At 29.2% G+C, this 57671-nt stretch carries 60 protein-coding genes and 1 pseudogene (1 of these 61 running past the window's edge); 15 read left to right on the forward strand and 46 right to left on the reverse strand.

What is annotated here, in order from left to right:
- Positions 1–164 precede the first annotated feature (164 nt).
- The 4 genes from rfbA to DW911_RS04030 all read left to right on the forward strand — a co-directional run bounded on the left by rfbA (position 165) and on the right by DW911_RS04030 (position 3724).
- A complete protein-coding gene (gene rfbA / locus DW911_RS04015; protein WP_118432319.1) occupies positions 165–1046 on the forward strand; it encodes a glucose-1-phosphate thymidylyltransferase RfbA in 882 nt (293 codons plus the stop codon).
- Between the two features lie 16 nt (positions 1047–1062).
- Complete coding sequence (gene rfbC / locus DW911_RS04020; RefSeq protein ID WP_118432317.1) at positions 1063–1638, forward strand: dTDP-4-dehydrorhamnose 3,5-epimerase; 576 nt, start codon at positions 1063–1065, stop codon at positions 1636–1638.
- A complete protein-coding gene (gene rfbB, locus DW911_RS04025; RefSeq protein ID WP_118432315.1) occupies positions 1639–2673 on the forward strand; it encodes a dTDP-glucose 4,6-dehydratase in 1035 nt (344 codons plus the stop codon).
- Between the two features lie 94 nt (positions 2674–2767).
- Positions 2768–3724: a 3-hydroxyacyl-CoA dehydrogenase family protein gene (locus DW911_RS04030; protein ID WP_199589063.1), complete on the forward strand. Its 957-nt coding sequence runs from the start codon at positions 2768–2770 to the stop codon at positions 3722–3724.
- A 40-nt stretch (positions 3725–3764) separates the two neighbouring features.
- Here DW911_RS04030 and DW911_RS04035 read toward each other — a convergent pair whose 3' ends face one another.
- From DW911_RS04035 to ychF, 5 genes are all read right to left on the reverse strand, one after another.
- Positions 3765–5273, reverse strand: coding sequence for an LTA synthase family protein (locus tag DW911_RS04035; RefSeq protein ID WP_118432311.1), 1509 nt, complete (start codon positions 5271–5273; stop codon positions 3765–3767).
- 48 nt (positions 5274–5321) lie between these two features.
- Positions 5322–6827, reverse strand: coding sequence for an LCP family protein (locus DW911_RS04040; RefSeq protein WP_233541831.1), 1506 nt, complete (start codon positions 6825–6827; stop codon positions 5322–5324).
- Between the two features lie 123 nt (positions 6828–6950).
- Positions 6951–8480, reverse strand: a complete 1530-nt coding sequence (locus tag DW911_RS04045; protein ID WP_118607499.1) for an LCP family protein — start codon at positions 8478–8480, stop codon at positions 6951–6953.
- Between the two features lie 185 nt (positions 8481–8665).
- A complete protein-coding gene (srtB, locus tag DW911_RS04050; RefSeq protein ID WP_118432306.1) occupies positions 8666–9433 on the reverse strand; it encodes a class B sortase in 768 nt (255 codons plus the stop codon).
- Complete coding sequence (ychF, locus tag DW911_RS04055) at positions 9433–10533, reverse strand: redox-regulated ATPase YchF (RefSeq protein ID WP_118432304.1); 1101 nt, start codon at positions 10531–10533, stop codon at positions 9433–9435. Before ychF ends, srtB begins: the two co-directional genes overlap by 1 nt.
- Positions 10534–10639: 106 nt before the next feature.
- On the opposite strand from ychF, the gene DW911_RS04060 reads away from it, so the two are divergent.
- Both DW911_RS04060 and DW911_RS04065 read left to right on the forward strand, forming a co-directional pair.
- Complete coding sequence (locus DW911_RS04060) at positions 10640–10867, forward strand: Smr/MutS family protein (RefSeq protein WP_118607500.1); 228 nt, start codon at positions 10640–10642, stop codon at positions 10865–10867.
- On the forward strand, positions 10864–11334 hold the full coding sequence (locus DW911_RS04065; protein WP_118432300.1) for a phosphatase PAP2 family protein: 471 nt from the start codon (positions 10864–10866) through the stop codon (positions 11332–11334). The genes DW911_RS04060 and DW911_RS04065 overlap by 4 nt, the downstream gene beginning before the upstream one ends.
- A 46-nt stretch (positions 11335–11380) precedes the next feature.
- Here the strand turns inward: DW911_RS04065 and DW911_RS10970 are convergent, their stop codons facing one another.
- The 18 genes from DW911_RS10970 to DW911_RS04150 form a co-directional block, all read right to left on the reverse strand.
- Positions 11381–11563, reverse strand: coding sequence for a hypothetical protein (locus DW911_RS10970; protein ID WP_199669449.1), 183 nt, complete (start codon positions 11561–11563; stop codon positions 11381–11383).
- Positions 11560–12204 carry a nucleotidyl transferase AbiEii/AbiGii toxin family protein gene (locus tag DW911_RS04070; protein WP_199589061.1) on the reverse strand — a complete coding sequence of 215 codons (645 nt, stop codon included), beginning with the start codon at positions 12202–12204 and terminating at the stop codon, positions 11560–11562. The genes DW911_RS10970 and DW911_RS04070 overlap by 4 nt, the downstream gene beginning before the upstream one ends.
- Complete coding sequence (locus tag DW911_RS04075) at positions 12204–12746, reverse strand: type IV toxin-antitoxin system AbiEi family antitoxin domain-containing protein (RefSeq protein ID WP_118432298.1); 543 nt, start codon at positions 12744–12746, stop codon at positions 12204–12206. The genes DW911_RS04070 and DW911_RS04075 overlap by 1 nt, the downstream gene beginning before the upstream one ends.
- Before the next feature lie 143 nt (positions 12747–12889).
- On the reverse strand, positions 12890–14308 hold the full coding sequence (locus DW911_RS04080) for an LTA synthase family protein (RefSeq protein WP_118432296.1): 1419 nt from the start codon (positions 14306–14308) through the stop codon (positions 12890–12892).
- Between the two features lie 90 nt (positions 14309–14398).
- A complete protein-coding gene (locus DW911_RS04085; RefSeq protein ID WP_118432294.1) occupies positions 14399–15754 on the reverse strand; it encodes a glycoside hydrolase family 1 protein in 1356 nt (451 codons plus the stop codon).
- A 129-nt stretch (positions 15755–15883) separates the two neighbouring features.
- On the reverse strand, positions 15884–16081 hold the full coding sequence (locus DW911_RS04090) for a DUF951 domain-containing protein (protein ID WP_118432292.1): 198 nt from the start codon (positions 16079–16081) through the stop codon (positions 15884–15886).
- A gap of 5 nt (positions 16082–16086) precedes the next feature.
- Positions 16087–16932 carry a bifunctional methylenetetrahydrofolate dehydrogenase/methenyltetrahydrofolate cyclohydrolase FolD gene (gene folD / locus DW911_RS04095; RefSeq protein WP_118432333.1) on the reverse strand — a complete coding sequence of 282 codons (846 nt, stop codon included), beginning with the start codon at positions 16930–16932 and terminating at the stop codon, positions 16087–16089.
- Positions 16933–17006: 74 nt separating this feature from the next.
- A complete protein-coding gene (locus DW911_RS04100) occupies positions 17007–17963 on the reverse strand; it encodes a ketopantoate reductase family protein (RefSeq protein ID WP_118607501.1) in 957 nt (318 codons plus the stop codon).
- Between the two features lie 60 nt (positions 17964–18023).
- The gene (locus DW911_RS04105) at positions 18024–19451 is read right to left on the reverse strand and encodes an NAD(P)/FAD-dependent oxidoreductase (RefSeq protein WP_118432288.1); all 1428 of its coding nucleotides are present in this window, start codon (positions 19449–19451) and stop codon (positions 18024–18026) included.
- A 78-nt stretch (positions 19452–19529) separates the two neighbouring features.
- Positions 19530–20123 (reverse strand): metalloprotease family protein, encoded by a 594-nt coding sequence (locus DW911_RS04110; RefSeq protein WP_118607502.1) that lies wholly within the window; start codon positions 20121–20123, stop codon positions 19530–19532.
- Positions 20124–20184: 61 nt separating this feature from the next.
- Positions 20185–21510: an MATE family efflux transporter gene (locus DW911_RS04115; protein WP_233541830.1), complete on the reverse strand. Its 1326-nt coding sequence runs from the start codon at positions 21508–21510 to the stop codon at positions 20185–20187.
- 112 nt (positions 21511–21622) lie between these two features.
- The gene (locus DW911_RS04120; protein ID WP_118432284.1) at positions 21623–22156 is read right to left on the reverse strand and encodes a TIGR00730 family Rossman fold protein; all 534 of its coding nucleotides are present in this window, start codon (positions 22154–22156) and stop codon (positions 21623–21625) included.
- A 48-nt stretch (positions 22157–22204) separates the two neighbouring features.
- On the reverse strand, positions 22205–23815 hold the full coding sequence (locus tag DW911_RS04125) for an amino acid ABC transporter ATP-binding/permease protein (protein ID WP_118432282.1): 1611 nt from the start codon (positions 23813–23815) through the stop codon (positions 22205–22207).
- Positions 23808–25502, reverse strand: a complete 1695-nt coding sequence (locus DW911_RS04130; protein WP_118432280.1) for an ABC transporter ATP-binding protein/permease — start codon at positions 25500–25502, stop codon at positions 23808–23810. The genes DW911_RS04125 and DW911_RS04130 overlap by 8 nt, the downstream gene beginning before the upstream one ends.
- Positions 25492–25824, reverse strand: a complete 333-nt coding sequence (locus DW911_RS04135; protein ID WP_118432278.1) for a nitrous oxide-stimulated promoter family protein — start codon at positions 25822–25824, stop codon at positions 25492–25494. Before DW911_RS04135 ends, DW911_RS04130 begins: the two co-directional genes overlap by 11 nt.
- Positions 25814–26179 carry a YbaN family protein gene (locus DW911_RS04140; protein ID WP_118432276.1) on the reverse strand — a complete coding sequence of 122 codons (366 nt, stop codon included), beginning with the start codon at positions 26177–26179 and terminating at the stop codon, positions 25814–25816. The genes DW911_RS04135 and DW911_RS04140 overlap by 11 nt, the downstream gene beginning before the upstream one ends.
- Before the next feature lie 131 nt (positions 26180–26310).
- Positions 26311–27114, reverse strand: coding sequence for a MarR family transcriptional regulator (locus DW911_RS04145; RefSeq protein WP_118432274.1), 804 nt, complete (start codon positions 27112–27114; stop codon positions 26311–26313).
- A 78-nt stretch (positions 27115–27192) separates the two neighbouring features.
- Positions 27193–27744 carry a flavodoxin family protein gene (locus tag DW911_RS04150; protein WP_199589059.1) on the reverse strand — a complete coding sequence of 184 codons (552 nt, stop codon included), beginning with the start codon at positions 27742–27744 and terminating at the stop codon, positions 27193–27195.
- A 294-nt stretch (positions 27745–28038) separates the two neighbouring features.
- Here DW911_RS04150 and DW911_RS04155 point away from each other — a divergent pair, with 294 nt between their 5' ends.
- On the forward strand, positions 28039–29676 hold the full coding sequence (locus DW911_RS04155) for an aryl-sulfate sulfotransferase (RefSeq protein ID WP_118607503.1): 1638 nt from the start codon (positions 28039–28041) through the stop codon (positions 29674–29676).
- A 6-nt stretch (positions 29677–29682) separates the two neighbouring features.
- Here the strand turns inward: DW911_RS04155 and DW911_RS04160 are convergent, their stop codons facing one another.
- Positions 29683–30531 (reverse strand): LysR family transcriptional regulator, encoded by an 849-nt coding sequence (locus DW911_RS04160; protein WP_118432268.1) that lies wholly within the window; start codon positions 30529–30531, stop codon positions 29683–29685.
- 106 nt (positions 30532–30637) lie between these two features.
- Here DW911_RS04160 and DW911_RS04165 point away from each other — a divergent pair, with 106 nt between their 5' ends.
- Together DW911_RS04165 and DW911_RS04170 are read left to right on the forward strand one after the other, a co-directional pair.
- Positions 30638–31213, forward strand: coding sequence for a histidine phosphatase family protein (locus DW911_RS04165; protein ID WP_118607504.1), 576 nt, complete (start codon positions 30638–30640; stop codon positions 31211–31213).
- A gap of 1 nt (position 31214) precedes the next feature.
- Complete coding sequence (locus tag DW911_RS04170; RefSeq protein WP_118607505.1) at positions 31215–32570, forward strand: MATE family efflux transporter; 1356 nt, start codon at positions 31215–31217, stop codon at positions 32568–32570.
- 83 nt (positions 32571–32653) lie between these two features.
- Here DW911_RS04170 and DW911_RS04175 read toward each other — a convergent pair whose 3' ends face one another.
- Positions 32654–34051, reverse strand: a complete 1398-nt coding sequence (locus DW911_RS04175) for an ROK family protein (RefSeq protein ID WP_118432262.1) — start codon at positions 34049–34051, stop codon at positions 32654–32656.
- A 148-nt stretch (positions 34052–34199) separates the two neighbouring features.
- Positions 34200–35090, reverse strand: coding sequence for a MurR/RpiR family transcriptional regulator (locus DW911_RS04180; RefSeq protein WP_118432260.1), 891 nt, complete (start codon positions 35088–35090; stop codon positions 34200–34202).
- A 184-nt stretch (positions 35091–35274) separates the two neighbouring features.
- On the opposite strand from DW911_RS04180, the gene DW911_RS04185 reads away from it, so the two are divergent.
- The 3 genes from DW911_RS04185 to DW911_RS04195 all read left to right on the forward strand — a co-directional run bounded on the left by DW911_RS04185 (position 35275) and on the right by DW911_RS04195 (position 38416).
- A complete protein-coding gene (locus tag DW911_RS04185) occupies positions 35275–36699 on the forward strand; it encodes a 6-phospho-beta-glucosidase (RefSeq protein ID WP_118432258.1) in 1425 nt (474 codons plus the stop codon).
- Positions 36699–37316: a YczE/YyaS/YitT family protein gene (locus DW911_RS04190; protein ID WP_118432256.1), complete on the forward strand. Its 618-nt coding sequence runs from the start codon at positions 36699–36701 to the stop codon at positions 37314–37316. The genes DW911_RS04185 and DW911_RS04190 overlap by 1 nt, the downstream gene beginning before the upstream one ends.
- Before the next feature lie 215 nt (positions 37317–37531).
- Positions 37532–38416, forward strand: a complete 885-nt coding sequence (locus tag DW911_RS04195; protein ID WP_118607506.1) for a MurR/RpiR family transcriptional regulator — start codon at positions 37532–37534, stop codon at positions 38414–38416.
- Positions 38417–38455: 39 nt separating this feature from the next.
- Here DW911_RS04195 and DW911_RS04200 read toward each other — a convergent pair whose 3' ends face one another.
- From DW911_RS04200 to DW911_RS04285, 19 genes and pseudogenes are all read right to left on the reverse strand, one after another.
- Positions 38456–39610, reverse strand: a complete 1155-nt coding sequence (locus DW911_RS04200; RefSeq protein WP_118432253.1) for an MFS transporter — start codon at positions 39608–39610, stop codon at positions 38456–38458.
- A gap of 9 nt (positions 39611–39619) precedes the next feature.
- Positions 39620–40435 (reverse strand): aldo/keto reductase, encoded by an 816-nt coding sequence (locus DW911_RS04205; protein WP_118432251.1) that lies wholly within the window; start codon positions 40433–40435, stop codon positions 39620–39622.
- A gap of 224 nt (positions 40436–40659) precedes the next feature.
- Positions 40660–41685: a Gfo/Idh/MocA family oxidoreductase gene (locus tag DW911_RS04210; protein WP_118432249.1), complete on the reverse strand. Its 1026-nt coding sequence runs from the start codon at positions 41683–41685 to the stop codon at positions 40660–40662.
- Between the two features lie 9 nt (positions 41686–41694).
- The gene (locus DW911_RS04215) at positions 41695–43485 is read right to left on the reverse strand and encodes a BglG family transcription antiterminator (RefSeq protein WP_118607507.1); all 1791 of its coding nucleotides are present in this window, start codon (positions 43483–43485) and stop codon (positions 41695–41697) included.
- A gap of 30 nt (positions 43486–43515) precedes the next feature.
- Complete coding sequence (locus DW911_RS04220; protein ID WP_118432245.1) at positions 43516–44592, reverse strand: PTS fructose transporter subunit IIC; 1077 nt, start codon at positions 44590–44592, stop codon at positions 43516–43518.
- Between the two features lie 14 nt (positions 44593–44606).
- Positions 44607–44912 (reverse strand): PTS fructose transporter subunit IIB, encoded by a 306-nt coding sequence (locus DW911_RS04225; RefSeq protein WP_118432243.1) that lies wholly within the window; start codon positions 44910–44912, stop codon positions 44607–44609.
- 2 nt (positions 44913–44914) lie between these two features.
- Positions 44915–45361 carry a PTS sugar transporter subunit IIA gene (locus DW911_RS04230; RefSeq protein ID WP_158568175.1) on the reverse strand — a complete coding sequence of 149 codons (447 nt, stop codon included), beginning with the start codon at positions 45359–45361 and terminating at the stop codon, positions 44915–44917.
- 276 nt (positions 45362–45637) lie between these two features.
- Positions 45638–46174, reverse strand: coding sequence for a rubrerythrin (rbr, locus tag DW911_RS11095; protein ID WP_233541832.1), 537 nt, complete (start codon positions 46172–46174; stop codon positions 45638–45640).
- Positions 46175–46243: 69 nt separating this feature from the next.
- Positions 46244–46675, reverse strand: a pseudogene (locus DW911_RS11100) (flavin reductase family protein); the annotation flags it as partial.
- Positions 46676–46852: 177 nt separating this feature from the next.
- Complete coding sequence (locus DW911_RS04240) at positions 46853–48112, reverse strand: ATP-binding protein (RefSeq protein WP_118432237.1); 1260 nt, start codon at positions 48110–48112, stop codon at positions 46853–46855.
- 103 nt (positions 48113–48215) lie between these two features.
- On the reverse strand, positions 48216–48401 hold the full coding sequence (locus DW911_RS04245) for a hypothetical protein (protein WP_118432235.1): 186 nt from the start codon (positions 48399–48401) through the stop codon (positions 48216–48218).
- A gap of 237 nt (positions 48402–48638) precedes the next feature.
- Positions 48639–48869, reverse strand: coding sequence for a 30S ribosomal protein S18 (rpsR, locus tag DW911_RS04250; protein ID WP_118432233.1), 231 nt, complete (start codon positions 48867–48869; stop codon positions 48639–48641).
- Positions 48870–48886: 17 nt separating this feature from the next.
- On the reverse strand, positions 48887–49360 hold the full coding sequence (gene ssb, locus DW911_RS04255) for a single-stranded DNA-binding protein (protein WP_118607508.1): 474 nt from the start codon (positions 49358–49360) through the stop codon (positions 48887–48889).
- Positions 49361–49378: 18 nt separating this feature from the next.
- Positions 49379–49660 carry a 30S ribosomal protein S6 gene (gene rpsF, locus DW911_RS04260; RefSeq protein WP_118432229.1) on the reverse strand — a complete coding sequence of 94 codons (282 nt, stop codon included), beginning with the start codon at positions 49658–49660 and terminating at the stop codon, positions 49379–49381.
- 123 nt (positions 49661–49783) lie between these two features.
- Positions 49784–51127 carry a glycoside hydrolase family 3 N-terminal domain-containing protein gene (locus DW911_RS04265; RefSeq protein WP_118607509.1) on the reverse strand — a complete coding sequence of 448 codons (1344 nt, stop codon included), beginning with the start codon at positions 51125–51127 and terminating at the stop codon, positions 49784–49786.
- The gene (gene ispD / locus DW911_RS04270; protein WP_118432225.1) at positions 51127–51762 is read right to left on the reverse strand and encodes a 2-C-methyl-D-erythritol 4-phosphate cytidylyltransferase; all 636 of its coding nucleotides are present in this window, start codon (positions 51760–51762) and stop codon (positions 51127–51129) included. Before ispD ends, DW911_RS04265 begins: the two co-directional genes overlap by 1 nt.
- A 97-nt stretch (positions 51763–51859) precedes the next feature.
- Positions 51860–53002 carry an MFS transporter gene (locus tag DW911_RS04275; RefSeq protein ID WP_118432223.1) on the reverse strand — a complete coding sequence of 381 codons (1143 nt, stop codon included), beginning with the start codon at positions 53000–53002 and terminating at the stop codon, positions 51860–51862.
- 121 nt (positions 53003–53123) lie between these two features.
- Positions 53124–55097 (reverse strand): AAA family ATPase, encoded by a 1974-nt coding sequence (locus DW911_RS04280; RefSeq protein WP_118432221.1) that lies wholly within the window; start codon positions 55095–55097, stop codon positions 53124–53126.
- Positions 55098–55167: 70 nt separating this feature from the next.
- Positions 55168–55536: a hypothetical protein gene (locus DW911_RS04285; protein WP_118432219.1), complete on the reverse strand. Its 369-nt coding sequence runs from the start codon at positions 55534–55536 to the stop codon at positions 55168–55170.
- Between the two features lie 64 nt (positions 55537–55600).
- Here DW911_RS04285 and DW911_RS04290 point away from each other — a divergent pair, with 64 nt between their 5' ends.
- The 3 genes from DW911_RS04290 to DW911_RS04300 are packed head-to-tail and all read left to right on the forward strand — an operon-like array spanning position 55601 to position 57313.
- Positions 55601–56293 carry a GTP pyrophosphokinase gene (locus tag DW911_RS04290; RefSeq protein ID WP_118432217.1) on the forward strand — a complete coding sequence of 231 codons (693 nt, stop codon included), beginning with the start codon at positions 55601–55603 and terminating at the stop codon, positions 56291–56293.
- A 59-nt stretch (positions 56294–56352) separates the two neighbouring features.
- Positions 56353–56607 (forward strand): hypothetical protein, encoded by a 255-nt coding sequence (locus DW911_RS04295; protein WP_118607510.1) that lies wholly within the window; start codon positions 56353–56355, stop codon positions 56605–56607.
- A gap of 52 nt (positions 56608–56659) precedes the next feature.
- Positions 56660–57313, forward strand: a complete 654-nt coding sequence (locus DW911_RS04300) for a prepilin-type N-terminal cleavage/methylation domain-containing protein (protein WP_118432213.1) — start codon at positions 56660–56662, stop codon at positions 57311–57313.
- A gap of 197 nt (positions 57314–57510) precedes the next feature.
- On the opposite strand, the gene DW911_RS04305 is transcribed toward DW911_RS04300, so the two are convergent.
- On the reverse strand, positions 57511–57671 hold the final stretch of the coding sequence (locus DW911_RS04305) for an ABC transporter ATP-binding protein/permease (RefSeq protein ID WP_118607511.1). Its footprint extends 2896 nt past the window's final position; only the last 161 of its 3057 coding nucleotides appear in the window; its start codon lies beyond the right edge, outside the window — the gene reads right to left on this strand; the stop codon is at positions 57511–57513.

Here is a 57671-nt window from a genome sequence, read left to right on the forward strand (position 1 = left end):
TACCAATACTATTTTTGTTTAAAACTAAAATATCAGATTATTTTAAATACTCAAAGTAATAATCGTTTTTGATTATTACTTTTTTTATGATAAAATCAACATTTTTATTGACCATTACGTTACGTTATGGTTTATGATATAATCGTAACAAAGGAGGAGCTTATATGAAAGGTATCGTATTAGCCGGAGGATCAGGAACAAGACTATATCCTCTAACACAAGTAACAAGTAAACAATTATTACCAATTTATGACAAACCAATGATTTATTATCCATTAAGTATCTTAATGAATGCTGGTATTAAAGATATTTTAATTATCTCAACACCAGATGACACTCCAAGATTTAAAGAATTACTTGGTGATGGACATCAATTTGGTATTTCTCTTCAATATAAAGTACAACCATCTCCAGATGGTTTAGCTCAAGCTTTCATTTTAGGTGAAGAATTCATCAATGGTGAAGCTTGTGCCATGATTTTAGGAGATAATATTTTCCATGGTCATGGTTTATCAAAAAGACTTAGAAGAGCTGCTAGTAAAGAAGAAGGTGCAACAGTATTTGGATATTATGTTGATGATCCTGAAAGATTTGGGGTTGTTGAATTTGATGAAAATGGTAAAGCTGTATCATTAGAAGAAAAACCAGCTCAACCTAAATCTAACTACGCTGTAACTGGCTTATATTTCTATGATAAAAACGTTGTTGAATATGCTAAACAAATTAAGCCATCGGCTCGTGGTGAATTAGAAATTACTGACTTAAATAAAATCTACTTAGATAAAGGTAACTTAGATGTAGAATTATTAGGTCAAGGATTTACATGGTTAGATACAGGAACACATGAAAGTTTAGTTGATGCTACTAACTTCGTTAAAACTGTAGAAACACATCAAAATAGAAAAATTGCATGTTTAGAAGAAATTGCTTATAATAACGGATGGATTTCCAAAGATGAATTAAATAATGCTTATGAATTGTATAAAAAGAATCAATACGGTAAGTATTTAAAAGATGTCATGGATGGAAAATTTATAGATCAATAAAAAAGGAAGTAATAAAATGAAAGTTATTGAAACAAAAATCCCAGGTGTTTTAATTGTCGAAACTGATGTTTTTGGTGATCATCGTGGATATTTTACAGAAACATATTCTAAACCAAAATATGAAAAACTAGGAATTACAGTTGATTTTGTACAAGACAATATGTCATTTAGTGCACAAAAAGGAACTTTAAGAGGTTTACATTGGCAAAATCCTCCTTATGCACAATCTAAACTTGTATCTTGTACTAAAGGTAAAGTTATTGATGTAGCCGTTGATATCCGTAAAGGAAGTCCTACTTTTGGTCAATGGGTATCGGTTGAATTAAGCGCTGAAAATCATCGTCAATTCTTTATTCCTCAAGGTTTTGCTCATGGATTCTTAACATTAACTGATGATGTGGAATTCAGATATAAAGTAGACAATATCTATAATAAAGAATCTGAAGGTGGTATGCGTTATGATGATCCTACTGCAAATGTTGATTGGGGATCATTATTAAATGGTATTGAACCAGTATTATCACAAAAAGATCAAACTGGTCCTACATTAGAAAATTCTAATAATCAATTTGTATATGAAGGAGATAAATAAATGAAAATTTTAGTAACAGGTGGAGCTGGTTTCATTGGTGGAAACTTTGTTCATTATATGGTTAACAAATACCCAGAAGATATGATTGTTAACTTAGATTTATTAACTTATGCTGGTAACTTAGAAACTTGTAAACCAGTAGAAGGTAAACCAAATTATAAATTTGTTAGAGGTGACATTGCCGATCGTCAATTCATCTTTGATTTATTTGAAAAAGAAAAATTTGATGTTGTTGTTAACTTTGCTGCTGAATCACATGTAGATAGAAGTATTGAAGATCCTGAAATCTTTGTTAAAACAAATGTTATGGGAACAACAACTTTATTAGATGCTTGTAATAAATATGGAATTAAAAGATATCATCAAGTATCTACTGATGAAGTATATGGTGATTTACCATTAGATCGTCCAGATTTATTCTTTACAGAAACAACACCATTACATACTTCTAGTCCATATAGTTCATCTAAAGCTTCTGCAGATTTATTTGTATTAGCTTATCATCGTACTTTTGGACTTCCAGTAACAATCTCTAGATGTTCTAATAACTATGGTCCTTACCATTTCCCAGAAAAATTAATTCCATTAATGATTTCTAGAGCTTTAGCTGATGAAGCATTACCAGTATATGGTAAAGGGGACAATGTGCGTGACTGGTTACATGTTTATGATCACTGTGTTGCAATCGACTTAATTGTTAGAAAAGGACGTGTTGGTGAAGTATACAACGTAGGTGGACATAACGAAAGAACAAACTTAGAAGTTGTTAAGACTATCTTAAAAGCATTAGGTAAACCTGAATCTTTAATTAAATTTGTTGAAGATCGTAAAGGACATGATAGAAGATACGCTATTGATCCTCATAAATTAGAAACTGAACTTGGATGGAAACCAAAATATAACTTTGATACAGGAATCCAACAAACTATCCAATGGTATTTAGATAACAAAGAATGGTGGCAAAATATTCTTTCTGGAGAATATCAAAATTATTTTGATAAAATGTATGTACAAAAAGGAAGAGTAGAAGAATAGTATTACTTAGACCAGATTATATCTGGTCTTTTTTATTTTATCTATGCCAATAAATTCACAAAGTAGTATAATAAAGGTATAGGAGATGACAAAAATGAATAATAAAAAAGTAGCATGTGTAGGGAGTGGTGTCATTGGTTCCAGTTGGGCCATTTGTTTCGCCTTAAAAGATTTAGATGTTGCTGTATACGATATTAATGATGAGGTTTTAGCTAAGGCTAAAAACATCATCCATGATAATTTAGAAATTCTAAAAGAAAATCATGTTTTAGACGAGACAAGATTAAAAGAAGTTGAAAATCATATTACCCTTACAACTTCAATGGAAGAAGCCGTTAAAGATGCTTTCTTTATTCAAGAATCAGCACCTGAACATTATGATGTTAAACATCAAGTGGTAGAAGAAATTGAAAAATATTGTTTAGATGATGCGATTATTGCTAGTTCTACATCAGGACTCTTAGTAAGTGAAATTGCTAAATATGCTAAACATCCTGAAAGATTTGTTGGTGGGCATCCTTACAATCCACCTCATCTTATTCCTTTAGTTGAAATTACTAAAGGTGAAAAGACAGATGAAAAGTATGTTCAACAAACGAAAGAATTTTATACTTCTGTCAATAAAGAACCCGTTGTCTTACAAAAAGAAGCTTTAGGATTCATTTGCAATCGACTTCAAATGGCTCTTTATCGTGAAGTATGCCATTTAGTAGAAAGTGGCGTTTGTAGTGTAGAAGATGCTGATAAAGCCGTTACTTTTGGACCAGGTATCCGTTGGGGTATTATGGGACCATCCCTCATTTTCCATTTAGGTGGAGGCGCTGTTGGTATTGATGGTCTTATGAATCATTTACATGACTCTATTAACCTTTGGTTAAATGATATGGCTGACTTTAAGGAATTTCCTGAAGATTGGCCAAACAAAGCAAGAACCGGAGTTGAAGAAGCAATGAAAAACAGAGATCCTCAAATCGGTAATGATGAAGAATCTCTTAAACAATATCGTGACCATATGCTCATTGAATTTCTAAAACTTCATCATAAACTATAATAAAAAAAGATTTATGACTTACCATCATAAATCTTTTTTCTTATTCAAATTGATATATCTCTTTATTTAAGTACTCAGAGCTTTTAGATATTTCTTGTTCAATATAGCTTGTTGAGTATTTTTCTATTACGGTTGGTAATTTAGAAAACAAATTCGTCCCTAAACCTAACTTATTCCCTTTTACCTCAAATCCCATCGCCGCTAACGTAGTAGGATACATATCCATTTGTGTAAATTGTCTATTTTTATTATTAACCGCTTGTATCTTACTATTAATAAAACAATTATATGTTGTCCTTTGATATGTACTGTCTACATCATTAACATAATCTTGAGCCATCGTTTGATGATCACCAACAAGAATGATGGTTGTATTTTCATACCAAGATTGTTGCTTACACCATGTTATAAAATCATTAACTTGCTTAGATTGACAAGCATAGATATTTTCATATCTATTTTTATATGTACACGGACATTGCTTACATAACATCCCACTAGGCATGTGACAATCTATTGTAGCCATCGTAAAGTTAAATTTTTGTCCTTTAGCAGCTAACATACCTAATTCATTTCTTGCTACTTCTAATAATTTATGATCATTAATTCCCCAAGAACAGTAATCATCATCTTTTAAATCATAATTACTTTTAATCGTGTCCAAATCTACTATTTGATATTGTCCATGTTGATTAAACATATGATTTGTTCCGGCAAAAGAACTCTTACTTCCTATTAACAATTCTTGATTATAGCCTTGCTCTTTTAAAACATCACCAATCATTTTAGCACCTGGCATAAACTTAGTAAATTTATCCATATTATTAGCTAGTTCTGCTTTTAATGGTAAACCTGATGATTGGGCTACCATTGATCCTATTGTCCAGGTACTTCCAGTAAAAGCAATCGCACCCCCTAATTTATCAGTATTAGAAAAATTAAGGTTTTCATTAGCAAGTTGTGTTAATTCAGGTAAACAATTAACATCTTTTACACCACCATTATTTTTATCCATAAAAGTATTTTCATAGGACTCTAAATAAATATAAATCAAATTATTCGTTTCATTACCACTTATTTCAACACTTTGAGGATTAGCATAAATCAGTTTCTCATCACCGTCTTTAGCTACATTCTTTTTCTTTTTAGGCTTTTGTTCATAAATATACGTTGTTTCTTTTTGATTTTGAATATAAGCAACAATATGATATTGACACTCTACATTAACCAAAGACCCTACTAAAACCACTATTCCCACTACCCAAATATAATGTAGCCAAGAATAATGTTTACGTTTATAAATATAAATAACAACTAAAGTAATGAGTATTGTTGCGAGAACACTTGTTGCTAAACACCAAGACAACCAACTATAAATAACAGAGCTATCCGTTCCTGCTGTCGGTGCCAACAATGTAAAAATCATCGAATCAACAGATGTTTTACCAAACATCTTTACCGCCCATAGTGTGGATACACTAAGTAATATTCCTAAAAATAAGAACAAGTCAAAAAAGATTAATTCTATTTTAATTCTTTTATTTTTCATACTTTTCTCCTAGTTAAAGAGAGAAAATAAGGATAAATAAATTTATCCTTATTGTAAACCTTTAACATCACTTTTTGTTATTTTTTCATCAGCTTCAATTTTATTGATGACTTCAATAATTCTGTTCAATCTTTTTTCATCAGGTACCATTGTATAAACACTTTGTCCCGGCATTGAATAAGTCTTCGTTGTCTTATGCCCTTCTCCTGATACTTGAACATTAAACATTTGCCAACTTCCACCATCATCAATTTGTTTATTAACTAAAGCTTTAATATCATCAGAAGCCATATTCGTTTCAAAGCATCCTTCTACTGCTGAAAGAATATTATTATAGTTAGTAATAATTTGTGGTGATAATGCTTTTTTAATCATTGCTTTTAATAAACGTTGTTGATTTTGTCCACGGTCAAAATCACCACGAGGTAAAGCATATCTTTCTCTAACAAAGCATAATGCCTGATCACCATTTAGTTCATTTAAGCCTTTATTAATTCGATAATGCCCGTGCATAGTTGTAAAATTATATGGTGAATCTATTGTCACTCCACCTAAAGCATCAATGATATTAGTAATGCCACTAAAGTTTGTTTTAGCATAATAGTTAACATCTAACTCCAAGAAATCTTGAATTGTTGAAATGGTTTCATCAATACCATACATAGCCGAATGGGTCAATTTATCCATCTTCCCATTTTTATGAAGATTGACTTCCGTATCACGAGGAATAGAGACCATCAATATTTGATGATTAACAGGACTCACACAAACAAGTAAGTTAACATCCGTACGTGATATCGTAGAAACTGTACCATAAGTATCAATACCTGTAACATAAACAATAAATGGCTTTTTCGTTACATTCGTATCTTTCATCACATTATTGATTCTTTCTTTTGTTTCTACTTTAAATAAACTTCTTAAATTTTCATCTAACCCATCATGATGCGTTTCAAGCAATGACATATAAGCTTGATCAACAACAATCACTTTCACTTTACCATCAACTAAAGCATCGCCCAATTTAGCATAAGTTTTATAATCTTTGGTTTTAATCTTCGATCCTAACTTATCTTCAGCTTTAGATAAAGCATTATTGATTGAAGATGTGCCTCTTTCACTTTGAATTCCTACTGTCTCTCCTTTTAAATCATCTAAACTTTTAATCGAGCTATCATTCATTGCATAAATGGAGATCACACGAGTTTCTAAAAATGATCCGGTAATATTAGACAAAAAAGAATTTCCTTTAGCAATCATCACAGATGTATAGCCTAAAACGACACTGATAATCAAACAAAGTAATTTACTAAAAACCACTCTTGATCCTTTTCCATACTTTCTCTTTCTTTTTATTCCCGAACGAATAAATAAGTTCATCATAATAAATAATAAAACTATCACTCCAACTAAAATCATATAATACTTAGTTGGTAACATCTTTAATATATAAATATATGCCAAAAAGATAATTGACATAATCAGTTGTATAAATAGTAATACCCTTTTAGATAACAGTTTCGCAAAGAAACCTTTCTTCTTATGCTTAGCCATAATTTCACCTCTTACATACCCTTAATCATATCATAAAGCATTGTTTCATTCAATTCATACAGCATAGATAACATAATTAGACAAAAAAAGTCAACAGGCTATTTTACCCATTGACTTGATATCCTATTCAGCATCTGTATCTGTATTTGAATCATTACCTAAACCTTTAACATCTTTATCTGTTAATTTATCACCATTTTCAACACGATCAATTAATTTCTTAATTTTTCTTACATAACTTTGATATGGTTTCATAACGTAGATTGTTGATCCTGGCATTGAATAAGTTTGATCAGTTTGATATCCTTCACCACTTACTTGAACATTAAAGATTTCCCAATCAGCATTATCATCTAATTGCATATTAATTAATGATTTCATTTCATCAGATGTCATATTTGTTTCAAAACATCCTTCAATAGCTGATAAGATAGTTTCAAAGTTTGTAATAATCTTTGGTGACATTGCTTTACTTAACATCGCTTTTAATAATTTTTGTTGATTTTGTCCACGAACAAAATCTCCAGCTAAGAAAGCATGTCTTTCTCTAACAAAGCATAATGCTTTGTCCCCATCCATATCTTGTTCACCTTTAACGATATGATAATTACCATGTAAAGTTGTAAAATCATAATCAGAATTAACCTTAACACCACCTAAAGCATCAACGATATTCGTAATACCACCAAAGTTTGTTCTGGCATAATAGTTAATATCCGTACTTAAGAAATCTTCAATAGTAGAAATTGTTTCTTCTACTCCATAAATACCAGTATGTGTTAATTTATCCATTTTACCATTTCTATGTAAATTAATTTCACAATCACGAGGAATACTAATCATTAAAATTTGTTTTGTATTAGGATTCACTGTAACAACTAAGTTAACATCACTTCTAGATACTGTTGAAACACTACCATAAGTATCAATACCTGTAATATAAACATTAAATGGTTTTGTTGTTACATCAGTAACTGATGTGGTAACTGACTTAGCCTTCTTTTCAAATTCATATGTTTTAACAATTCTTGTTTCTTCATCAAAACCTTCATGATTTAATTCAAGCATAGATTTATATTGATTTCCTACCACAATAGCGTCAACTTCATTATTATATAAAGCATCTGCTAATTCACTATATTTATCATATTTAGTGTAATTTTGTGTATCAATATCATCTTCTAATTTAGCGAGTGCTTTATTTAAAGTTGCTTTTTCTTGTTCATAAGAAATACCAAATTTCTTACCTTTTAAATCTTGCAAAGAAGCACTACCATATTTTCCATCTTTTAACACAATAACATTAATAGCGTATTTTTGTGTTGTAGTTTGTACATTATCAAAGAAAGAATTTCCTCTTACCGCAAAAGTGCTAGCTACAACTAATAAAATAGAAACAAGTAAACTTAAAATCTTTGAAATAATTGTTCTTTTACTTCTTTTTCCTGCTTTAATTTTCTTTTTACCAGTTTGAATAATAATCCAAAATAAAGCAATCAAAACTACCAAAACAGCTACAAGAGCAATAAAATATTTTGTGGGCAATAGTTTAGTTTTATAAACTAAATATCCAAACATTCCTGATGCAATAACTTGTAAAATAAGTACAAGTGCACGTGATGTCATAAACTTAATAAATTTGTTTTCTTTCATAATTAACCTCCTCGGTTGATTTCTTGTTTATCATAGCATAATCGACATTTTATAGCAAATGAACACAAAAAAACAGGCACCTAGGAAGCCTGTTTTTTGTAGTATTTGATATTGTTGGTAAGAGTTATATTTCTTATTACCAAATACTTTTCTAGTATACTATAAATTATTTTATGTGACTAGCCTTATTCCATTTTTTCTTCTTTTGGATTAATGTTTGCTTTATTTAATAAAGCATGAACAACATTCCTTTGTTCATTATTACTATCTCCTGATACACATGTAGATAATGTAATAACCGGTGTTTGTTGATTTTGGTCAAAATCAACTTTGATCTTTGAATTTTTTAACATTTCCTGATAAAAATCGGGAATATTTTGAATTTGAGTATTATATAAAACACTTTCTTGTGAAATGATATGCGAAGCAACTACTTTATATTGACTTACTGTTCCATTAGGAAAGTAAATATATATATAAGGATGCTTATTTGCAAAATCTTGATCATGATATGATTTTATATTATTAAACATTGAACCATTCTTCATATTATGTCCATAAATTACCGTATTGATATCTTGAAAAGGATTTTGATTATTAGAATCTATAAAAATACATCCCGCTCTAAATGATTTTTTATCAATATCACTATGAATATACGTATCATTTGTTTCACCTTGTAAAACTGGATAATTGACTTTTGTATCTGGAATTTGGATCCATGCTTTTACATCACTATTACGTTTTAATAAACTATCCCAATCAATATCCAAATAAGCTTGACCTTCCTTTGTTTCAGTTTCCTTGACATAAGTTGATTCAATCTTTCCATAATCATCATCAATCTTTTTATAATCAAGATAGATAGAAATCAAATTATAAGCTGAATAACAAAATACACATATACATACAACTAAAAGAATACGTCTAATCCAATTCTTTACTTTATTCATTAAACATTAAACTTAAACAACATGATGTCTCCATCTTGACCAACATATTGTTTCCCTTCTTGCCTAATCTTTCCAGCTTCTTTAAGTGCTGCTTCACTACCATATTTCATTAAATCATCAAAACTATATGTTTCTGCTTTAATAAAACCTCTTTGGAAATCACTATGAATAATACCTGCCATTTCTGGTGCAGTCATTCCTTCTTTAAATGTCCAAGCACGTACTTCTTGTACTCCAGCTGTAAAATAAGTTCTTAATCCAAGTAAACTATATGCTTCTTTAATTAATTTATCTAAACCACTTTCATCAATACCTAAATCTTGCATGAACATATCTTTTTCTTCTTTATCCATTCCTACAAGTTCAGCTTCAATCTTAGCACAGATAGGAACAACATCGCTTCCTTCTGCCTTAGCGAAATCAAGAACTTGAACATAATAAGGATTTTGCAAAGGATCTTCTAAATCTTCTTCACCTAAGTTAGCTACATAAATTAATGGTTTCATTGTAAGTAATGTGTATTGTTTAACAATGGCCATTTCCTCTTTATCAAATTCAATTGTTCTTGCTGGTTTATTTGCTTCTAAAGCTGGTTTTAATTTTTCTAAAACATTCATTTCTGCTTTTGCTTCTTTATCACCAGATTTAGCTTTCTTTTCTAAACGACCAATTCTTTTTTCAACTGTTTCTAAGTCAGCCATAATGAGTTCAAGATTAATCGTTTCAATATCACGAATAGGATCTACATTTCCATCTACATGAGTCACATCTTTATCTCTAAAACATCTTACAACTTCACAGATCGCATCTGTTTCTCTAATATTACCTAAGAATTTATTTCCTAAACCTTCTCCTCTACTTGCTCCTCTTACAAGTCCAGCAATATCAGTAAATTCAAAAGTTGTTGGTACTGTCTTTTTAGGTTCAATTAATTCAGTTAATTTATCTAGTCGATAATCTGGTACTTCTACTACTCCTACATTAGGATCAATTGTCGCAAACGGATAGTTTGCTGCTTCTACTTGTGCATTTGTAATTGCGTTAAATAACGTTGATTTTCCAACATTTGGTAAACCAACAATTCCTGCTGTTAATGCCATGTTTTTCACTCCTTTTTATACCCCTCTATTGTAATGAATTATCACGTTAAAAGCAACATCTTTAACCGATCAGTAAAATGTTCTATAATAACATCGAGGTGAAAATATGAATCCATCTATTGATTTACATGGTTATACTAAACAAGAAGCAAAAGTACAGCTTGATCATTTTTTAGACCAAGTTCCTGCCTTTTGTCAAGAAGTGACTATCATCCATGGTTACTCTTCTAAAATATTAAAAGATTACATTCAAAAAAGCTATCATCATCCTCGTATCGTAAGGAAAATACGAACTCTTAATCAAGGAGAAACCGTATTCATTATTCAATCATGAGACAATTTTATATCAATATTTTAGAATTTCAAAAAAAACATCATTTAGATAAACCATGCATTATTATTTCAAAAATAACACCCTATCTTGTAGCTTCTATATACATACTTACTCTCATCTATCTATTCATTAATCATGATACTCAACTAAAAGTCACAATTATCAAACCAGCTTTATCTTTTATTATTGTCACGATTATTCGTAAGCTTTACAATCGACCTCGTCCTTGTATTGCTTTAAACATAGAACCTCTTGTAGGTCATAAAACCGGAGAATCATTTCCTAGTCGTCATACTGTAAGTGCCTTTGCGATTGCTTTAGCATTACTTCATATCTCACTCCCCCTAGGAAGTATCACTTTATTTTTAGCTATCTTAGTTGGTCTTTCAAGGATATTATGTGGCGTTCATTTTGTTAGTGATGTACTCACTGCCATCATTATTGCTTTAATCATTTCAATAATTTAATAAAAAAACTGTATTTTGAAATAGCATCATACAGTTTTTTTATACATTAAACATTAACAGATACTTCTTTTTTCAACATTTTAAAAAAATCAATTATTTCATTTGTTAATATTTCAACATCTTTGTTCAACCAATTTCTTCTGGATGTTTTAACCCTGTTTTGAAAAAATTTATTTTTCAATGTAAGTGATAGGCTCTTAATAATGTCATCTATATTATTTTCTTTCATCCCTTCATCATCGTAAATATATTTTTTAAACAATATTGCAACTTATTTACATCTAGCTTATCTATTAGGTAACACATATCAAAGATATCTTTATATCTTCTTGAAAATGTACCAAACTTTAATAATGAGCGTAATTTTTCAGTAAACATTTGTTCCTTTGAATTCATCAGTAAACTTGCGCCGTTTTCATCTAAACATACATCAAAGCAATATTCTTCTTGATCTATAGTCAAACCCTTATGTACCCCAAAATCAATCTTACTTTTGATTATATACCCACTGTTATCCTCAATACAAACATAGACCCTTTTCCCATAATAATCTTGTTGTTTTAATTGCTCTATATTTCCAATTACTGATATTTTTACTTCTTTGATATTATTTAGTTTCAAAATAAATTCTAATATTGATTCATCACTTAAAGAGTATCTTATAAAATCAATGTCGATATCTTGTGTAGCTCTCCTAATATTATGGGAAATATTTCTCATAACTACACCACCTTTTATTGTTGCATGGTTACGTAACGAAGTATTAGATATAGCTTTTAATATAATATCTTGGCAAACTTTAGCCTCAGCATTTTCATCATCATATCCTTGTTCTTTTGTTGTTGCAATTAATGATTGCAAATATCCCATTAAAACACCTCCATTTGAATTGTATTCATTACCATTTGGGATTTTGGAAGTGTATATGCATATTCTTCTATCTTTTCAAGATTTAACTCATGAATAATTTTTCTGTAAGAATCAATAATTTCTTTATAGTAATCAAAAGGTAATTTATTTTTGTATCTTATCAATTCTATCAACAATCTTTCCTTACTATAAATATTCATATTTATACCATGTATAACTTTAGTTTCTTTTCCATAATTCAAGTAATCATCTTTAATAAAATACTGCTTTATATTCTTATCTTGAATTTTATAAGCATCTTTACTTGTTATTAAATGATACTTTTCAGGAATAACATCTGTCAAAGCGTGATAATAAAAAGCAGAATCCATAGTTAATATTGCTTGAGGATACTTTGTCAGTATCACTTCCAAATATGAGTAATTTTTTATAGTTGAGTACAAACCTTTTTCTATTTTAAATAGCGTATTATTTTTTAATTTTTCTTTAATCATATAATCAGAATTATACAATTCTAAACATTGCTTATGCTTTAAAATCATATTATCACCACTTTTCATTATTTATCCGAAAAATACTATTTTTTTCGGATGTTTACTTAAATAAATTATATTATCATATCTGTGAATAATCAATATTAATTTACTGTTTCTTATACTTTAAAGGAGAAATGTTACCATTTCTCCTATTTTTTTACTAATTTATGTTTATAAAAACGTGATCTTTTTTTAATTTCACTATTCAGTTTTTTAAATCCATATTGTTCCATTAATGTTTTTTGTCCACTTAATAAATTTGTTCCTAACCCTAAGCGTTCCCCTTTAATTTTAACGCCCATACAAGCAAGAATAGTAGGATAGAAATCAAAAATAGCAAAATCACGATTTTTATTATTTTCAATTTTAGCATCGCAATTAATAAAACAATTATAAGGTGTTCTTAAATAATTTTTATCTAAATGAGTAAAGAATTTTTCAGACATACTATTATGATCACCCGTAATCACAATGGTTGTATTTTCATACCAAGGTTGTTTTTGACACCACAAGATAAACTGTTCAACTTGTTTTGATTGGCAGCGAATAACATTAGCATATTGTTGATCATAATCATGTTTGCAATCTTCACAAATATAACCATCTGGTGTATGGGTATCAATTGTGACTAATTCCATACAAAATGGCTGCTTACTTTGTGCCATTTTAGTGATATCTTCTCTAGCAAACTCAAATACTTTTTTATCTTCAAAGCCCCAAAATACATGATAATCTTCAGGAAGACGACCACTTTTTTTAGCACTTTCAATATCAACAATTTTAAAATGTCCATGTTGTTTATAAAAATTAGAAGTACACGCAAAATTTGCATCTGATCCCATTAAGATTTCATTTTGATACCCTTGTTTTTCTAATATTTCTCCCATGGTATAACAACCTGGCAGAAACGGTGACTCTGTATTGTATTTATCTTTAGTAAGAGGGAATAATAATGGTATACCGGCTTCTTGAGCTACCATAGAAGCAATTGTCCATTGTGTTCCTTCTACCGTATGACTTCCACCAATTAAATCATGATGAGAAAAATTGACTTCTTTTTTAGCTAATGTTCCTAGTTCTCTAATATAATTATTTTCTTCTTGTCCTCCATCTTCTTTAGATAGATACGTATTTTCTACTGATTCTAAATAAATATGAATAAGATTTCTTTTACTTGGAAATTCTAATTCTACCGTTCTTGGATCAACATAATGTTCTTCATATAAACGAGATACTCTTATCATATCTAGTACATAACTTATAATTTGATAATTAATTAAAGCATAAAGGATTGTTCCAAAAACAAAAATAAAAATAAGCCATCCTTGATAATCAAGTAAAAATTGAAGTGGGGTATGATAAAAAATAACATACCATCCTAGTGTCAGTAACATGGCTTGTGGACCACAATTTAAAAACCAGTCCTTAAATATTCCTTGATCTGTTCCATCACAAGGAACAACTAAGTGATAAATCATTTGATTTAATGTCTTTACAGAAAATGTACGATTGCCCCATAGTATACTCATGATAGCAAGCATAGCTATAAAAATAATTAAAATTAACATTTTATCAGTCCTTTTCGTTATTGAATCATTCTATCATAACTAACACGAAAAAAAAAGGAAAGCATGTCATTTACATACTTTCCTTACAAGTTAGTCATTGGCTATATCTTTCCCGTTTGTTTCAATCACTTTTTTATACCAGTAGAAACTCTTCTTTTTATAACGTTTCATATCTTTTAAATCTTTATCTTCTCTATTAACATAGATTGTTCCATAACGTTTAGACATTTCTCCTTGCGAAGATAAAATATCAATAGGACCCCACATTAAGTATCCTCGACAATCGACTCCTTCATCAATCGCTAATGAAATTTGTTCAATATGATCTTTCATATAATTAATACGATCATCATCTTCAACAGTACCATTTACTAATTGATCACGCATACCAAAACCATTTTCAACAACCATGACTGGTAAACGATATCTCGCATAAATATCTCTTAAACCAATTCTTAAACTTAATGGATCAATTTGCCAACCCCATTCACTGGCTTTTAAATAAGGGTTTACTGCTGCCTTAGCATTACCATTCATATCCATGCTTAATTTACCATACGATGCTACTGTAGAGAAATAATAAGATAATGATAACCAATCACAAGTATTATTCTTTAATAATTCTAAATCACCCGGTTCCATCTCTGGCATTTTATTTTCATTTTTCATCTTAGCTAACATATAAGAAGAATATTCACCATAAGTAAACATTTCAAAATACATATCCGTTACTGCCATTTGATTACGGGCTTCTAATTCATCTAATGGATTACATGTTGCTGCATAATGAGGAATATAGATGACCATTCCCAGTACAATAGCATCTTTAATAGTGTGTACTTTTTCCACTACTTTAGCATGTGCAACAAAAGTATTATGTACTAATTGATTAATAAAGAGTTGTTCATCACATCCAGTAGGACATACGGCTCCATAAGCTATTTTTTTACTACCAATTAAACCAATTGAATTTTGTTCATTAAATGAAATCCATTTTTTAACACGATCACCATAACGATCAATCATTTTATCAGCAAACTTCACAAATAAATCTACCACTTTACGACTATAAAAACCATTATACTTCTTCATTAATACTTGAGGCATTTCAAAATGATATAAAGAACACATTGGTTCCATACCATGTTTAATCATTGAATCAATGAAATCATCATAGAATTGCATGGCCTCTTCACTGAAATGTTCTCCATCGGGACATACACGAGACCAATCTATAGAAAAACGATAACTTGTAAATCCCATTTCTTCAAATAATGCAAAATCTTCATCATAACGATGAAAACTATCAATACCATCCTTAAAATCACTATGTTCTGGTTTTGGAAATAAATCACAAACGGCAGGTGATTTTCCACAAGCTGTATAAGCTCCTTCACTTTGGTGAGCAGTTACTGCTCCACCCCATAAAAATCCTTCTTGAAACATTTATATTTCCTCCTTGCTTAACATCATAACATGAAATAAAAATGTTGTGAGTTAATCAAGTTAATTCATAATCATGTTTCATAAATAAAGAAAAAAGAATAGTATAAATGAAACTTTGTTTCACTTACACTATTCTTGATCTTGTGGAATGACCCTCTTTAAACGTTTTTCAAAATCACGTCTTGAAAACATAACAATGGCCTGACATCCTAAACACTTAATTTTAATATCAGCACCCATTCTGATAATTTGCCATTGATTAGACTTTTTACATGGGTGTGGTTTTTTCATCTCTACGATATCATGTAATTTATATTCCACAATCATTCCTCCTATTGTTGATGTTGATAAAAGGCTTCTAATGTATTTTGTAATAACATAGTAATTGTCATGGGTCCAATTCCTCCAGGAACTGGTGTAATCGCATGTACTAAATCTTTAACGTCTTCAAAATCAACATCACCGCATAATTTATTATTTTCATCACGGTTGATACCAACATCTAAAACAACCGCACCTTCTTTAACATATTCACTGTTAATCATCTTTGGACGACCTACAGCCGCAATAAGTACATCTGCTCTTTTACATACTTCTTTTAAATTTTTAGTTCTACTATGAGCAATAGTGACTGTTGCATTTTTTTGTAAACATAATAGAGCTACTGGTTTACCTACAATGTTACTTCTTCCTACTACAACAACTTCTTTTCCCGTTAAATCATAATTAATTTCATCTAATAAAACCATCATTCCTTTAGGTGTACAAGGAACTAAGCTTTTTTGTCCCAAAAATAATTTAGCTACATTTTGTGGATGGAATCCATCAACATCTTTTGATGGATCAATTGCTTCTAATACTTTATCTTCATTAATATGTTTTGGTAAAGGTAATTGAACAAGAATACCATCTACCGTATCATCTTGATTTAATTGTTCAATTTCCTTTAATAATTCTGCTTCACTAAAAGATGCATCATGTGTAATCTTTAATGATTCAATGCCAATATAAGCACATCCTCTTTCTTTATTTCTTACATAAACTTGACTTGCTTGATTGTCACCCACCAAAATAACAGCAAGTTTAGGTAAACGTTGATATTCATCTTTAATTTTTAATACTTCTTCTTTTAATTGATCTTTTATTTTTACTGATATTTCTTTACCACTAATAATCATCATATATCCCCCTCAATTAGATATTATCTAGATTATAATGGAAGCAACTTATAAATTCAACTAATATATCCATACTATTTTGAACATGTCATTTTAGAATGATCATGACAATAATCAAAGCGTCCTTCATTTTTTTCTTCTAAAGCTTTAATCATATGATAAGTATATTCATTATAGGGGGTAGGAATATGGAGTTCCTTTCCCATTTTTATTAACGCTCCAGAAAACATATCAATTTCCGTTAAACGCTTAGCATCTAAATCTTGTAATGTAGAATAACGAGCCCAAGCAGGAACCTGACTGCCATGTTTTGATGATGAATCAGCCTTGGTTAAATCAATTCCTTTAGCATCAGAAATCGCTTCTAATTCTTGACGTAAACCATCTTGAATAAACTTCATATGTTCACTATCTTGATAACACCCTACACCGACACCTAAAATAGCTTGAGGTAAGTTATTGCATACATTTAAACGAAATTTACTCCATATTTCTTCTTGAATGTAATCACTTGTTCGATAATGAAGACCTGTATTTTTAAATAATGATGCAATAGCTTGGATACGTTCACTATGATAAGGTTCTTGCTTTTCACCAAAAACAATACCAATCGTTGTTTCTGGATCAAAACGATAGCCATCATCTTTACGTGATGCCACTTTAATTAAAGAATAAATCATATGATTCATTCCTATTCTTTGACCAATGATTTCTTCACTATCAACCCCATTCATTAATGACATCACCACAGTATGATCATCTACAACTGTGTTAATTGTATCCAACGTCGATGATAAAGCCCCATACTTTAAACAGACAATAAGCAAATCAACACCATGTGCTTGAGTTGGTGACCATACATTTAAATGATTAATCTGATCATTAATTTTAATACCTTCTTGTTTTAGACGCTTGGCACGTTCACCTTCTGCAACAACGCCTAGTTGAATATTTGATAATTGACTTAATCCCCAAATCACATAAGAACCTACTGCACCAGCCCCTAATATCGCTACTGATTTGATTTCCATATTATCACCCCTTTTTATTATTTTTTAACATAAAAATAAAGTGAGGTAAACCCCACTTTACTATTTATTATTTTTTAAACTATCTACAATATGTCTTGCGACTAAGATACCATTTGCGCCAGCTTGAGCTAACCCACGAGTTAGACCAGCACCATCACCAGCAACATATAAACTATCAATTTCCGATTCAAAACCTTCTCTTACTTTAGGTCTTGCTGAATAGAATTTAGCTTCTACTCCATATAATAAAGTATGTTCATTAGCGATACCTGGTGTAACATTATCTAAAGCTTCAATCATTTCAATAATTGATTTCATTGTATTATAAGGTAAAACAAGTCCTAAATCCCCTGGTACTGCTTCTGGTAATGTAGGCACTGTATACCCCTCTTTTAAGCGTTTGTATGTTGTACGACGTCCTCTTTTAATATCTCCATAACGTTGAACAATAACGGAACCATTTGATAATTTATTAGCTAAACGTGAAATTTCATGTGCAAATTCATTTGGTTCATTAAAAGGTTCACTAAATGTATGAGATACCAGTAAAGCGAAGTTCGTGTTATGACTACCTAATTTAGGATCATGATAAGCATGTCCATTAGCTAACATTGTTCCACTATGATTTTCAATAACAACATGACCACTAGGATTAGAACAGAAAGTTCTTACTCTTGTTCCTACTGATGTATTGTAAACAAACTTACCTTCATATAAGTTTTGATTGATTTCATCCATAACAATATTACTTGTTTCTACACGCACACCAATATCTACTTGGTTATTATATAGTTTTAGATTTTGATGAGATAATACTTTAGATAGCCATGCAGACCCATCTCTACCTGGTGCTAAAACAACTTTTTTAGCATAAATCTTTTCATCATTATTTAAAATAATACCTTTTGCTTCATGATCTTCTACAATAATATCTTTGACTGCTGTTTTAAATTGTAAATCCATATGTTCTTTTAATTCATTAGACATTTCAGTCATAATTCTTAAGTTTTCTTCCGTACCTAAATGTCTTACTTTTGCTCTTAAAAGTTTTAATCCTACAGCATATCCACGATGTTCAATCTCTTTAACCTTAGGTGTTGTTGGATCCGTAATTTCTTTAGTCGCACCATGTTTTAAATATAAATTATCAACATAATGAATCACATCTTCAACTTCTTGATTATCTAAATAATCTGTCAACCAGCCACCAAATTCACTCGTAATATTAAATTTACCATCAGAATAAGCACCAGCACCACCAAATCCAGCAGTAATCGAACAAGCAGGTAAACATCCTGGTTCATGATCTTTTACTACAGGACAATGCTTAATTTTTTTATCTTTGATTGGACAATGACGATACATAACATCATGACCTTTATCAATTAATAAAACATCTAATTCGGGATTTTTTAAATATAATTCATAACAAGTCATAATCCCTGCTGGCCCAGCGCCAACAACAATAACATCATATTTTTCTTTCATCAATAATTAACCATCCTATTCAAATTTCGGTTTAACCCTACGTATTATACGTTAATTATCTAAATTAAGCAATTCTTTTTAATAAAAACTATTTTTATACCAATAGTAATTCAACTGATAACAATATACTTTAGCTCCTTTAGGAACTTTGGTTATTGCTTGATACACACGACAAATATCAACTATGCTTGTAGAGATATTAAATATTCCTACAAAAGCAAGCAACATATGTGTTGGATAGACATATCCTAGAATATAGGGAATCAATCCCAAAAGCATAACTGGTAAACTATTCATTAAAATAAACCTTGTTTTACTCATTGTATCAGTTGAATAAATAAGCAAAGATAACTTTTTTAGATTAGTACAAATATAAATATCATCATGATAAAAAAGAATACATGATAAATATTTGATAATCATAGAAAGCATCGTTAATAAAACAAATAAAACTATTTGGTAAATATTTGAATCAATCATATCATCCCATGTATAAATATAATAAGGTATGTAGAGTAGCACAAAAACCATGATTTCTACTTTGAACAAACGCTTCGACAATGATTTAAAATCACTACTGTGAATTTCGTCTAAAGGCACAGCGCCATTTTGATGTTTTCCTGGTAAAGATTGTGGATCTTGATTGTAACAGCGAATATGATGAAATTGCATAAATTTACTCCTTTCCTACTCATTCCATCATATCAAAAAAATCAACCTATTAACAGGTTGATTAAATAACTTTAAATTGAGTCCATTTATGACTCTTATAACGTAAGAAGAAGATGATACCTCGAATAGACCAATCTAAACACATAGCAAGAGCAATACCAATGACTCCCATATTAAAATAAATTGCAAAAATAAGTGAGAATACCAGTCTTCCACCAACAGTAGAAGCAATAGAAACAATCATTGTATACTTTACATCTCCAGTAGCTCTTAATCCATTACTCAATGGTCCAGAGAATGGGAAAGCAACAGTATTAAAGATATTATGAATAGCAACTAAAATAATAATCAATTCTTTTGTTTTGTCAGATAAAACATAGAAATTCATAAATACTGGTGTAATGGCAAGAATAAAAGCATTCCATGCGATAGATAAAACTAAAGTGATTTTCATTAACTTCTTAAAATAATAATCAGCTTGATCAATATCACTTGCCCCCATACATTGACCGACGACCGTAATAAATACTGGCCCCATAGCCGAACCAACTAAAGCAGCCAATGACCAAATACTTTGAGCTACACCATTTGCAGCAATTTGATATGTACCAAACATCGCTACAACACTACTTAAGGCTACTTTAACGAGTTGGAAAATACCATTTTCAATACCATTAGGAATCGCAATATTTAACATCTTTTTTAATAAAGAAAAATCAAACTTAAATAACCATTCTTTAACATAATGAGCTTCATATTTTTTATTAAACAATAAGATAGTAATGACAATAGCTGAAAAAGCACGTGCAATAAGTGAAGGATAAGCAACCCCAGCAACCCCAGCATGAAGCACGAAAACCCCAATCATATTTCCAATAACATTAATAATATTAGAAACAATAGATAAATACATCGTTGTACTTGTTTTTGTCATACTACGATACATTGCTGCTCCTGCATTGTAAATCGCTAATGCTGGATAAGAGTAAGCTGATATTTTAAGATATGTCATACAAGCATCCATCACTGATGTTTCTACTTTTCCAAATAAAAAGGATAATAATGATTGACTGAATATTAAAACCAAAATGCCTAATACAATTGAAAATAGTGTAGAAAACATGAGTAACTGACTCGATGATTTGACTGTATTATTTTGATCTTTACTTCCTAAATACTGACTAATAACGACTGCCCCGCCTGATGCCAAAGCCGTAAATAGATAAATAAAAATAGTATTAAAACTATTCACTAAAGATACTCCTGATACTGCGGCTTCACCTACATAACTGACTACAAAAGTATCAATAATTCCTACTAACATGACTAAAAACTGTTCCATAAATAGAGGAACAATCATATTTCTTAAATCTTTATTACTAAACACGCTCTCACCCTCCTTACCTATTATTCTATAGATTCTTCTATCAATTACAAATACTTATTAAGTATAACTTATAATGCATTTTAGACATAATAAAAGACCCTTAGGGTCTTTATTATTTAAGTATGATTTCTTTAATCTCTTCTAGATTATCTAAAAAATAGATACCTTCTTGTTTTTCTTTAGTAGAAAGACCTTTTTCAATCATATGATGAAGAAAGGCTTTTAAATGATCATAATAACCATTTAAATTATAGAAAATGCAAGGCGCATCTAACTGCTTTAAAGATTTTTTAGACATGATTTCACTAATTTCTTCTAATGTTCCCGTTCCTCCAGGAAAAGCAATAAAAGCATCACCCAGTTCAATCATTTTCGTTTTTCTTTCAGCCATTGTTTTAACAACATATAATTTGGTAAGACCCTCATATTGAACATCTTGATCAACAAAAAATTGAGTTTCTACGCCTTTAGCCTTACCTCCATTTTCCAATACACTTGTTGCAAGATCTCCCATCAAACCAGTTTTAGAACCACCATAAATAAGAGTATGCCCATTTTGTCCAATCCATTTACCTAACTGACAGACAGTCTCTTTTAATATCGGATCATTTCCTTCACTTGCACCAAGATAAACAGTTATATTCATATTCACACCTCCAACTTCTTTATATTATTCTATCATAAATCTTACAATTTATGACTTCATTTCAATGACTTCATCACATATTGATAAAGTTGAAGGTCGATGAGTAACTAAAATCAATAATTTGTCTTTTTTTATCTGTGCTAAACTTTTTAAGATTAAGGCTTCATTTAGACTATCTACATGACTTGTAGGTTCATCTAATAGAATAATAGAACTCTTTCTTATAAAAGTTCTCGCTAAAGCAATTCTTTGTTTTTGACCACTAGAAAGGTTATCATCAAAGACTGTTTGATATCCTTGAGGTAGAGTCATGATGTAATCATGAATACATGCTTGTTTACAAGCAAGGATAACATCATCAAGCGTATAAGATTGATTAAATAAAGTAATATTATGATAGAGGGTATCATGGAACATAAATGTTTCTTGATCAACATAACTTATGTTTTCTTTTAATACTTCGCTATTAATTTGATGAATAGAAACTTGATTAAAAGTAATTTGACCTGATGCTTCATAAATACGCATCAATAGTTTTAATAATGTTGATTTCCCACACCCTGAAGGACCAAATATACCATAAGTTTTTCCCAATTCAAATCGTCCGTTAAAGTTTTCTAATATCATTTTAGAATGATTTGGATAATGAAAAGAGACATCTTGACATTCAATAGGTAAATTAAGCTGATTATCTTGATTTGTTATATCATCAACAAGTGGTTGTTCTTCTAAAATGGTCATAATTCTTTTGGCACAAGGTATCAATTGGTTTAAGTTATTGGCTAGATTGGCTAAAGCCACAGTTGGACCAAACGAACACGATAACGCTAAAATACCCATCACAATATCAAAATAATCATATCCCTGTTGAACTAAAACGGTACCTAATATGACAGCAACTAACATGACAATCATAATTAATGATTGTGTAAGTTGTTGTTGATAGGTTTGTTTTTTGATGAGTTCTTTATGATTCATTTCTAATTGTGTTTGTTTTTCTAACATTTGATTTAAACGTTGTGTTTGTTTACCAAATTGAATAAAGTCTTTTTTACAAAGAATACTTTCTAAAATAAAGCTTTGAAAGGTCCCTTGATTTTGTCGATATTCATCACCTTGATTAACAGATAAATGATAAATCATCATAGGAATACCTATGCCCATTAATAAATAAGCTAATCCTGTAAGAAACATGATCTGTAAAGAATAATGAGCTATAAAACATAAAACAATTATAGAATAAATGAAGGCTATCATCACCGGGGAAATCGTATGAGCAAAAAAGACTTCAAGGGTTTCTGTATCACTTGTCAGTGTCGCTATCAAGTTTCCTCTTTCTTTACCATCCAGTTTAGCCACGGCTAGACTTCGTAATTTTTCAAACATTAAATGACGAATATGAGCCAATACTTTAAAAGCAATATAATGATTACATGCTTGTTCAATATAACGACAAACTCCTCTTAACAATGCAAATAAGATAATACAAAACATCACCGTTTTTATTTTTATAAGATGTCCCATTCCAGCTATAGCAATAACAGTTATTCCCCATGCCATGAAATGACCCATCACACCTAAAATGATAGCTAGTATCATGATGATAAAAAAGGGCTTTACTAGCGTTAATAATTTAATAAGTAATGGTTTTTTATTCATGATGTAATATCCTTTCTAAATTCTCTTGTGATTGATACAGTTCTTTATAGTAACCCTCTTTTTGCATAAGTTGTTGGTAAGTTCCCTGTTCTTGAATATGACCATCTTTTAATACGATAATGTGACGTGCTTTTTGACTAAAATACATACGATGAGTAATCATCATCACAGTTTTCGTTTTAGCTAGTTCACAAATAGCGTTCATAATAATCTTTTCACTTTCACTATCTATATTACTTGTCGCTTCATCAAAGATATATAAATCACTATCATGTAATAAAACTCTCGCTAGTGCTAAACGTTGTTTTTGACCACCCGATAAATTACGACCCCCTTCTTCAACCATAAAGTCTAAGCCTCCTAGTTGGTCTAATTTAACGAGTTTTAATACTTTTAGATAGTCTTTTGTACAATCATTTCCCGATAAGGCAAGATGTTCTTGAAGTGTTCCTTTAAATATATATGTATCATCTTGAAGTAAGGTAAGATGCTGATAAAGAGTCTTTTTAGAATATTGATGAATAGGTATCTGATTATATAAAATTTTTCCCTTTTGTATTTGATAATCATTAAACATAAGGGATGTTAATGTACTTTTACCTGATCCTGATTTTCCTACAATCGCTACAAAATCTCCTTTTTTAATTGAAAAAGATAAATCTTTAATGACTGCAATATCTTCATAAGCAAAATCAACATGATCAAATTGTATAGATTCAAATGAAGTCATCATTTGACTACCCGTTTCTTTTTCTTCTTGATCTAATAATTTAAAGATTTTGTTTGCTGCTTCATTGCCATTAGACGCAATATGAAAATAAGAACCTAATAATCTTAGTGGTAAAAAGAACTCAATAGAGACCATAATCATCAATAATGTTTGTCCTAAAGACAAAATATGATTTTGATAATCAATAACCGATAAAATGACCCCGATACCAAAACCACCATAAGCTACAATATCCATAATACTAATGGAATTAAGTTGCATGATTAACACTTTCATTGTTTTCTTTCTAAAATCTTCAGCATCCAAGTCCATCTTATCTTGGTAGATCTTATCACTTTGATAGAGTTTGAGTGTTGTTAAACCTTGAAGATTTTCAAGGAAAGAAGACGCTAAACCAGTATAACTATTCCAATATTTCGCTAATAATTTTTTAGCAATCTTTTGTACCACAATAATAGATAAAGGAATCAAGGGAACACATATTAATAAGGTAATCGCTACTTTAAAAGAAATAGGCACAATAAAAATAAATAAAGTCAATGGTGCTAACAGGGCATAATAAAACTGTGGTAAATATTTAGAACAATAAATATCTAATTGTTCAATGCCTTCCGATAATAATTGAGTTAATGTAGCTTGATTAAAACAGGGAGAGGAAAGTTGATATACTTTTTTAAAAACATCTTCTCTTAATTTACTTTTAGTCAACGTGCTTACTTTAAAAGCTGTATCATCTTGTACTCTTTGTAAAAATAAACGTAAGACAATCAATCCTAAAACAATAAGCATATAACTGATTATTTCTATATTTTGATGATGATAAAGTTTTTGTAAGACTTCAACATGATAATAACTTAAAGCAGTATGTACTAATAAAATAAGCCATTGTGCTAGTACAATCAAATAAACATATTTTAATTCTTTAGAAAAATACTTTAACAATCTTTTATTGAACATGTTGATTCCTTCTTTCTTTTAATGAAACAAGACCATGTTTGATGGTCATGACAGGATGATAAAATAACATATATTTTCCTGAAAAACGCATCACTTGTCTCACTTGATGACGATATTCCTTTTGATAACAATGAACTTTACAAGCACTACAAAAACTCTTCGTTTCCGTAAAAGGACAACAGTCTATTCTTTTTGTAGCATAGGTATATAAGTCTAAACATTCATCACATAAATCTTTTTGATGATGATTTTTAGCACAATAAATCTTAATCATTTCTTTGATAATTTTCTTTTCATGCTCTTTTTTTTCGTTACTCTTCATCAATGACCCTCACTTTTGTTAGCATAATATAATGATGAATACACATCACCAACAATAAACACAATTTACCTATCCATATTGGCGTTATTATCATAGAAATCATAAAAATAAAAGACACGCTCATTAAAGAACGATTTCTTTTTTCTCTTGTTATTTGTTTTGATACAACAAGTTCATGAATATACTTTTTATAAAGCGTTGTTTGTATCAGCCATTCATGTAAACGACTAGAACTTTTAGAAAATAAAAAGGCACTTAATAATAAAAATGGTGTCGTTGGTAAAATAGGTAATATAATCCCTAACATACCTAAAACAAGGGATAATATTCCTAAACATATATAAATAATTTTCATTTATTTCTCCTTTAGTTAGTTTACACTAACTATTATCTTTACTTTTACCTCATTTTCAATCCTAATCTTTGTTTCATTGATGAAACAAAGTCTCTTATCCATCTAGATAAACATAAAAAAATACTGTTTCATCAATGAAACAGTATTTTTAAAGAAGCAACACTCTCTGGCATATGATACTTAGATACCTGTGCTTGAACTTTAATAGTAAAGGATGTTTGTATCAGTCTTTCTTCTTTAGTATAGAAGAAATTTAAATGCGTGATAGGGATAAAGATTTGATGATCATTTTCTAGACAATCATAATATTGTCGATCTATTAAATATTGCATTTGTTTTAATTTAGAAGTGATCACAATTTTTTCTTTAAGGAGTGGTTTTTTTATCTCTATGGGTTCAAAGACAAGATATCCTCTTCCCTCCTTAATAAGTAAAAAAGCCGGATGTTTGAATGCTTGATGAGCCATTGAAAACTGATTATGATCTTGATCTTTAAATATAGAAAAAGAAAAATCATAATGTCCATCTTCTAAATTGCTTTCTAAATACTGCCCTGAAAATTCTACTAAATGATCAAGTTTATTAAAGATTTCATCCATATGAATACGACTGCATATTTTTTGAATCGTCTCAGGATTAAGAGAAATCACTAATTTAATAGCCTCAAGCTTTGCATCCTCATCTTGTAGATGACTAGTTTCTTTAATCCAATAAGCTAATCTTTCTATTTGTTGATTATATTGTTTAGCTAGTTCACTTCCATTTTTATTTAAAATACATTTTCCCTTTTCAACAATGAGATTTTCTTGATAAAAAAAATGAAGAATTCGGCTAATTGTTGCTTTAGACATATTAATTTTACGTGCCAAAGAAGTTACTGTTAAATTCTTATTTTTATATATTAATAATAAACATCTTATTTTTTCTTCTGTCATGTTACTCACCTACACAAAAGGTTAGCACACACTAACTATTGTGTCAATTATATTACCGAGGAAATAAAAAAGATAGACTTACCATCTATCCTTTATATTCTTACCCATAAGATAAGCTTGATTCATTGCTTCACTCTTTTCAATATCATTTTTATTACCTGTTTTCATACCTAATACATAGTCAACAATTTGATTGCCACCTGCTCTAAAGCACTGTACATATTTTTTAAAGCATTCAATCATTATATCAAAATATTTTTCTTCCAGAGCTAATCCGGTTGTGATTAAATAGAAATCTTTATTCTTTAATATATTTTCAATCGCAAAGGTACGATCTAAGACACTTTTCATTTGACTATTCCAAGTATAAAAATATACTGGTGAAGCTAACACAATAACATCTGCTTCTAATAATTGTTGGTATAAACTCACCATATCATCTTTAAATACACAATTTCCATTATGATTACAACTACGACAACCAATACAGGGATGAATATTTAAATCACTTACACACACTTTTTGACATTCATGCCCCATTTCACTTGCCCCTTTGAGCATCTGATCTACTAAACGGTCTGTATTTCCTTTCTTTCTTGCACTTGACATTAACGCTAATACTTTTGCCATTTTCATTCCTCCTATTTATATTATAGAAAGTCACTATTTAGCTTACAATTTTGATTACTAATCATTTTCATAAGTAAAACAAATTATTATCCACTGGATTACAAATCGTACATGATATATTACTATATCAATGCAGAGCTATTTTATATCCTCTTTTCGACAAAATCACAACGTCTCACTAAAATTCAAGTCATCAATTTTATCTTATTTTTATTAATTTATTTGATTTTTCAAGATAATATCATGATATTTTTCACATAATTTAAAGACATAATTGCCTTGAGGTGAAAACATGTGAAACATATTAAAAAAATACTCATTCTTCTTTTATCCATGACTTTTATACTTTTATGTTTTACTTTCTATGAACCATTAGAAACTGAAGCATATAGTGATGATGAAAATGCTATCAGCTATGTTAAACTTCATCATACCAGTGATTATCCCATTACGATTTATAGTGAGACATATCAAAGTCAAATCAATACTCAGATTAATAAAATTATCAATCATCATCAATATACTTTTGATCAACCTTTGTTAATTGAAAATCCGTATGGTACAAATACAACAGGCATCTATGCATACTTTGAAACAGATGAATTATTACAAGCCAGTTATACTATCCACTGTGATGGGTATCAAGATTTCTCACGTACATTAAATAACAATACCTTAACTGGTTATACCACCAAACATGAATATTTATTAATTGGTTCTATTCCTGGTAAAACAAATACGATTACCTTAACTCTTACCAATCAAGCAGGAAAAATAGTGAATACTTTATCATGGTCTTATCGTGCTCCTGAGTTACAAGGAGGAAATCAGTATTTAACTGTAGATAAGACTCATCAAGAATCAGCTTCACTAACAAATGGTCTTTATACTGTTTTAGGTAACGATGTTACTGAAGATAGCGAAGATCAAGCCTATATGCGTCTTTATGATAATGATGGTGTCATTCGTAGTGAAATTCCTATTATTTCTTATCGTAGTCATCGTATTCTCTTTGATCAAAATGTAATGTATTTTTCAATATCAAGTTCACAAATTGTTGGGATTGGACAAACAGGATATGTTAGTCAATTTTATAATACTGGTGAATATAAATTACATCATGATTATATCTTTGATGATCAGCATAATCTCATTGTTCTAGCAAGTAAAAAGAACGCTAAAACCAGTGAAGATAAGATTATTATGATTGAAAACGGTACAGGTACCGTCACTGAACTTGTAGATTTAATTGATTTATTACCTGATTACTATAAAACAACATCTTTACCAGATGGTGCAGATGATTTAGATTGGATGCATATTAATTCTTTAGCTTTAGTTGATCATTCTAATTTAATTATTAGTTCTCGTGAAACTTCAACCATTATTAAAATTAATCAGATTTATAGTTCTCCAACGATTGATTATATGATTGGATCTGATCAATTTTGGAAAGAAAGTGGATATGACAATCTATTATTAGATCAAACCAGCGACTTTTCTTTACAAGCAGGTCAACACTGTGTGACCTATGTTAAAGATAATTCATTAAATGAAGGACAATATTATCTTTATTTATATAACAATAATCTTGCTGTTAGTACAACCAGAGCCAATTATGATTGGAAAAATGATCCTCATTATTCTCTTGCTTACTATAATCTAAAAAAAGGGACATCTTATTATTATAAATATCTGATTGATGAAAATAATCGTACTGTAGAATTAGTACAAAGTATCCCTGTTGATTATTCAGGATATGTCAGCAGTGTTCAAGAATTAAATGGACATATCATCATTGATAGTGGTATGGCGATGTCATGGAGTGAGTATAGTCAAGATGGTACTCTTCTACAAAAATATACAACAACCGGTGGTAAATTTGTATATCGTGTCTTTAAGTATGATTATTTAGGATACTGGTTTCAATAAAAGAACTTAGATTGCTTTTAGTTTATCTAAAAGCAAGACTAAGTTCTTTTTGTTTTCTTTTAAATACCAACAATAAAAGGTTGCTTTTGCTTCCTTATCACTGATTGGAATGATTTTTCTATTTTCAGGTACTTTTTCATGAGATAAAGTATAAGTCGAAGTAAATGAAGGTAATGATGATAATTCCATTAAATCAAAAAATTCACTCCGGTCTTTTTGAACAAGAAACTTGGTATGTGGCATTTTTCTTTTATGAATATCGTGCCAAAAGCCAATATTAGACATGAGTAGCATTCTTTGTCCATCCATTTCTTTCATGGATAAAGATTTTCTACCCGCAAAAGGATGATCTAACGGTAAAGAAAAGAAAATTTCTTCTTCCATAAAAGGAACTGAACCCATCATATCATCATCACTTGGAATAGGCATAATAATAATAGAATAAGTTTTATCTTTTAGTCCACGAATTAAAACATCCATATCTTTCATTTCACTAGAAAATGTTTTTTGACTATATATTTGCGATACTCTTTTATTCATTTCCAGAATAGGAGCTGGTGCACAAGACCCCATTGCAAAAGTATGTTGTTTACGATCAAAGTCTTTAATTTGTTTTTTCATATCATCAGCGTCACTGACAATTCTTTTGGCTAGATCAACAGCCATTAAACCTGTTTCATTTAAAGTTAATTTATTTTTAGAGCGGATAAATAAAGAAACTTCTAATTCTTCTTCTAAACGTTGCATGGATCTTGTAAGTACCGGTTGTGAAATATGTAATTGTTTAGCCGCTCCTACTAATGTCTTGCATTCATAAAATGCAATAAGATGTCTAAGTTGTTCAAGTTCTATCATCCTGTTCCCTCCACTATGCAATTTTATTATAGCAGTTTTCATTATTTATATTGTACTTTTTTATTTTTATTCCTTAAAATAAGAATGAAAAAGGGAGGTACTTATAATGAAAAAAACACTTTATTTGATGAGACACGGTCAAACATTATTTAATTTACAACATAAAATCCAAGGATGGTGTGATACTCCACTTACACCTTTAGGTATCAAACAAGCAAAGAAAGCAAGTGAATATTTTACAAACAATCATATTGTCTTCGATCATGCTTATGCTTCTACTTCTGAAAGAGCTTGTGATACTTTAGAACTTGTTACAAGTATGCCTTATACTAGAGTAAAAGGTTTAAAAGAATGGAATTTTGGTGCTTTTGAAGGAAAAGACGAATGTTTAAACCCTAAACTACCTTATGGTGATTTCTTTAAACAATTTGGTGGTGAAGGGGAAATGGAATTACGTGAAAGAATGTCCAAGACACTTACTGATATTATGAATAAAGATGATCATGAAGTTGTATTAGCGGTATCACATGGTGCAGCTTGTGCTCAATTCTATCGTGCATGGGAAGAACATGCTAAAGTGAAAAAGACAGAAAGATTTTATAATTGTTGTATCCAAAAATATGAATATGAAGACGGTATTTTTACATTAGTAGAATTATTTAACCGTAATATTACTGAATAATATGAATACGATTAAAAGAAAATCATTAAATAGTAATGTAGATTTAATTAATGGTCCTATTTTTAAATCATTAATTATCTTTGCTTTACCTCTATTCATTTCAAATATTTTTCAACAATTATATAATACTGTCGATACCATGATTGTCGGTAACTTCTTAGGGGATGCCTCTTTAGCCGCTATTGGATCTTGTACTTCAATCTATGATTTATTAGTTGGTTTTGCCTTAGGTATAGGCAATGGTTTAGCCATTGTTACTGCAAGAAGTTACGGTTCTAAAGATGAAAACTTGCTTAAAAAATCAGTAGCGAGTTCTTTAGTTATTGGGATTGTCGTTTCGATTTCACTTACTATTATTGGTTTAATCTTTTTAAACTCTTTACTTCATTTATTAAATACACCAACTAAAATTATTAATGAAGCATACAGTTATATTTTCTTTATTGTGTTATTTATTATTGTTATGTTTGCATATAATCTATGTGCTGGTTTAATGAGAGCGATTGGTAATAGTGTTATGCCACTGGTATTTCTCATTGTCTCTTCTGTTTTAAATATTGTTTTAGATTTATTATTTATTACACAATTACATATGGGAATACAAGGAGCTGCTGTTGCTACGGTTATTTCCCAAGGTGTTTCAGTTATTTTATGTATTATTTATATGTTTAAAAAGACACCTTTACTTTTACCTAAAAAAGAACATTTTAAATATGATCAAGAATTATATAAAGAATTATTAGGTCAAGGATTTTCAATGGGATTTATGAGTTGTATTGTTTCAGCTGGTTCTGTTATTTTACAATATGGAATTAATAATTTAGGTTATCTTATTATTGCTGGTCATACTGCTGCTAGAAAGTTATACATGTTCTTTAATATGCCTTTTACAGCTATGGCTCTAGCTATTTCTACTTTTGTTTCCCAAAATAAAGGAGCAAACCAAAAAGATAGAATAAAAAAAGCTTTAAGATATGCTTATATTTATGATATTGTAGGTGCGGCTATTGTTACTGTTTTAATCTTATTATTTGGTTCATCTCTTGTTAAGATGATTTCTGGTTCAAGCCAAGAAGTTGTTTTACATAATGGAACATTATATTTAACTATTGTGGCGCCATTCTATGCAATATTAGGTATTTTAATGCAAACAAGATATGCTTTACAAGGAATTGGTCAAAAACTATTACCATTAGTTTCAAGTATTATTGAATTTGTAGGAAAGATTATCTTTGTTTTTATCTTTATTCCTCGTTTTCAATATATGGCAGTTATTTTCTGTGAACCGGTTATTTGGTGTGTCATGACCATTCAGTTAGTTTATTCATTCTATCATAATGCTTATATAAGAAACTAAAACGGGCAACCCTTATCAAAGAAAATAGAATTATGATCGACTAAAAAAGGAAATTGAGTTTTCTCAATTTCCTTTTTACATTATTACATGACTTTTTGATAACATGATAATAATGTTCCCGCTAACATATACTCTTGTAGATAATCAATCTTTATAATAGGTGGAATGTATTCTTCAGGTAGGTATTTTTTTACTTCATTATAAAGATCTTGTACATCCGTTATAAGGAAACAACACATCACAATTTCTTGAGGATCAAGTAAACTAATGATAGAAACAATCGTTTTAGCCATTGATTCAATTGCTCCTTCAGGTGTTTGATGAAGTTCTAAAGCATTTTTGGTTAAATTTAAAGGTAAAAATTGAACTTCTCCTGATACATGATGTTTTCCTGTTAATAAACGGTCATGGACAATATTACCCACGCCAGCATATGAGATAATTGGTTGAAATATAAGTGAAAGTGAATGATATTGATTTTGGGAAGCATGATATCCTAAAGCAACAGCATTCACATCATTTTCAAAGTAAAAATGTTGTGCATATCTTTTAGTAAAGTATTCAAAATATAAATCATCTAACCCATCAATCATCATAGAGGTAATACGATCTTCATGAATTATACCTGGCATAGCAATACCAATAACTTGTACATTAGTATATTGAGCTAAAATACTATCGATCACATCATAATAATCTTGAATATACAACGTTTTTTTAATAATTTCATTATCAGCTAAAATTTGATTATTTTCTCCATAAAGACGATATGCAATATGAATACGATGAGAATTTCTTACAAAACCTAAACATAAAATTTTCTTTCCTGTAGGTTCAATATTATTAAGTTTAACTGGGGATTGAGTTGTAGGTAAGATTTTTTTCTTTTCATTTCTTTTTTCTTCAATAAGTGCTAACATGGCTTTTACATCATATTTAGCAAATATTCTGGAAGGAATCTTAACGACAATTTGATTCTGTAAAATTTCACTTACTTTAGCACACATATAAGAAATTTGCGGCGCTAATAAAATCATGTCATAATCATGTCCTACTTTATATAGATTATTATATCCTATAGCATCTACATGGATGTCAATGCCTAATAGTTCTACTGCCTCATTCATTTTTTGAGCAAAATAGCTGGTTGTGAGTCCTCCCGAACATGATAATAATACTTTTAATTTATGATGATTCGTTAAATGTTTAGTGCTATCTAACATTTCATTAAATAAATATACTGCATGGCGCATGTTTTTAAATTGAAAATGTAGGTAAAATTCTATTTCTTCAGTAATAATATTTTTTACTGAAAATTCTATGATACTTAAAGGATGAAAACATATTTGTCCTATTCCATATTTTGTTTCCATCTTAATTTCACCATCATCTACAAGATATAACTTACAATCATCCTGATTATGACTTAAAATCCATTTTTTATATACATTAATATAAATATCATTTAAAAATTCATCCATCGTTATACCTCCCATGCCTTTTGTTTACATCATTATTATAATAAAAAAATCTATAATAATAATGTAAATTACTATTATAGAAACAAATTTTTCTTTATTTTTTCAATCTTTAATTTAAATTTGAAAAAAATTTATCTTTTATATCTAATTATGACTCTATTTCATCATTTAATAATGATACATTAGAGAAACGTTCATAATCTAATTGTTTAGATATTTCTTTTTTTGTTTTAATATGTTCATCATAATTAGCTTCAAAAATACAAGCAAAAATTAAATCTAATAAATAATGAATAGCAATATTAGATGAAAATGTAGCAATTTTATTAGATAGTTTCTCTTTAGTCGTAATGGGTAACCAGGCATCTGCCAGTTTAGAAAAAGTATTATCACCAATACTGGTTAGAGTCACCACGGGATATCCCTTTTCTTTTATTCTCTTTAATGGTGATAATAATTCTAAAGTTTCACCTGAATAAGAAACAAATAAAGAACATGTATCTTTATTTGTATAATAAGAATAATAGTAATAAGCATCTTCATCTTGAATGATATTTACAGTTTTACCTATTGTTCGCATTTTTAGTTTAAAATCATAAGCAACACTAATTGGATGAGTTATACCATATACATTGATGATTTGACTGGATCTAAGCAATAATATAGCTTTTTGAAAACTATCATGTTCTAATAACTGATAAGTATCTAAAATACTTTCTGATAATAATGATGATAGATTCTTAGCGATGGTGAAAATTGAATCACCTTGTTTAAAAGGATAATTAGCGTCAACATGTGTTGTTTGTTTATTTAAATAATTCATTTCTTCAATTAAAGCTTTTTTAAGTTCCTTCCAGCCTTGATAACCGCATTTTTTAGATAAACGAACTGTCGTAGATAATGAAGTATATGTATTTTTTGATATTTCTGAAATAGAAACATCCTGCATACGATGTTGGTTATCTAATAAATAATGAGCAACAGTTTGTTCATTGGCAGTAAGATGATCATAGTATTCTAGTTTTTGAATGAGTAACATATTTTCCTCCTTTTTATAGATAATTGGAAATTTATAGCTTTATTTTACCTATATTTGGAAAAAATTTCCAATTTTACTATTAAATTATCTATTTTACAGGAAATAACTATTAATTGTTTTTTTATCTCTATTCATTTTTATCATATCCAATTATGATGAACATGTAAAAAAGGAGGGTATATCTATGTTAAGTAAAGATTTTTTATGGGGTGGCGCTGTTGCTGCTCATCAATTAGAAGGTGGCTTTTGTGATGGTAAAGGATTAAGTGTAGCTGATGTCATGACAGCAGGAAGTCGAGATACAGCACGTAAAATTACGGATGGTTTAGTTGAAGGAGAATTTTATCCAAATTTAGAAGCCATTGATTTCTATCATCGTTATAAAGAAGATATTAAGTTGTTTGCTGAAATGGGATTTAAGTGTTTTAGAACTTCTATTGCTTGGACTCGTATTTTCCCTAACGGGAATGAACAGGAACCTAATGAAAAAGGATTACAATTCTACGATGATTTATTTGATGAATTATTAAAATATGGTATTCAACCTATTATTACTTTAAGTCATTTTGAAATGCCTTTTCATTTAGCTAAGGAATATGGTGGTTGGCATAATCGAAAAATGATTGATTTTTTCATCCATTTTTGTGAAGTATGTTTTAAAAGATATAAAAACAAAGTTAAATATTGGATGACTTTCAATGAAATCAATAATCAAGCGAATTATCATAATGACATCTTTGGTTGGACCAATGCAGGTGTTCTCTATAGCCAATATGATAATCCTGAACTTGCTATGTATCAAAGTGTTCATCATTTGTTTGTCGCTAGTGCCAAGGCTGTTATTTTAGGACATCAAATCAACCCTGATTTTAAAATTGGATGTATGTTAGCGATGGAACCTGTTTATCCATATAATTGTCATCCGCAAAATAATCAACTTGCTTTAGAAGCCATGCATGATCGTTATTTCTTTAGTGATGTTCAATGTCGCGGTCATTATCCTACCTATGCTTTAAAAATGTTTGAAAGAAAAGGATATACTATCGAAATGGAACAAGGTGATTTGGATATTCTAAAACAAGGTAAAGTGGATTATCTTGGATTTAGTTATTATATGTCAACAACTGTTGATAAAGATCATATTATTGATTTATCCAAAACAGTTGAAGCAGCACATAGTCATACCGTTGAAAATCCTTTCTTAAATGTGACTAAATGGGGTTGGACAATTGATCCAGAAGGTTTGCGTTATATTTTAAATGCTATTTATGAAAGATATGAAATACCTTTATTTATTGTTGAAAATGGTTTTGGAGCAATTGACCAACTTGAAAATGGGACCGTTCATGATCAAGATCGTATTAGTTATTTAAAGGCACATATTCAACAAATGAAATTAGCGGTTGAAGAAGATGGTGTAGATTTAATTGGTTATACTCCTTGGGGCTGTATTGACCTTGTCTCTTTTACAACCGGAGAAATGAAGAAAAGATATGGCTTCATTTATGTAGATAAAGATAATGAAGGACATGGTACATTAAAAAGATATAAAAAAGATTCGTTCTATTGGTATAAACAAGTCATTGCTTCTAATGGAGAAGAATTGTAATGAAAAGATATCTTCTTTTTATACTTACTTTAATGATGGTTTCTATTGGTGATTCATTGTGTTTTAAAGCTAATATTGGCGTTTCGCCATATGAAGCCTTAGCCGTAACATTTAATTACATAAGTCATATCAAAGTAGGTACATTGACTCTCTTTGTTAATGCATGTATGATTCTTTTTCAAATTATGATTTCTAAACAATTGAAAATAAAATATATTTTACAATTGATGATGAGTTTATTATTTGGAATGATTGTTAATACAATTGTTTATCAAATTCTAGGTAGTATTTCTCTTCAATATTATCAATCACTTATCATGGAAATCATTGGTTTATGTATTTCAGCAAGTGGTTGTGGTATGCTTGTTGCCTTAAATGTATGTGTTTTCCCATGCGAAGGTTTCTCCCTTGCTTTATCCAATACATCTCACATTGATTTTCAAAAAGTTAGACAGATTTTGGATATCATTCTTGTTATAACATGTATATGTCTATCTCTTATCTTTCAATGTGGCTTTGCACTTAGGGAAGGAACTATTATAGCGGCATGTATCTTTTCTCCAATCATGGGATTTGTAAAAGATCATGCATTTAAAAAGATTGTGATACTCAATTAGTATCACATTTATTTATTCCTTTAATACCTCAATTGGTTGCACTTATCTCATATTTGAAAGTACATATCCTAACTTTTTATTTTAGTAACACTGTTAAGTAATAAAAACAATGATGAGTGATTAGTTTAATTATATAAGAATTTAAATATAGTTTATTACCTATAAAAATATAATTTTAAAAATACTTATGATAAAATATTTCTAGGTGATGAAATATGTTATTAAGAGAAAAAATGGAAAATCATGCCTTTTCTAATTCAGAGAAAGCTGTTATTGATTATATTTTAGAAAAAAATGTTCTTATTAAAAATATGACTGCTAAAGAGATTGCTCAGGCAACTTATACTGTTCCATCTACGCTCATTAGAATTGCAAAAAAACTTAACTATTCAGGTTGGAACGAATTAAAAGAAGCTTATCTTAAAGAGGCTCGTTATCTGCAAAGTCATTTTTCAAATATTGACGCTAATATTCCTTTTAAAGATAATGACACGATGATGTCTATTGCTGGCAAGATTGCTACTTTAAAAAAAGAATCAATTGATGATACTTTATCATTAATTACTCATGACGATTTACAAAAAGCGATTCAAATAATACGAAAAGCATCTTGCATTCATCTTTTTGCTGTAAGTAATAATTTACTCATTACCCAAGAATTTAAACACAATATGTCTCGTATTAGAAAACCTGTTCATATTCATGGTTTACAAAATGAAATTATTTTTAATGCTACACTTGCAAGTGTTGATTCTTGTGCAATGATTGTTTCTTATTCTGGTGAAACTTATGTTTTGGAACATATAGCTCAAGCATTGAATCATAAAAATATTCCTATTATCGCTATTACAAGTATTGGTTATAATACAATTGCTCGCATGTCACAATGTGTATTACGCATTTGTACAAGAGAAAAGTTATATTCTAAAATTGCTACTTTTTCTACCGATAGTGCAGTTACTTATTTATTAGATGTTATTTATTCATGTGTATTTGCCTTAGATTATAAGAAAAATTTAGATATTAAAATTGAGACTTCTAAAGCCATAGAAACAGGACGTTTTTCTACTGTTGATATTTTAAAAGAAGATGAATTTTAAAAAGCTTTATCTCTAGAACAATCTAGAAATAAAGCTTTTTTAATCAAATAAACGATGTTCATTACCACTAGGTATTTTATAAATAATGCATAAAACTAATCCTATTACTGCAAAGCCAAAGAGAAAAATATAAAAGAATTGATATGAATATAAATCAATTAAATATCCAGCAAGTGCTTGAAATATAATAGAACTAAAACTTTTAAAAGTAGAAACAATTGATAAAGCACTTATTTGATGTTGACTATCAATGATTGTAGCGATCACTTTCATATTAATCATAATAAAAGCCATAGTTGCTACTGACTTTGTCAAGAATGTCACAATAACTTGAATCATAACATAAGGTATAAAAGCATAGGTCATAAATTGAATCATCAATAATAGAAAAGTTAAAATTAATAATTGTTTATTACCAATTTTATTCATGTAATAACGTGATAATAAGATAACGGGTAATTCCATCATACTACCTGCAAATATGACCGTTGTAGCCTGAGATATTGTTAACCCATTATGTTGATACATTGCCGGTAAATAAATACTATTAACATTAGTCATACCATAAAAAATACAAGTAATAAGTATATAAAAGATTAACTTTTTATTTAGAAAAACATCTTTCATTGATGTTTTTTCTTTACCTTTTTCTTCTATTTCTTTAACATCTTGAGTACCAAATATCCCAATTGCACATAATACCATTCCGACAACAAAAAAAACATACATTGCTTCAGGTGAGATATAACGATAAATAAGTCCACTTAATTGTGAACCACTGGCATATCCTATTGTTCCCCATATTCGAATAAGACCATACTTATGACTGGATACTGTGGCCATTCTTTCAATAATAGAGTTAACCCCATTTAAAATAGCTAATACCAGGCTATAAACAAAGGCAATCATATAGATATGATTAACAAAAATAAAGATAACTCCAAATATGCCTGCAATTGATAATAAAATTCCATTTACTATTTTCTTATCAAAGCGATCACATAAATTACCAATAAAAGGTTGTGTTATCATTGATAAGATAAAAGAACTTGATACAACAAGGCTGACATCACTTGCTTTATAGCCTTTATCCATTAGATAAACTGAAATAAGTCCAGAAAATAAAGCCATAGATAAATAATAGAACATATACATTAAAAAATAACTTAAATAACTTCCTTGATATTTTTTCATATAAGTCCCCTAAAAATTAAAGCAATCCGGATCTGGTCCCGTTCTTTTATGTTGATTAAGTTGATTCATTAGATTCATTTCTTCATGAGTTAATTCAAAATCAAATATATTCATATTTTCTATAATCCTATTTTCATGGATTGATTTTGGTAATACAACAATTCCTTTTTGTAATAACCATCTTAAAATAACTTGTGCTAATGATTTATGATATTTATTGGCTAATATTTGAATAGCAGGTATACTCAAACAAGCACCACTTCCAAGTGGTGACCATGCTTCAACAACAATTTTATTTTCTTTACAAAATTGAATAGTTTCTTCATCTACCATTTGTGGGTTTGTTTCTATTTGATTAATACTAGGAATAATATGTACTTGAGATAACAGATTTTCAAGATGTGATTTTCTAAAGTTAGAAACACCTATACTTCTTATTAATCCTTCTTTTTGTAACTTTTCCATTTCTAAATAAGCTTCCACATAACCCTCTGCCGGCCAATGAATTAAATAAAGATCAACATAATCTAATCCTAGATTATCTAAACTTGTTTTTAAAGCCTCTCGTATTTTATAACTTCTAATGTCATCATTCCATAATTTTGTTGTTACAAATATTTCATTTCTTGGAATACCACTTTCCCTTATTGCTTCACCTACTGCTCTTTCATTATCATACACAAAGGCAGTATCTATATGTCGATATCCTGCCTTTAAAGCGTCAAGTACTGCTTTTTTGGTATCTTCCTGACTTTGCCAAACACCTAAAGCAATAATCGGCATTCTATGTCCATCATTCAATAATACTTTTGTATCTTGATTCATTTGATTACTCCTTTCTTTCATGACTTATCATATAAAGAATGGATTTATTTATCTATATTAGTAAATTCAATTCAAACTGAATTTACAAAACACAAAGAATATTGGTTATTTTTTGTAAATAAAATATGCATAATCTATAAAATAAGAAATCAATATATCAATTATGGGATTTGTAAAAGATCATGCATTTAAAAAGATTGTGATACTCAATTAGTATCACAATCCTATAATATAACCTCTTCTTTTGTTAAACCTTCTTCTAATAATTTCATAAGAAGTAAGGTTTGTTCATTAGTAATCACTTTTTCTTTACCATTCTTTAACACATCATAAACATGATCATATACTCTACCATAATCACCTACTTGTGATGTGATGACTTCAATAACATCTTTTCCATTTTCATCCACAGTATATAATTTACCATAATGTTCAGGTAAATCTACGCCAAAATCTTTATGACGCGGCATGTAAAATTCTTTAAGATGTTCTTCTTGTCGATCAGGTGTCTCCTTAATAAATGTTCCTTGCTTACCATAAACACAGAAACTTGGTCTTTTATGTTTCATAAAATAACTTGATTTTAACGATATTTTTAAATTTCCATAATACATATCAATATCATAATAATCATTCATTTTATCTTCACCACATAGATGTCTTAGTTCATATTTGACTTTATCTGGTTTACCAAAATATGAAATTATTTGATCCATTGTATGTACAACATGCCCATAATACAATGTATCGTAATAAGGAACACGTGTTGAATGAAGCGGCACTTCAGGTCGCCAATAGTCAAACGTTAATACAATTTCAAATAATTCTCCTAATTTGCCACTTTCAATTACTTTTTGTACTGTTAAAAAGTCACTATCATATCTTCTGTTTTGATAAGTTTGTACAAATAAATTTTTACTTTTAGCTAAATCAAAGATTTCTTTAGCTTGTTCATAGGTTGGCATAAATGGTTTTTCAACCATTACATTTTTTCCAGCATTTAATACTGTTTTTGTAAGTTCATAATGTGTTTTAGGTGTTGTACAGATTACAATTAAATCTATTTGTGGATCATTAAGTAAATCATCTATATTTTCTGTATAGTTTACACCGTCTATTTTTTTCCAAACATCATGAGATATATGAAGATCATAAATTGTTTTAATCTTTATATTGTTTCTTGTTAAGACATAAGGAATATGGTATCTGTTGGCACTTTTCCCATTTCCAATATAACCAATTGTAAGCATTTTTCTCTCCTATAATATTTGTTTTAAATCATCAAATGTCTTTACTTTTCGTAAAGCATCTACTGTATCAGGATTGCTTAATTGTTTGTTAATATAACTAAATATCTTTTTACCGTCTTGTTCATTAGGATTAATTCCTCCAAAGAAAATAATTTGAACTTTTTCATTTTTCCAAATAATAGGATTTTCTAAAACAATAAAATATATAAAGGAAGGTTTGTCTACGACACAATGTGGAATAGCAGTGAAATGTCCTATTTCTGTAGAAAAATGTTCTTCTCGATGAATGATATCTTGTGCTGTTTCTTGGTTTATAAGTTTATCTTTACATAAGCTTTTAGTTAAAATATTTAATACCTGTTCTTTATTTTCACATTTTAAATATTGAAAATGTTCTCTATTAAACAAATGACTAAAATATGCGATATTTATTGTGTTTTTCATATAATGATGTATACGTTCTATATCTCCTTCAGATAATATTGGGCTGACTACAAGAACTTTTTTTAAACGTATTTCATCATATTCATGTGTGGAGATAATAAAATCAATATGTTCAAGAGAATAATTTTCTAACATATAGTAAGGTAGTGTATCAACAACTTCAAGTTCAGGTATTTGACTTTCTAACTTATCTTTTAGTAAAACAGATGTTCCTACTCCATTATCACATATAATAAGAATTTTTCTTTTCATCATATTTGATTTATTAATATTATTTCCTTCAAAGTGTAAAGCAATATATGCTATCTCATCATCAGAGAAGTTGTAATGTAAAGCTTGGTGTATTTTTTCAGTAAGGATTGTAGCATATTCATATGCCATATAATATTTAGATTTAATGACCGATTTAAGTGGATTTTCAACATGAATATTAATTCTTAATTTTTGACAAGTATCTTTTATATGTTGGTATAAATTATTAACTAATTTTTTATTAGACAACAAATCTTCATTATATTTGTTTTCAATATGTTCTAACGCTTCTGTTACAATCTTCTCTAAATCCTGATATTCACTATATGATAAAACCTGTCCCCCTAAGACTGAAGCTAAATAATATTTTAAATTCTCTTTTAATTCTAAGTGCATATGTTGATTGATTTCAGCAATCATGTGTTCGATTGCTGAAAGAGTCTTAATATGTATAGAAACATTGTCTAAATCTACTTCTATAGGAAGCATGGGTTCTCTCAAGATTGATACTTTGATATATTTTTCTAGTAAGTCAATTTCGATACTTCTTTTGATGATTTTATTTTTTCTTAATTGTTTAATAATGCATTGATGTATAAATGATTGATCTAAATCAGCGTATATCTGATAAAAATAATGATCGATATCGGTATTTTCTACCATACATTGACGAATATTAATTTCATTTCCCTGAATAATCAATCCTTTTTTATTTTCTGATTTTAAGTCAAGATGATAATTCTTTAATACTTTTCTGATTGTTTTTAAAGCATTACTTACAGTATTACGATTGTAATATGTATTTTCACTAATTTGATCTATTGTTTGATGATCATGGATAAAAAGCTCATAAAATATATCTTGATTTAAGTTATCGTGAACCTGGCTTGAATTAAATACAAGTAATTCTTTTTGCGCAGGACTTGCTTTTAATAAATAACCATTTTTTGTAGATGTAACCACATCTTCTTGATCATTAATACTTTTAATGTATCTTTTTATAGTTCGAGGAGAAACATCTAACAATTCAGCTAACTTTACGCTTGAAACAGGTTCATTATTTTCTGCAAGTATCTTTAGAATTTCACGATTTAATTTTGACATATTTTTCTCCTTTCATCCTTAACTTCTTTATTATTGTTTACTTAATGTTTTAGCACGATATAATGTTCCCGCACAAACAATAAGTGAACCAACAAGCACAGCTAAAACCCATCCTAATGGATTATGTGCTAATGGCCATCCCCAGATAGCGGCAGGAACGCCTGTTTGAGCTGATGTTCCTAATGCCACGGCAATTGCTCCACCAATTCCTGAAGCAATAACATTTAATGGTACCATGAATAATGGATCTTTAATAGCGAAAGGAATACATCCTTCAGAAATTCCCATAAATCCTAATAAGAAGCATGCAAATCCATCAGTTTTCATTTGATCTGTAAATACTGCTCTTTTAAATACCGCTTTATCAATAATTGTTGCAAGTCCAACCCCAATAGCAGGAATAACAGCACCTATCATAGCTGGAACCCATGCATTAACACCAGCATCTGTATTAAGTTGCATACTCATAGCTAATGCTGTTTTATTAATTGGTCCTCCAAGGTCAAAAGCCATTGAAGCTGAGATAACTGCACCTAAAGCAACTGCTCCAAATTCACCAATCATTTTAATAAATGCTGTAATAGCAGAAATTAGAATATTACCAATCGGACCAATAACAAAATAACTTGCAAGTACAGCTAAGATTGTACCTCCAACAGGAATTAAAAATAAATTCTTAACTGGTCTAAATGTACGTGAAAATTTAATGTGTTCATTTAAAAATTTTACAGCATATCCTGCAAAAATTCCAATAGCAATAGCTCCTAAAAATCCAGAACCCATTTCTTTAGCAAGATAACCTCCAATAAATCCTGGAGCTAACCCTGGCTTATCACAAATGCTATAAGAAACAAATGCTGCAAAGACAGGGAACATAAGTCCCATCATTCCTGCACCGGCAACTTGTGTAATCCAACCTACAAATTTTAAAAATGGATCACTAGATGTTAATAATTTAGCACTATTTGCATCCACGCCAATAAATTGTCCAATCATAATACCAATACCCATGATAATACCTGCTGGTACGATAACTGGAATCATATATGAAATTCCTGTCATTAAATGCTCTTGGAATTCTTTCCAAACTGATTGTTTTTCTTCCATGATTCTTTTCCCCTTTAAATATGTTCTTTAATAATATTTAAACTATTATTAATCGCTTGTTTTAATTCTACTTTTACAATTTTATCTTCATATCCTTCTAATCGATTACTTTGACTGATTTTTACAGCACTTGCAATCATGATTAAATCTGCTTCTTTAATATCTTTTGGACTTAATTTATCTTCAATTCCTGAAGCACCTTGTGTTTCAACTTTAACTTGATATCCTAATTCATTAGCTGCTTCTTCAATAGCATCAGCAGCCATATATGTGTGAGCAATACCCATTGGGCATGCACATATTGCAACAATTTTCTTCATTTTTACTCTCCTATGATTTCTTTTATTTTATTAATAATTTCTTCTTTTGAACTATTTTTTAACATTTCTAAAAAGTCTTTTCTTAATAAATGTCTTGATAATTTAGATAGTAAAACTAAATGTTGATTATTTCCACTATCAGGTGTGAGAATTGCAAATACTAAGTTGATTTTTTCATTAACATCCCAATCAATATCTTGTTTTAAACGATAGAATAATAATTTAGAAGATTTAATTGATTTACTTCTACAATGTGGAATAGCAATTCCTTTTCCTACAGCAGTAGGTAATTCTTTTTCCCTATTCCATAAATCTTCTAATATACTTTCAGATGAATCTCCTGCACCAACTTGTACTGCTTCTTTTGATAAACGTTCTAATAATTCTTCTTTACTTGTAACACTAAGATCCAAATGAATACATTCAAGATTTATAATTTTATCTTCCATATGATTCTCCATTTCTCTAGTACTTCAACCGGCTGCACTTATAATATACCTAAAAGTACATATCTTTACATCCCATTTTCTTGACACTGTAAAGTGACAAAAAATAACGGTGACACCACGATTAATTTAATTATATAGAAATTTAAGTATAGTTTGTCACCTAAAAAGAACCTTATTTCTAGATAATCTAGAAATAAGGTTCCTTTGTTCATTACTACTAGGTATTCATTCTAAATAAAAATACATAACTACAGGATATTGCCATCAATTAAATCATTAATAATTATTCTCTTTTATTTCAAAATATCCTTGAGGAAATGAACATACCGGACAAATTTCAGGTGCTTTATTCGATATAACAAGATGACCACAATTTCTACATTCCCATATTTTTATTTCACTTCTAGCAAAGACTTCTGCTGTTTCAATATTCTTTAATAAATCTCGATATCTTTCTTCATGTTGTTTTTCAATTTCACCCACCATTTTAAATTTTCTTGCTAATTCAACAAATCCTTCCGATAATGCTGTTTTAGCAAAATCATCATACATATCTGTCCATTCATAACTTTCACCATGAGCTGCTTCTTTAAGATTAGTTTTGGTATCACCTATACCACCTAATTCATTCAACCACATTCTAGCATGCTCTTTTTCATTATCTGCTGTCTTTAAAAAGATAGCAGCAATTTGTTCATAGCCTTCTTTTTTAGCGACAGAAGCAAAATAAGTATACTTATTTCTTGCTTGTGATTCTCCTTGAAAGGCTGTTTTTAAATTCTTTTCTGTTTGGGTTCCTTGATATTGATTCATTGATTCTTGTTGATCCTCTTTTTCTAAATGAGATTTCATACTCTTTAAATATTCTTCATATATTAAAGATGGTTTTTCATTTATAACTTCCATCTCTTCTATTTCACCAATAAACATCACATGACTTCCTAATTCTATCTTTTGTTTTACTTTTACACTAATATAAGCATTTGTTCCTTGAGTTATATAATAAATTCCATTATTGGCTCTTTTACAAGATGTAAAATCTTTAAATTTATCAACTTCTTTACCACTTTGATAACCAAAATGCTTAATGAGTTCTATACTGCTATCTTTACTTAAGACCGAGATATTAAATCGACATGTTTTTTCAATCATTTTGTATGTATAACTCACTTTATTTATACAAATACATAATTGACTGGGTATAGAGGAGACTTGCATGGCTGTATCAATAATACAACCATTATCTCTACCATCCTCATGTGTCGTTAAAACATATAATCCATAAGTTAGTTTCTGTATTGCTTGATTCATCATTTACCTCTTTCATGTTCATATCTTTATTTTGAGTAACGATGAATGAATTTATACAAAAAAACACTCATAGATTCAAGTTTTCTCATATCTATGAGTGTTATACAATATCTGTAAAATTACTCTATGTGAAATGTGATTGGCATAAGCCATCCTCATTATTTTTTAAGTTCGTATTTATTAGAGTAATTCTTCATTATTAATCATCATATCCAAGATGTTCAAATGCTTAATTCCACTTCGTTTTTGTAATAATTTATCCATAGTTAAAAGATATTTACTATAACCATCAGATATATTTTCCAAAGATCTATATTCTCTTTCCTCTGTAATATTCTTTCCGTTTTCATCATAGTTATCATTATCTATCGTTCTAGCAACTTGAATATACGCATAATCGTTCATATTATTTCGTATTATAAAATCAACCTCAAATTTCCCAATTTTCCCTATACTTATTTTGTACCCTTTTGACTTCAAATAATTATAAATTACATTTTCCAATACTGGTCCATAATTTATTCTATTATCTGTGTTTTTAGCAAAATAAAAACTTAAATCTGACAGATAGTATTTTTCTTCACCGCTTAATGAACGTTTGCTTTTCATATCAAATCGTTCACATTTTGAGATAATTTTTGCACTTTCTAATATATTTAAATAGTTATATACCGTATTTTTTGATACATTATCTCCCTTTTTCTTCAAATATTTACAAATTGATTCTACGGAAGTTGTTGCTCCAAAATTGTTGATAATATATGTTTGTATTTTTTTAAACAATTCTTTCTTTCTTATTTTATTATTTTTTCGTATATCTTTTTCGTATATTTCATCTATAACACTATCAACATATAATCTTTTATCATCAAATGAATCATACTTTAATGTTAACGGAAATCCACCTTCTAATATATAATTAATAAACTCTTCATCTTTATCTAGTGATATTTCTTTTTCGTAAAACTTTTTCATTCCAAGATATTCCTCAAATGATAAAGTTGTCATTTCAAATTCAATATAACGACCAGTTAATTTTGTTGCAAGATCTCCTGATAACAAATAACTATTACTTCCAGTAATAAAAATTGAGTATTCTCCTTCTTCTCGATATGCATTAATAACTTCTTCAAATCCTGTTACATTTTGAATTTCATCTATAAAAAGATATTTAATCCCATTTAATCGTAGGGTTTTCTCATCAATGATCTTTTCTAATTGATCACTTGTTTTAATACTTTTATATGGTCTTTTATCTAAATGTATAAATATAATATTTTCTTTCTCGATGCCTCGTGAAGTAAGTTCATCACTAATTAATTCCATTAATGAAGACTTACCACATCTTCTTACACCTGTGATGACTTTTATCATATCTACATCATCATAAAAGCCTCTTATTTTCTTTAAATAATTTTCTCTTTTAAATAATTTTTTCATATTTATCACCTTTTATATTATACCATATTAAACAGATAACAGAACTTTTTTAAAAAAAATAAAAAAAAGTTCTGTTAAATGGTTATTTTTAATGATGTTATTCCTATTTAAAATATGAGATTGAAGCGTCTTCTCTATCATTATGTATGTGTAACTTGCTGATGCATATTTGAGTAGATTTATACGAGACTTGCGCTACTGTATCAATAATACAACCATTATCTCTACCATCAACACGTACCGTTAAAACATATAATCCATAAGTTAATTTCTGTATTGCTTGATTCATCATTTCCCTCTTTCATATTTATATCTTTATTTTGAGTATTAATAAATGAATTTATACAATAAGCTGGGGCAAAATATACTTTCCCTACACAATTGTCACATATCCAATATATCAAATTAGTTTAAATTCATAAGAAGTTATACGAACTAAAAAAGCAGGAACGATTTTGTCCCCACTTTTGTCCCCAAATTGGCAAAACAATTAAAAAAACGCCCATAAAATGGGCGTTTTAAGTGACTATTCACCAACGTATGGTAATAATGCCATTTGTCTAGCTCTTTTAATAGCTGTAGCTAATTGTCTTTGATATTTAGCGCTTGTTCCAGTTACACGTCTAGGAATGATTTTCCCGTTAGCTGAAACGAATCTTTTTAATAATTCAACATCTTTATAGTCAATGTAAGTAATTTTGTTTTTAGTGAAGTAACAAACTTTTCTTCTTCCCATTCTTTGTTTTCTAAAAGCCATTTTAAAAAACTCCTTTCTTAAAATTGAATATCGTCTTCCATGATATCAAATGTATTGTCTGTATTATCGAATTGTTTTTCTAATTCAACAGTTTGCATATCTTGTAATTGGTTGTTCATTTGTGGTTGTTGCATTTGAGGTTGACTTGATTGTGCTTGCATTCTTTCTCTTTGAGATTTAGTTTCTAAGAATTGTACAGAATCGCAAACAACTTCAACAACGAATACTCTTTGTCCTTGAGCGTTATCATAAGATCTTGAACGAAGTCTTCCTTCAACTCCAACTAATGATCCTTTTGAACAATAACGTTCAACATTTTCAGCAACTTTATTCCATACCACACATGGTATGTAATCTGCTTGTTGTCCGTCAGCAGAATTATAGTTACGGTTTAAAGCAAGTGTAAAACTTGTCACTGCTGCCCCGCTTCCAGTTCTTCTAAGTTCTGGATCACGAGTCATTCTTCCTACCATAACGACTCTATTAATCATTTAATCTGCCTCCTTTGATTATTTACGAAGAGTTAAATGACGTAAGATTGATGCATTAATTCTTGATAAACGTTCGAATTCTGCGATTTCAGCAGGTGCACAAGTTGTATCAACTACAACATAGTAACCTTTTTTGTAATCTTTGATTTCGTAAGCTAATTCACGTAATCCCATTTCGTTAACGTTGTCAACTGTTCCACCGTTAGCTGTTAAGATTGATTTGAAGTTTTCAATTAATTGATTTCTTGCTTCTTCTTCAACATCAGGTTTAACAATAAACATAATTTCATACTTGTTCATTTCTTTTACCTCCTATGGTCTATCGGCTTATTATTATAAATAAGCAGGCAGTAAATAATATTTTTACATGCTGGAACATTATATCATTGACAAATTTAAATTTCAATGATTTTATCAATAAAATTAACTTATTATTCCTAATTGATATTTATAGGCTAATACTCTTAAAACAGATAAATCAATTTGATTCATACTGATTTCATTTGCATGAATATGATCAATGATTGTTTGTCTTGCTGTTTCAACATCATCACTTATTATCATATCATTTCCTGCTTGAATGGACTTTAATATATAATCTTCAGTATTTTTAATAGCTTCATTTGTTAAATCACTCACAATAAGTCCATTATAATGAAAAGACTGTCTTAGGTTTTGAAGAGAACTTTTTGATAAAGAGATTGGATTTTGATTATCTAAAGCATCAATAATTTGATTAGTTGTTAGAATCATGTCTTGACCTTGATTGATTGCCGTTTGAATAGTTTGATATTCATTATTTTTTAAATCTTCTAATGAACGGCTATCATGAATAAGTTCACTAGAATAATCGTTTTTTGTACCATAACTTGGATAATTTCGATAACAACATCCTAAATCATTTTTATGTATTGTTTGAATAACCTGTGATACATAATCATTTGTGATATTTCTATCTTGATTTAAACTATCCTCATCTTGTCCATCGTTTCCATTAGGAGTGAAAGATAAATTCATTCCTACTTCCTTATAAATAGAAATCTTGTTTTCTAATTGTTCTTTTAAACCATCTATTCCTTTTTCATTATAGACTTGACTAATGGAATCAAAAACACCATCTTGAACATACTCTTTTAAAATACTTTCATCATCTAAAGTAATAAACATACTCAAATTTGTATTATTTTGATAGTTATCTATTTGTTTTGCAATATCAGTTTTAGGTAAGTCTTTAAGATCTTTTGGTGAAAGAACCAATCCCCCTAATTTATGATTATCAATGACCTCTTGATGACATTGATAACCAATTAATAATTGATCTACTTTATCTTCTTCACTCATGTTTTCTACTAAAGAAGATAAATATTCGATAGGAATTGTTTTATCTGTATTAGCTTTACCACCATTTCTAATTTGATTAGCACTAATAGAAGCTTTATAGACTTTTACATCTTGAATATCTTGATATTGTTTATTTAACTTTCCAGTATAAGAAATCTTAATATGATTACCGACTAATAAATCATCACCTTCCATAGAAGTATTAGCTAATGATAATAAATAAGTTTGATTATTCTCTTGTCTTAATAAAACAACTTGATCTTCTGTTCCCGCTATTTGTCCTTCTATTATTTTATAGTTTGTAGCTTGATCTGATTTTTCTGTAGGACTTAAATGCCACATTATTCCAACAATCATTGTAATTATGAAGAATATTAAAATAATCATTTTAGAATATTGCTTTTTAGCATGCCGTCCTCTTGTCATTATAAATCCTCCTTCGTTGTAATCTTAATATTATGATAATCTCCCATGACAGCCTTAATATCCCCGTTTTCATATTTTTCAAACAGTTGGGCATCATCTGTAGCCATATAACCTTCATCTTTTGCTTTTTGATATGCATCCTTAATATATTTTGTAACAAAGACTTGAGGTGTCTGTGCCTGCATTAATAAGTCTCTTTTTAATGTTTTGACAACCACACCCTCTTTAACCTCTTTAATCGTATCTTTACATGGTACCATGAGTAATGCTGCACGATAATCTTTTAAAGCAATTAATAAATTTTCAATACATTCTAATGTTAAATAAGGTCTAGCACCATCATGAATAAAAACATGATCTTGATTGACTTTTTGTAAACCATTATAAACACTATCTTGTCTTTCTTGTCCTCCATATACATATTCAATCTTACTTGATTGAACTAATTTTTCTAAATCTGCTTGCTCTTTCTTTTTTGTTACAACAATTATTTGTTTACATCTTTGATCATTTAAAAAAAGTTCAAGACTTCTTTGATAAACTGTTTTCCCTTCTAATAAATGAAATATTTTATTATATTTTAATCCTGTTCTGCTTCCCCTTCCAGCACAAAGAATAATAACACTATAATTCATAAGCAACCTCCTTGCATTTATTATAGCTTATTACATACAAAAAGGACCATATATTTTTATATAGTCTTTAGATATTCATGTATAAGTTTTAACACCTTCATTTTATTTCCGGTAACAACATAGAACCTAATAAAGCTATTCCAGCAGTACCACTCATTATATAGAATGTTGCAGTTAAACTATAACTATCACATACATAGCCTAGTAGTGGGCATAAAACAGCCCCTACACTTACTGCCAAACCCAATGTCACTCCTGATGCAAAACCTGTGTGATGGGGTAAATACTTTTGCCCCATGACAACCATTGGACTATAGGAAAAACTTTCGCCACATGACATCAATACTAACATATATAAAGCTAAAGCAATGTGATGAGTAGAACTAAATATTATCATAGCTGGTAAGAGAATAAGAAAACTGATTCTAATCATTCTACGATGACCAAAATGATCTGCAAGACTACCACCAAATAAAGTTGAAATGGAACCAACAGCATAGTAAACACTTAATAATAAACTGGCTTTGGATTTCGTTAATAAGAAGTTTTGAATAAAATATAAGGATAAAAATGTTGATAAACCATTAGTGAGAATGGATCTTGAAAAAACAACGACACATAACCGGATAAATCCTCCCCAGTTATCCTTTTGATTTATATTTTCTACCGGTACTTCTTTTATTTCTTCATGACAATGAAATGTATGATTAAATTTTGCACACACAATTGTAAATACCCCTGCTGGAATCAAAAAGAAAATTGTTCCTTTCATACCCCATGTTTGAATTAAAAAAGCAGTAAATACCGGACCTAAAGTAAAACCAATCTTTCCTCCAAACGAGAAAATACTCATACCTTTTCCTTTTTTATTATGAGATGATGAAACATCAACTAACTTCGCTGCTTGAGGATGAAACAAAGCTACCCCAATGCCACTTATCATCACTTCAACACATAATAAATAAAAATTTGAAGTCCATCCAGTTAGTGCCATTCCTCCTGATGCCATAATGACTCCCAAAGCCATCATCATAGGATTATTTTTCCGATCGATGTACATTCCTATAAAAGGTTGGACTAACGACCCGCACACATTAGATACCGTTACTAACAATGTAGCAGTTGTATAATTATAATGATAACTTGCAATTAAAAATGGTATCATGGATGATAAGATACTTTGATTAATGTCTGAACATAAATGACCTAGTAATAAAATATATTGACGATATTTATTCATATTTCTTCCTCCCACAACTTCAATTATATAAATAAATTTGTCATAAAATATCACTATATCTTCTAATTAACCCTAAAAATATCAATATCTAAATCTAAAAAAAGAAAGACGCATCTTTCTTTTAACTATGTTGATGAATTAATTTTTTTGCCTGTTTAAGAATTTGTCTTGCACCTTGGTAAATAGAATAATCTTTTAATAATTCATTGATTTGTTTTTGATCTAATGCATATTCTTTTTTGACTATTTGACTTAATGTCTCATCACTAAGTAATTGGAAAGGTACAATTTCATCAATTCTATTGATAAATTCATGAGTAAAAATAGGGTTTACTTTTTGATGATGTTGTTTTTTAAATCCCATCATGATGTCATTATTTTGATATGTTGTCATAATAATCATCGTCTGATTAAAATAGACTTTTCTTTTTTGGTTATCTTCTAAATATCCTTCATCAAAGACTTGCAAGAATAATTGTAAAATATCTGGATGTGCCTTTTCTATTTCATCTAAAAGTAATATTGATTTAGGATAACTTTGTAATTGTGGTAGTAAAAGACTAGGTCTTTCATAACCTACATATCCAGGTGGTGCACCGATAATCTTTTGTAGACTACTGATTTCTTTGTATTGGGACATATCTAAACGAATCAAATGTCGATCTAGTATTTTGGCCAATTGTTTTGCTGTTTCACTTTTTCCTACACCACTGCTGCCACTGAATAAAAAGACAGCTTGGGGTTGATGAGATTCTTTCTTTATTTTTAATTGTTTAACAATCTTTGAAATGGCTTTTTCTTGACCAATAATTTTTTGATTTAATTGTTGTTGTAAATGATGATAATCAATTGATTCATCCATTTTGATGGATGCATAATCTTCAATCACTTGATTAATACATTCTTGATTAAGTTGACTTAAATGATTAAATTTAGCTTTTACGCAAGATAAATCAAGAATATCAATAGCCTTATCAGGATAAGTCCGATTTTTAATATATAAATCTACTTGATTCACTAAATAATCTAATATCTCTGGTGTAATGGTAAGATGATGATACTTTTCATAATAAGACTTAATACCTAACAAGATATCTTTTGTTTCTTCTTTCGTATTTTCTTTAATCGTAATTAAAGAAAAACGTCTATTCATCGCTTGATCATGTTCAAAATGTCGATAATATTCATCTAATGTTGTTGCCCCAATAACTGTGATTTCATCTCTAGCTAGATAAGGCTTTAAAATATTAGAAGCATCAATCGCTCCTTCTGCCCCGCCAGCACCAATAATATTATGAATTTCATCAATAAAAATAATCACTTGTTCTGTATCTTTAACTTTATCAATAACTTTCTTTAATTTTTCTTCAAATTCTCCACGATATTTTGTTCCTGCTACCAAAGATGATAATGATAATTCATAGATAAGTTTATGTTTAAGGGTATCTGGTACTTCTTTTTGATTTATTTTTTGTGCTAATTTTTCTACTAATGCTGATTTACCTACACCCGCTTCACCTACAATTAAAACATTATTTTTTTCTTTTTTTGATAGAATTGTACAGAGTTGATTGATTTCTTTTTCTCTGCCAATGATTTGATAATTTAATTTTTTTACTTTTTGATTTAAATTAACAAGCATGGATATTTGATCTAGTTTTGTTTCTAATTCGCTATTTTCATTTAATGATACAATCAGTTCATCTATTTCTACATGATATTTCTTTAATAACTCATAAGCTACACATTCTTTTGTTTGAAGTAAAGCCAGAGACAAACATGAAAGTGTCACTTTATTTTTTCCTTTTTCTTTTATTAAAGAAATACTTTTTTGTAATATTTCTTTAACAGCATCACTATATTCCATATAAAAAGGCTCATTATCTTTAATTCCAAACAACCTTTTAATATCTTCTTCTATCTTTTGATCATCAATTTTTTGAACATTTAATAAATCTTTTAATTTACATTCTGGCATTTTAAGCATAGATAATAACAAATGCTCACTTCCTACATGACTATGTCCCATGTCAAAAGCAATACTTTCTGATACAACAATCGCTTTTTGTGCTTGTTCATCGAATTGTGTTAACACCAGGTATCCACCTCTTTCTTTATAATAGTATGTTCATACTCATAAAAAAATAATCAATAATTAAAAATCGTTATTTTGATGAAAATAACGATTGAATGATGGATTTCTTTTTTATGTCTTTACTACTTATACAATAACTGACTTTTAAAGGTCCTTGAATGGATTTTCCCTTTCCTTTACCTAGTACAATAAGATAAAGTCCTTCTTTATATGTGGCATCATATTGATGACAATGATCAATAAGAACTTGATCCACTTGATTAACACCTCTTGCCCAATTACGATAATCTCTTAGTAATTTATTTTTTATATTATACATTTGATCTAAATCATCTTGTTGATTACTATTTGCGATAATTTTATATTCTGGTTGTTGTTCTACTGCTTGAATATTCGTTAAATTCATACATATTAGTAAGATTAAAATAAATTTCTTCATAAGTTCACCTCTAGTTCATTATGACCACTTATATTATAATTATACATAAGGAGGATATTTTTAAATGAGTAATCCAATTATGCAAAAAGAAATCAAGAGTGATGCAAGTAACATTCTTGTGGTTAAAGAGGATTTTAAGTTTTTTGAAGAATTTAAATCAGTAGAACAAATTTATAGTGCGGGTATTAAAGAAATTAAAACAAAACTTGAAATATTAGATGATGAATTTCATATTCGTTATGCACATAATCCAATTCATCATATGGAATGGCGACTTAAATCTCCTCATAGTATTTTTGATAAATTAGAAAGAAAAAACTTACCTTTAAATTTAGATTCCATTACCGATCATATTTATGATATTGCGGGTATAAGAGTGATTTGTAATTATGTTAAAGATATTTATCGTATTGCCGATTTACTAACAAGCCAAGATGATATTACATTAATTAGGATCAAAGATTATATTAAACATCCTAAAGAAAATGGCTATCGTAGTTTACATCTTGTTGTAGAAGTTCCTGTTTTTTTAGCACAAGAAACACAAATGGTACCAGTAGAAATTCAGATTAGAACAATTGCAATGGACTTTTGGGCCTCATTAGAACATCAAATCAGATACAAAAATGAAGAAGAAGTCCCTAGTGACATTAGAAAACGTTTATTAGAATGTGCTGAAAGTATTACTGAACTTGATCAAGAAATGCAAGATATACATAATAAAATTAAAGGTAAACAAAATTTAGAACTAAAATAATCCAGGAAAGATGAAGTGAACCGAAAAAGTTGGACAACTTAGGAGGTTCACTTTTTATTATGGCTAAACTTACAAACGAACAAAAAATTGAAATTTACAATAAAAGAAAAATGGGATACACATTAAACATGCTTTCGACTGAATATAATATCAATGTGCACGGTATTGAATATCTTGTACGATTGATAGATAAAAATGGATTCGATGTTCTTAGAAAAGATAGAAACAGATATTATTCTCCCGAATTTAAAGAAAATGATGATAAATTTCATCAAAGAACATTTTTAATTGTTGCTAAAAAAAATATTATATAATAAAATCTTTATTAAAGATACAACATCACTTAAATGAATATTAGGAGAAAAAATGGTGAATATAAGAAATAAAAATGGGTTTACCATCGTTGAAATAATAGTAGTCCTTGTCATTCTTTCAATTTTAGCTGCGATTGCTATACCATCAGTAACAGGATATGTAGATGAAGCTAAAAAAGCAAGTATTATACAAGAAGCCCATGGTATTTATGAAGCAGCACAGGTTGCTGCTACAAAATGCTATGCAATAGATAAAGAAGAGTTTGAAAATAAAGCAGCCTTTAAATTTAAATATAGATTACCTGCAGACTTCCCTCATTCCAAGACTAATGATGATAAAGTGGCAAGAGTATCTGATTCCTTGATGAGTTACGGGCAAGCAAATCCCAGTAAATATCTTAGCAATAGCTACAATGGCGCATCATTTATTGATAAAGAGATTGTAAAAAATGTATTACATTTTTTACAAAGTGATCATAAAGATTCTGCTGTTTATAGGTATAAAAAATTATCGGATTGTCTAAATGGTAAATCACTTAATGAATACTCTCCCAGCAAAGAAAACGGGTTTGCAATTAATATTTTTTATAATGACAAAGGAAAAATAGAAGCCTTGAATTTTGCAAGAGAAAATTATATGGTCACTATTTATAATGGAAAATTAAATTGTGTTAAAAATGGCAAGTCAATCTTCTCATATCAATAATTGTAACTAACAAAAAACCAGGATAGCAATTATACTGAACCTCCTAAGTTGTCCAACTTTTTCGGTTCACTTCACAATCCTGGTTTTTATTTTTGATTATTAACTATTTGAAATCTTACAAATAATAACAAACAGTCAATAAACTTAACCTCAATGAGTATAAAATCTAATGCTAAAGTATTTTACCCTTAATCCTTTTATTCTGTTCTTAATGCTTTAACCGGATCTTCATGTGAAGCTTTTCTTGCTGGAATCAATCCTCCAAGCAATGTTAAACATACACTTAATACAATTAAGATGATAGCTCCACCAATTGGTAAAACTGCATTAACACTGTTATTATCAGCAATACTATGAA

This window comes from Erysipelatoclostridium sp. AM42-17, assembly GCF_003480255.1.
Classification (GTDB): domain Bacteria; phylum Bacillota_I; class Bacilli_A; order Erysipelotrichales; family Coprobacillaceae; genus Faecalibacillus.

What these genes read in the sequence shown, in the direction of transcription:
- DW911_RS04275 (WP_118432223.1), bottom strand. Translation starts at nt 53,002, where the DNA reads ATGAATAAATATCGTCAATATATTTTATTACTAGGTCATTTATGTTCA.
- ispD (WP_118432225.1), bottom strand. Translation starts at nt 51,762, where the DNA reads ATGAATTATAGTGTTATTATTCTTTGTGCTGGAAGGGGAAGCAGAACA.
- DW911_RS04030 (WP_199589063.1), top strand. Translation starts at nt 2,768, where the DNA reads ATGAATAATAAAAAAGTAGCATGTGTAGGGAGTGGTGTCATTGGTTCC.
- DW911_RS04125 (WP_118432282.1), bottom strand. Translation starts at nt 23,815, where the DNA reads ATGAATAAAAAACCATTACTTATTAAATTATTAACGCTAGTAAAGCCC.
- DW911_RS04160 (WP_118432268.1), bottom strand. Translation starts at nt 30,531, where the DNA reads ATGATAGAACTTGAACAACTTAGACATCTTATTGCATTTTATGAATGC.
- rpsR (WP_118432233.1), bottom strand. Translation starts at nt 48,869, where the DNA reads ATGGCTTTTAGAAAACAAAGAATGGGAAGAAGAAAAGTTTGTTACTTC.
- rpsF (WP_118432229.1), bottom strand. Translation starts at nt 49,660, where the DNA reads ATGAACAAGTATGAAATTATGTTTATTGTTAAACCTGATGTTGAAGAA.
- DW911_RS04040 (WP_233541831.1), bottom strand. Translation starts at nt 6,827, where the DNA reads ATGGCTAAGCATAAGAAGAAAGGTTTCTTTGCGAAACTGTTATCTAAA.
- folD (WP_118432333.1), bottom strand. Translation starts at nt 16,932, where the DNA reads ATGATTATTAGTGGTAAAGAAATATCAGTAAAAATAAAAGATCAATTA.
- DW911_RS04045 (WP_118607499.1), bottom strand. Translation starts at nt 8,480, where the DNA reads ATGAAAGAAAACAAATTTATTAAGTTTATGACATCACGTGCACTTGTA.
- rfbA (WP_118432319.1), top strand. Translation starts at nt 165, where the DNA reads ATGAAAGGTATCGTATTAGCCGGAGGATCAGGAACAAGACTATATCCT.
- DW911_RS04130 (WP_118432280.1), bottom strand. Translation starts at nt 25,502, where the DNA reads ATGTTCAATAAAAGATTGTTAAAGTATTTTTCTAAAGAATTAAAATAT.
- DW911_RS04230 (WP_158568175.1), bottom strand. Translation starts at nt 45,361, where the DNA reads ATGGAAGATAAAATTATAAATCTTGAATGTATTCATTTGGATCTTAGT.
- DW911_RS04195 (WP_118607506.1), top strand. Translation starts at nt 37,532, where the DNA reads ATGTTATTAAGAGAAAAAATGGAAAATCATGCCTTTTCTAATTCAGAG.
- DW911_RS04170 (WP_118607505.1), top strand. Translation starts at nt 31,215, where the DNA reads ATGAATACGATTAAAAGAAAATCATTAAATAGTAATGTAGATTTAATT.
- DW911_RS04290 (WP_118432217.1), top strand. Translation starts at nt 55,601, where the DNA reads ATGAGTAATCCAATTATGCAAAAAGAAATCAAGAGTGATGCAAGTAAC.
- DW911_RS04240 (WP_118432237.1), bottom strand. Translation starts at nt 48,112, where the DNA reads ATGAAAAAATTATTTAAAAGAGAAAATTATTTAAAGAAAATAAGAGGC.
- DW911_RS04165 (WP_118607504.1), top strand. Translation starts at nt 30,638, where the DNA reads ATGAAAAAAACACTTTATTTGATGAGACACGGTCAAACATTATTTAAT.
- rfbB (WP_118432315.1), top strand. Translation starts at nt 1,639, where the DNA reads ATGAAAATTTTAGTAACAGGTGGAGCTGGTTTCATTGGTGGAAACTTT.
- DW911_RS04200 (WP_118432253.1), bottom strand. Translation starts at nt 39,610, where the DNA reads ATGAAAAAATATCAAGGAAGTTATTTAAGTTATTTTTTAATGTATATG.
- DW911_RS04185 (WP_118432258.1), top strand. Translation starts at nt 35,275, where the DNA reads ATGTTAAGTAAAGATTTTTTATGGGGTGGCGCTGTTGCTGCTCATCAA.
- DW911_RS04060 (WP_118607500.1), top strand. Translation starts at nt 10,640, where the DNA reads ATGAATCCATCTATTGATTTACATGGTTATACTAAACAAGAAGCAAAA.
- DW911_RS04180 (WP_118432260.1), bottom strand. Translation starts at nt 35,090, where the DNA reads ATGTTACTCATTCAAAAACTAGAATACTATGATCATCTTACTGCCAAT.
- DW911_RS04035 (WP_118432311.1), bottom strand. Translation starts at nt 5,273, where the DNA reads ATGAAAAATAAAAGAATTAAAATAGAATTAATCTTTTTTGACTTGTTC.
- rfbC (WP_118432317.1), top strand. Translation starts at nt 1,063, where the DNA reads ATGAAAGTTATTGAAACAAAAATCCCAGGTGTTTTAATTGTCGAAACT.
- DW911_RS04065 (WP_118432300.1), top strand. Translation starts at nt 10,864, where the DNA reads ATGAGACAATTTTATATCAATATTTTAGAATTTCAAAAAAAACATCAT.
- ychF (WP_118432304.1), bottom strand. Translation starts at nt 10,533, where the DNA reads ATGGCATTAACAGCAGGAATTGTTGGTTTACCAAATGTTGGAAAATCA.
- DW911_RS04285 (WP_118432219.1), bottom strand. Translation starts at nt 55,536, where the DNA reads ATGAAGAAATTTATTTTAATCTTACTAATATGTATGAATTTAACGAAT.
- DW911_RS04295 (WP_118607510.1), top strand. Translation starts at nt 56,353, where the DNA reads ATGGCTAAACTTACAAACGAACAAAAAATTGAAATTTACAATAAAAGA.
- DW911_RS04265 (WP_118607509.1), bottom strand. Translation starts at nt 51,127, where the DNA reads ATGACAAGAGGACGGCATGCTAAAAAGCAATATTCTAAAATGATTATT.
- DW911_RS04080 (WP_118432296.1), bottom strand. Translation starts at nt 14,308, where the DNA reads ATGTTAATTTTAATTATTTTTATAGCTATGCTTGCTATCATGAGTATA.
- DW911_RS04075 (WP_118432298.1), bottom strand. Translation starts at nt 12,746, where the DNA reads ATGATTTTAAAGCATAAGCAATGTTTAGAATTGTATAATTCTGATTAT.
- DW911_RS04220 (WP_118432245.1), bottom strand. Translation starts at nt 44,592, where the DNA reads ATGGAAGAAAAACAATCAGTTTGGAAAGAATTCCAAGAGCATTTAATG.
- DW911_RS04110 (WP_118607502.1), bottom strand. Translation starts at nt 20,123, where the DNA reads ATGCAATTTCATCATATTCGCTGTTACAATCAAGATCCACAATCTTTA.
- DW911_RS04135 (WP_118432278.1), bottom strand. Translation starts at nt 25,824, where the DNA reads ATGAAGAGTAACGAAAAAAAAGAGCATGAAAAGAAAATTATCAAAGAA.
- DW911_RS04215 (WP_118607507.1), bottom strand. Translation starts at nt 43,485, where the DNA reads ATGTCAAAATTAAATCGTGAAATTCTAAAGATACTTGCAGAAAATAAT.
- DW911_RS10970 (WP_199669449.1), bottom strand. Translation starts at nt 11,563, where the DNA reads ATGAAAGAAAATAATATAGATGACATTATTAAGAGCCTATCACTTACA.
- DW911_RS04210 (WP_118432249.1), bottom strand. Translation starts at nt 41,685, where the DNA reads ATGCTTACAATTGGTTATATTGGAAATGGGAAAAGTGCCAACAGATAC.
- srtB (WP_118432306.1), bottom strand. Translation starts at nt 9,433, where the DNA reads ATGAATAAAGTAAAGAATTGGATTAGACGTATTCTTTTAGTTGTATGT.
- DW911_RS04105 (WP_118432288.1), bottom strand. Translation starts at nt 19,451, where the DNA reads ATGAAAGAAAAATATGATGTTATTGTTGTTGGCGCTGGGCCAGCAGGG.
- DW911_RS04225 (WP_118432243.1), bottom strand. Translation starts at nt 44,912, where the DNA reads ATGAAGAAAATTGTTGCAATATGTGCATGCCCAATGGGTATTGCTCAC.
- ssb (WP_118607508.1), bottom strand. Translation starts at nt 49,360, where the DNA reads ATGATTAATAGAGTCGTTATGGTAGGAAGAATGACTCGTGATCCAGAA.
- DW911_RS04140 (WP_118432276.1), bottom strand. Translation starts at nt 26,179, where the DNA reads ATGAAAATTATTTATATATGTTTAGGAATATTATCCCTTGTTTTAGGT.
- DW911_RS04150 (WP_199589059.1), bottom strand. Translation starts at nt 27,744, where the DNA reads ATGGCAAAAGTATTAGCGTTAATGTCAAGTGCAAGAAAGAAAGGAAAT.
- rbr (WP_233541832.1), bottom strand. Translation starts at nt 46,174, where the DNA reads ATGAATCAATATCAAGGAACCCAAACAGAAAAGAATTTAAAAACAGCC.
- DW911_RS04070 (WP_199589061.1), bottom strand. Translation starts at nt 12,204, where the DNA reads ATGGGATATTTGCAATCATTAATTGCAACAACAAAAGAACAAGGATAT.
- DW911_RS04100 (WP_118607501.1), bottom strand. Translation starts at nt 17,963, where the DNA reads ATGGAAATCAAATCAGTAGCGATATTAGGGGCTGGTGCAGTAGGTTCT.
- DW911_RS04120 (WP_118432284.1), bottom strand. Translation starts at nt 22,156, where the DNA reads ATGAATATAACTGTTTATCTTGGTGCAAGTGAAGGAAATGATCCGATA.
- DW911_RS04245 (WP_118432235.1), bottom strand. Translation starts at nt 48,401, where the DNA reads ATGAATCAAGCAATACAGAAATTAACTTATGGATTATATGTTTTAACG.
- DW911_RS04175 (WP_118432262.1), bottom strand. Translation starts at nt 34,051, where the DNA reads ATGGATGAATTTTTAAATGATATTTATATTAATGTATATAAAAAATGG.
- DW911_RS04085 (WP_118432294.1), bottom strand. Translation starts at nt 15,754, where the DNA reads ATGTTTCAAGAAGGATTTTTATGGGGTGGAGCAGTAACTGCTCACCAA.
- DW911_RS04090 (WP_118432292.1), bottom strand. Translation starts at nt 16,081, where the DNA reads ATGATTGTGGAATATAAATTACATGATATCGTAGAGATGAAAAAACCA.
- DW911_RS04190 (WP_118432256.1), top strand. Translation starts at nt 36,699, where the DNA reads ATGAAAAGATATCTTCTTTTTATACTTACTTTAATGATGGTTTCTATT.
- DW911_RS04205 (WP_118432251.1), bottom strand. Translation starts at nt 40,435, where the DNA reads ATGAATCAAGATACAAAAGTATTATTGAATGATGGACATAGAATGCCG.
- DW911_RS04300 (WP_118432213.1), top strand. Translation starts at nt 56,660, where the DNA reads ATGGTGAATATAAGAAATAAAAATGGGTTTACCATCGTTGAAATAATA.
- DW911_RS04145 (WP_118432274.1), bottom strand. Translation starts at nt 27,114, where the DNA reads ATGACAGAAGAAAAAATAAGATGTTTATTATTAATATATAAAAATAAG.